The organism is Achromobacter xylosoxidans, from assembly GCF_002192695.1.
GTDB lineage: Bacteria > Pseudomonadota > Gammaproteobacteria > Burkholderiales > Burkholderiaceae_B > Achromobacter > Achromobacter xylosoxidans_C.
The window spans coordinates 1-54688 of sequence record NZ_MTLG01000065.1; the positions used below are offsets into that span (position 1 = coordinate 1).

General features: G+C 68.6%; 51 protein-coding genes (1 of these 51 cut by a window edge). 25 read left to right on the forward strand and 26 right to left on the reverse strand.

Annotation, left to right across the window (positions count from 1 at the left end; translation table 11 throughout):
* Positions 1-908: 908 nt before the first annotated feature.
* Both BRO63_RS10885 and BRO63_RS10890 read right to left on the reverse strand, forming a co-directional pair.
* Positions 909-2678, reverse strand: a complete 1770-nt coding sequence (locus tag BRO63_RS10885; RefSeq protein ID WP_088139810.1) for an acyl-CoA dehydrogenase — start codon at positions 2676-2678, stop codon at positions 909-911.
* Between the two features lie 37 nt (positions 2679-2715).
* Complete coding sequence (locus BRO63_RS10890) at positions 2716-4371, reverse strand: acyl-CoA synthetase (protein ID WP_088139811.1); 1656 nt, start codon at positions 4369-4371, stop codon at positions 2716-2718.
* Positions 4372-4533: 162 nt separating this feature from the next.
* On the opposite strand from BRO63_RS10890, the gene BRO63_RS10895 reads away from it, so the two are divergent.
* Entirely contained in the window at positions 4534-5244 is a 711-nt protein-coding gene (locus tag BRO63_RS10895) for a Crp/Fnr family transcriptional regulator (protein ID WP_088139812.1), read from the forward strand.
* A gap of 10 nt (positions 5245-5254) precedes the next feature.
* Here the strand turns inward: BRO63_RS10895 and BRO63_RS10900 are convergent, their stop codons facing one another.
* The gene (locus tag BRO63_RS10900; protein WP_088139813.1) at positions 5255-5959 is read right to left on the reverse strand and encodes an aspartate/glutamate racemase family protein; all 705 of its coding nucleotides are present in this window, start codon (positions 5957-5959) and stop codon (positions 5255-5257) included.
* A complete protein-coding gene (locus BRO63_RS10905) occupies positions 5956-6414 on the reverse strand; it encodes a MarR family winged helix-turn-helix transcriptional regulator (protein WP_088139814.1) in 459 nt (152 codons plus the stop codon). The genes BRO63_RS10900 and BRO63_RS10905 overlap by 4 nt, the downstream gene beginning before the upstream one ends.
* Positions 6415-6654: 240 nt before the next feature.
* On the opposite strand from BRO63_RS10905, the gene BRO63_RS10910 reads away from it, so the two are divergent.
* Both BRO63_RS10910 and BRO63_RS10915 read left to right on the forward strand, forming a co-directional pair.
* Entirely contained in the window at positions 6655-8940 is a 2286-nt protein-coding gene (locus tag BRO63_RS10910; RefSeq protein ID WP_088139926.1) for a nitric-oxide reductase large subunit, read from the forward strand.
* A gap of 122 nt (positions 8941-9062) precedes the next feature.
* A complete protein-coding gene (locus BRO63_RS10915; RefSeq protein ID WP_088139815.1) occupies positions 9063-9938 on the forward strand; it encodes a formylglycine-generating enzyme family protein in 876 nt (291 codons plus the stop codon).
* A gap of 17 nt (positions 9939-9955) precedes the next feature.
* On the opposite strand, the gene BRO63_RS10920 is transcribed toward BRO63_RS10915, so the two are convergent.
* Complete coding sequence (locus BRO63_RS10920) at positions 9956-10780, reverse strand: Crp/Fnr family transcriptional regulator (RefSeq protein WP_088139816.1); 825 nt, start codon at positions 10778-10780, stop codon at positions 9956-9958.
* 156 nt (positions 10781-10936) lie between these two features.
* Between BRO63_RS10920 and nirK the strand changes: the two genes are divergently transcribed.
* The 3 genes from nirK (at position 10937) to aceE (ending at position 15251) form a co-directional block, all read left to right on the forward strand.
* Entirely contained in the window at positions 10937-12019 is a 1083-nt protein-coding gene (nirK, locus tag BRO63_RS10925; RefSeq protein WP_088139817.1) for a copper-containing nitrite reductase, read from the forward strand.
* 84 nt (positions 12020-12103) lie between these two features.
* Positions 12104-12430 carry a c-type cytochrome gene (locus tag BRO63_RS10930; RefSeq protein WP_088139818.1) on the forward strand — a complete coding sequence of 109 codons (327 nt, stop codon included), beginning with the start codon at positions 12104-12106 and terminating at the stop codon, positions 12428-12430.
* A gap of 157 nt (positions 12431-12587) precedes the next feature.
* Entirely contained in the window at positions 12588-15251 is a 2664-nt protein-coding gene (aceE, locus tag BRO63_RS10935; protein WP_088139819.1) for a pyruvate dehydrogenase (acetyl-transferring), homodimeric type, read from the forward strand.
* Between the two features lie 7 nt (positions 15252-15258).
* On the opposite strand, the gene BRO63_RS10940 is transcribed toward aceE, so the two are convergent.
* Positions 15259-15882 carry a LysE family translocator gene (locus tag BRO63_RS10940; protein ID WP_088139820.1) on the reverse strand — a complete coding sequence of 208 codons (624 nt, stop codon included), beginning with the start codon at positions 15880-15882 and terminating at the stop codon, positions 15259-15261.
* A 171-nt stretch (positions 15883-16053) separates the two neighbouring features.
* Between BRO63_RS10940 and gorA the strand changes: the two genes are divergently transcribed.
* Positions 16054-17412, forward strand: coding sequence for a glutathione-disulfide reductase (gene gorA, locus BRO63_RS10945; RefSeq protein WP_088139821.1), 1359 nt, complete (start codon positions 16054-16056; stop codon positions 17410-17412).
* A 6-nt stretch (positions 17413-17418) separates the two neighbouring features.
* Here the strand turns inward: gorA and BRO63_RS10950 are convergent, their stop codons facing one another.
* Positions 17419-18234 (reverse strand): DUF72 domain-containing protein, encoded by an 816-nt coding sequence (locus BRO63_RS10950; protein ID WP_088139822.1) that lies wholly within the window; start codon positions 18232-18234, stop codon positions 17419-17421.
* A gap of 151 nt (positions 18235-18385) precedes the next feature.
* Here BRO63_RS10950 and BRO63_RS10955 point away from each other — a divergent pair, with 151 nt between their 5' ends.
* Together BRO63_RS10955 and BRO63_RS10960 are read left to right on the forward strand one after the other, a co-directional pair.
* On the forward strand, positions 18386-19018 hold the full coding sequence (locus BRO63_RS10955; RefSeq protein ID WP_088139823.1) for a LysE family translocator: 633 nt from the start codon (positions 18386-18388) through the stop codon (positions 19016-19018).
* Positions 19018-19314 (forward strand): hypothetical protein, encoded by a 297-nt coding sequence (locus tag BRO63_RS10960; RefSeq protein ID WP_088139824.1) that lies wholly within the window; start codon positions 19018-19020, stop codon positions 19312-19314. The genes BRO63_RS10955 and BRO63_RS10960 overlap by 1 nt, the downstream gene beginning before the upstream one ends.
* A gap of 957 nt (positions 19315-20271) precedes the next feature.
* Here BRO63_RS10960 and pdxR read toward each other — a convergent pair.
* The gene (pdxR, locus tag BRO63_RS10965; protein WP_088139825.1) at positions 20272-21747 is read right to left on the reverse strand and encodes a MocR-like pyridoxine biosynthesis transcription factor PdxR; all 1476 of its coding nucleotides are present in this window, start codon (positions 21745-21747) and stop codon (positions 20272-20274) included.
* A gap of 123 nt (positions 21748-21870) precedes the next feature.
* On the opposite strand from pdxR, the gene BRO63_RS10970 reads away from it, so the two are divergent.
* Complete coding sequence (locus BRO63_RS10970) at positions 21871-22599, forward strand: GNAT family N-acetyltransferase (protein WP_088139826.1); 729 nt, start codon at positions 21871-21873, stop codon at positions 22597-22599.
* Positions 22590-23489, forward strand: a complete 900-nt coding sequence (locus BRO63_RS10975; RefSeq protein WP_088139827.1) for a DMT family transporter — start codon at positions 22590-22592, stop codon at positions 23487-23489. The genes BRO63_RS10970 and BRO63_RS10975 overlap by 10 nt, the downstream gene beginning before the upstream one ends.
* Positions 23490-23500: 11 nt before the next feature.
* On the opposite strand, the gene BRO63_RS10980 is transcribed toward BRO63_RS10975, so the two are convergent.
* The 4 genes from BRO63_RS10980 to BRO63_RS10995 form a co-directional block, all read right to left on the reverse strand.
* The gene (locus BRO63_RS10980; RefSeq protein WP_088139828.1) at positions 23501-24439 is read right to left on the reverse strand and encodes a DMT family transporter; all 939 of its coding nucleotides are present in this window, start codon (positions 24437-24439) and stop codon (positions 23501-23503) included.
* A complete protein-coding gene (locus BRO63_RS10985; RefSeq protein ID WP_088139829.1) occupies positions 24436-24771 on the reverse strand; it encodes a thioredoxin family protein in 336 nt (111 codons plus the stop codon). Before BRO63_RS10985 ends, BRO63_RS10980 begins: the two co-directional genes overlap by 4 nt.
* Positions 24772-24882: 111 nt before the next feature.
* A complete protein-coding gene (locus BRO63_RS10990) occupies positions 24883-26148 on the reverse strand; it encodes a Zn-dependent hydrolase (RefSeq protein ID WP_088139830.1) in 1266 nt (421 codons plus the stop codon).
* 26 nt (positions 26149-26174) lie between these two features.
* Entirely contained in the window at positions 26175-27674 is a 1500-nt protein-coding gene (locus BRO63_RS10995; RefSeq protein ID WP_088139831.1) for an MFS transporter, read from the reverse strand.
* A 119-nt stretch (positions 27675-27793) separates the two neighbouring features.
* Here BRO63_RS10995 and BRO63_RS11000 point away from each other — a divergent pair, with 119 nt between their 5' ends.
* Positions 27794-28672: a LysR family transcriptional regulator gene (locus BRO63_RS11000; protein ID WP_088139832.1), complete on the forward strand. Its 879-nt coding sequence runs from the start codon at positions 27794-27796 to the stop codon at positions 28670-28672.
* Here the strand turns inward: BRO63_RS11000 and BRO63_RS11005 are convergent.
* A complete protein-coding gene (locus BRO63_RS11005) occupies positions 28669-29463 on the reverse strand; it encodes an enoyl-CoA hydratase/isomerase family protein (RefSeq protein ID WP_088139833.1) in 795 nt (264 codons plus the stop codon). The two genes, BRO63_RS11000 and BRO63_RS11005, sit on opposite strands and share 4 nt — an antisense overlap.
* Positions 29464-29601: 138 nt before the next feature.
* On the opposite strand from BRO63_RS11005, the gene BRO63_RS11010 reads away from it, so the two are divergent.
* On the forward strand, positions 29602-30513 hold the full coding sequence (locus BRO63_RS11010) for an SDR family oxidoreductase (RefSeq protein ID WP_088139834.1): 912 nt from the start codon (positions 29602-29604) through the stop codon (positions 30511-30513).
* Here the strand turns inward: BRO63_RS11010 and BRO63_RS11015 are convergent.
* Positions 30477-31202, reverse strand: coding sequence for a TetR/AcrR family transcriptional regulator (locus BRO63_RS11015; protein ID WP_088139835.1), 726 nt, complete (start codon positions 31200-31202; stop codon positions 30477-30479). The two genes, BRO63_RS11010 and BRO63_RS11015, sit on opposite strands and share 37 nt — an antisense overlap.
* Positions 31203-31325: 123 nt before the next feature.
* Between BRO63_RS11015 and BRO63_RS11020 the strand changes: the two genes are divergently transcribed.
* From BRO63_RS11020 to BRO63_RS11030, 3 genes are all read left to right on the forward strand, one after another.
* Complete coding sequence (locus BRO63_RS11020; protein WP_088139836.1) at positions 31326-32948, forward strand: acyl-CoA synthetase; 1623 nt, start codon at positions 31326-31328, stop codon at positions 32946-32948.
* Positions 32949-33093: 145 nt separating this feature from the next.
* Positions 33094-34950, forward strand: coding sequence for a phosphoenolpyruvate carboxykinase (GTP) (locus BRO63_RS11025; RefSeq protein WP_088139837.1), 1857 nt, complete (start codon positions 33094-33096; stop codon positions 34948-34950).
* A 162-nt stretch (positions 34951-35112) separates the two neighbouring features.
* A complete protein-coding gene (locus tag BRO63_RS11030; protein ID WP_088139838.1) occupies positions 35113-35742 on the forward strand; it encodes a class I SAM-dependent methyltransferase in 630 nt (209 codons plus the stop codon).
* A gap of 1 nt (position 35743) precedes the next feature.
* Here BRO63_RS11030 and BRO63_RS11035 read toward each other — a convergent pair whose 3' ends face one another.
* The 7 genes from BRO63_RS11035 to BRO63_RS11065 all read right to left on the reverse strand — a co-directional run bounded on the left by BRO63_RS11035 (position 35744) and on the right by BRO63_RS11065 (position 42673).
* A complete protein-coding gene (locus BRO63_RS11035; RefSeq protein WP_088139839.1) occupies positions 35744-36241 on the reverse strand; it encodes an ureidoglycolate lyase in 498 nt (165 codons plus the stop codon).
* Positions 36241-36975 (reverse strand): ABC transporter ATP-binding protein, encoded by a 735-nt coding sequence (locus BRO63_RS11040; RefSeq protein ID WP_088139840.1) that lies wholly within the window; start codon positions 36973-36975, stop codon positions 36241-36243. Before BRO63_RS11040 ends, BRO63_RS11035 begins: the two co-directional genes overlap by 1 nt.
* The gene (locus BRO63_RS11045) at positions 36968-37705 is read right to left on the reverse strand and encodes an ABC transporter ATP-binding protein (protein ID WP_088139841.1); all 738 of its coding nucleotides are present in this window, start codon (positions 37703-37705) and stop codon (positions 36968-36970) included. Before BRO63_RS11045 ends, BRO63_RS11040 begins: the two co-directional genes overlap by 8 nt.
* Complete coding sequence (locus BRO63_RS11050; RefSeq protein WP_088139842.1) at positions 37705-38685, reverse strand: branched-chain amino acid ABC transporter permease; 981 nt, start codon at positions 38683-38685, stop codon at positions 37705-37707. The genes BRO63_RS11045 and BRO63_RS11050 overlap by 1 nt, the downstream gene beginning before the upstream one ends.
* Before the next feature lie 2 nt (positions 38686-38687).
* A complete protein-coding gene (locus tag BRO63_RS11055; RefSeq protein ID WP_054459153.1) occupies positions 38688-39578 on the reverse strand; it encodes a branched-chain amino acid ABC transporter permease in 891 nt (296 codons plus the stop codon).
* A 146-nt stretch (positions 39579-39724) separates the two neighbouring features.
* On the reverse strand, positions 39725-40933 hold the full coding sequence (locus BRO63_RS11060; RefSeq protein WP_088139843.1) for an ABC transporter substrate-binding protein: 1209 nt from the start codon (positions 40931-40933) through the stop codon (positions 39725-39727).
* Positions 40934-41101: 168 nt separating this feature from the next.
* The gene (locus BRO63_RS11065) at positions 41102-42673 is read right to left on the reverse strand and encodes an amidase (RefSeq protein WP_088139844.1); all 1572 of its coding nucleotides are present in this window, start codon (positions 42671-42673) and stop codon (positions 41102-41104) included.
* 175 nt (positions 42674-42848) lie between these two features.
* Between BRO63_RS11065 and BRO63_RS11070 the strand changes: the two genes are divergently transcribed.
* Positions 42849-43538 (forward strand): FadR/GntR family transcriptional regulator, encoded by a 690-nt coding sequence (locus tag BRO63_RS11070; protein WP_088139845.1) that lies wholly within the window; start codon positions 42849-42851, stop codon positions 43536-43538.
* Between the two features lie 6 nt (positions 43539-43544).
* Here the strand turns inward: BRO63_RS11070 and BRO63_RS11075 are convergent, their stop codons facing one another.
* The 3 genes from BRO63_RS11075 to BRO63_RS11085 are packed head-to-tail and all read right to left on the reverse strand — an operon-like array spanning position 43545 to position 46078.
* Positions 43545-44126, reverse strand: a complete 582-nt coding sequence (locus BRO63_RS11075) for an amino acid synthesis family protein (RefSeq protein WP_088139846.1) — start codon at positions 44124-44126, stop codon at positions 43545-43547.
* A 35-nt stretch (positions 44127-44161) separates the two neighbouring features.
* Positions 44162-45127: a Bug family tripartite tricarboxylate transporter substrate binding protein gene (locus BRO63_RS11080; protein ID WP_088139847.1), complete on the reverse strand. Its 966-nt coding sequence runs from the start codon at positions 45125-45127 to the stop codon at positions 44162-44164.
* A 42-nt stretch (positions 45128-45169) separates the two neighbouring features.
* On the reverse strand, positions 45170-46078 hold the full coding sequence (locus tag BRO63_RS11085) for an NAD(P)-dependent oxidoreductase (RefSeq protein ID WP_088139848.1): 909 nt from the start codon (positions 46076-46078) through the stop codon (positions 45170-45172).
* 125 nt (positions 46079-46203) lie between these two features.
* Here BRO63_RS11085 and BRO63_RS11090 point away from each other — a divergent pair, with 125 nt between their 5' ends.
* From BRO63_RS11090 to BRO63_RS11120, 7 genes are all read left to right on the forward strand, one after another.
* Complete coding sequence (locus tag BRO63_RS11090) at positions 46204-47124, forward strand: LysR family transcriptional regulator (protein WP_088139849.1); 921 nt, start codon at positions 46204-46206, stop codon at positions 47122-47124.
* 179 nt (positions 47125-47303) lie between these two features.
* Entirely contained in the window at positions 47304-48092 is a 789-nt protein-coding gene (locus tag BRO63_RS11095) for an SDR family oxidoreductase (RefSeq protein WP_088139850.1), read from the forward strand.
* A 22-nt stretch (positions 48093-48114) separates the two neighbouring features.
* Positions 48115-49356, forward strand: coding sequence for a styrene monooxygenase/indole monooxygenase family protein (locus BRO63_RS11100; RefSeq protein ID WP_088139851.1), 1242 nt, complete (start codon positions 48115-48117; stop codon positions 49354-49356).
* Positions 49353-49880 (forward strand): flavin reductase family protein, encoded by a 528-nt coding sequence (locus tag BRO63_RS11105; RefSeq protein ID WP_088139852.1) that lies wholly within the window; start codon positions 49353-49355, stop codon positions 49878-49880. The genes BRO63_RS11100 and BRO63_RS11105 overlap by 4 nt, the downstream gene beginning before the upstream one ends.
* A gap of 26 nt (positions 49881-49906) precedes the next feature.
* A complete protein-coding gene (locus BRO63_RS11110) occupies positions 49907-51517 on the forward strand; it encodes a phytoene desaturase family protein (protein ID WP_088139853.1) in 1611 nt (536 codons plus the stop codon).
* Positions 51514-52410 (forward strand): SphA family protein, encoded by an 897-nt coding sequence (locus BRO63_RS11115; protein WP_088139854.1) that lies wholly within the window; start codon positions 51514-51516, stop codon positions 52408-52410. Before BRO63_RS11110 ends, BRO63_RS11115 begins: the two co-directional genes overlap by 4 nt.
* 92 nt (positions 52411-52502) lie before the next feature.
* Positions 52503-52820, forward strand: a complete 318-nt coding sequence (locus BRO63_RS11120; RefSeq protein ID WP_088139855.1) for a hypothetical protein — start codon at positions 52503-52505, stop codon at positions 52818-52820.
* Positions 52821-52832: 12 nt separating this feature from the next.
* Here BRO63_RS11120 and BRO63_RS11125 read toward each other — a convergent pair whose 3' ends face one another.
* Positions 52833-53462 (reverse strand): hypothetical protein, encoded by a 630-nt coding sequence (locus BRO63_RS11125; protein WP_088139856.1) that lies wholly within the window; start codon positions 53460-53462, stop codon positions 52833-52835.
* Between the two features lie 232 nt (positions 53463-53694).
* On the opposite strand from BRO63_RS11125, the gene BRO63_RS11130 reads away from it, so the two are divergent.
* Complete coding sequence (locus BRO63_RS11130) at positions 53695-54303, forward strand: hypothetical protein (protein WP_088139857.1); 609 nt, start codon at positions 53695-53697, stop codon at positions 54301-54303.
* Between the two features lie 12 nt (positions 54304-54315).
* On the opposite strand, the gene BRO63_RS11135 is transcribed toward BRO63_RS11130, so the two are convergent.
* Positions 54316-54688: the final stretch of an AraC family transcriptional regulator gene (locus BRO63_RS11135; RefSeq protein WP_256943283.1), read on the reverse strand. It continues 530 nt past the right edge of the window; only the last 373 of its 903 coding nucleotides appear in the window; its start codon lies beyond the right edge, outside the window — the gene reads right to left on this strand; it ends in the stop codon at positions 54316-54318.

Genomic DNA, 54688 nt, shown 5'->3' on the forward strand with positions numbered 1-54688 from the left:
TTCGCTCCGGACTGCCCCATCGTCATCCTCGTCCTCGCCTTCGGCGACTCCTACGGATTCCCTCGGGCTTATCGACGCCCCGCGCATCGCGAGCCCCCGACGCGACTGGCTCTGTCAGTTGAATCTTCACGGGCGCTGGAGAGGGCGGTGTGCTTGGCGTTCTGGCCACGGTCGGTGGGGTGGTGGCGTGTCTTGCGGGGCCCGCCCCAGGCCGGCCGCGCGGGCGGCCTCTTGGGGCTTACGCGGTGTCTTGCGTCGCGCGATGGCGCTGCGCGCGGGTGACGGGGCGTTTTCGTGGTGACGCGTGCGGCTGGCGAGGGCCAGGTTTGAATTTGGTGGGCGCTGCGTTCGGGTTGATGGCGAAGCGCACGGGTCGGCCAGCAATCGTCACTTCAACGCGGGTGCCGGATGGGTGGCGCGCGTCCAGGTCTGCATGCGCAAGCGGCCATTCGCCGCGCGCCACCCATCACCGCTCACTCCCCCGTGAGCTGGGGACCAATAGCAAATCAGTCACCGCATTCGCGCAAGCGAACACTATAGAAATTCAAGAAATCACGTATGTAATTTTCGGCCGCCCGCGCGGCCGAAAATGACGGGCAGCACAAGCATCGTCCCTGACCACGGCTGTAGAAGCGCCTCAATCCAAGATTCAAGTAGCTCGTCGGCGCGGGCGCCTGAGTGGCGGGCAACCTCGATGCGCCCGAGGGAATCGGAAGGCAGCCGCCGTAGGCGGCAACGACGATGACGAAGGGGAAGTCCGGAGCGAACGCTCCGGACCGCAATCGTGGGCGCCCGCCACTCAGGCGCCCGCGCCGACGAGCGGCCTACGCAGCACTGGAACGCGACCCCGAAAGCCAATCGCCAACGAGACCCTCATGTATCAAGGACCCGTAACGCACCACAAATAGCTACGGCTGCACCTCATACTCCCCAGACCCCATGACCACCGCCGCCAACCCAGGCGCCTGGCTCAGCTTATGCAGCGCATAGCATTGCGCGGTCGCGATCTTGGCGTCGTGGAAAGCAGGATCTTCCTCGCGCAGATCCAGGCTCGCCAGCAGCGCTCGCGCCATCTGCCAGCCGGCAAACGTGGTGCCCGCCAGCAGCAGATACGGCACGGCGGCCGCGAACACGGCGTTGGGGCGGCTGGCGGCGTTGGCCAGCACGAAGTCGATGGCGTCGGCCAGCGCCGCGCGGGCCTGGCGCAGCGGCGTCAGCATCAGGCGGGCAGCGGGTTCGCTGCGCCCCTCCAGCGCCGCTTCGGTCTTGCCGACTTCCGCCAGCAGGGCGCGGGCGACGGCGCCGCCGTCGCGTAGGGTCTTGCGGCCCACCAGGTCATTGGCCTGGATCGCCGTCGTGCCCTCGTAGATCGTGAGGATGCGCGCGTCGCGGTAGTACTGCGCCGCGCCGGTTTCCTCGATGAAGCCCATGCCGCCGTGCACCTGCACGCCCAGGCTGGCGACATCGATGGACATCTCGGTGCACCAGCCCTTGACGATGGGCACCAGGTATTCCTGCACCGCCAGATGGCGCTTGCGGGCTTCGGCGTCCGGACTGGCGTGCGCCAGGTCGGCGTGGCCCGCGGTGTAGTAGGCCAGCGCGCGGCCGGCCTCGGTCAGGGCGCGCATGGTGCCCAGCATGCGGCGCACGTCGGGGTGCTGGATGATGGGCACCGCGTCCTTGGACGAACCGTCCACCGGACGGCTCTGCACGCGCTCGGCGGCATAGGCCAGCGCGTGCTGGTGGGCGCGGTCGGCAACCGCCACGCCCTGCACGCCCACCGCGTAGCGGGCGGCGTTCATCATGATGAACATGGCGTCCAGGCCGCGGTTCTCCTGGCCTACCAGATAGCCCAGCGCGCCGCCCGCGTCGCCGAACTGCAGCGTGCAGGTGGGGCTGGCCTTGATGCCCAGCTTGTGTTCGATCGACACGCAATGGACGTCGTTGCGCGCGCCCAGCGTGCCGTCCTGGTTGACCAGGAACTTGGGCACCAGGAACAGCGAAATGCCTTTGACGCCTTCGGGCGCGTCGGGCAGGCGCGCCAGCACCAGGTGCAGGATGTTCTCGGCCAGATCGTGTTCGCCGTAGGTGATGAAGATCTTGGTGCCGGAGATGCGGTAGGTGCCGTCGCCCACGGGCTGCGCGCGCGAGCGGACCATGGCCAGGTCCGAGCCCGCCTGCGGCTCGGTCAGGTTCATGGTGCCGGTCCAGCGTCCGGAAATCATGGGCTCGATGAAGCGCTGCTTCAGTTCAGGCGAACCGGCCGTCAGCAGCGCCTCGATCGCGCCATTGGTCAGCAGCGGACACAGCGCGAACGACAGGTTGGCGGCGTTCAGCATTTCCGAGCAGGGCGAACCGATCAGGCCGGGCAGGCCCTGGCCGCCGTATTCCACCGGATGCGTCATGCCCTGCCAGCCGGCCTCGGCGTACAGGTTGAACGCCTGCTTGAAGCCCGGCGAGGTGGTGACGGCGCCGTCGCGCCAGGCACTGGGCTCGCGGTCGGCGGCGTGGTTCAGCGGGGCCAGCACGTCGCCGGCATAGCGCGCGGATTCCTCCAGCACGGCCTGGGTGGTGTCGGGCGTGGCTTCTTCGAAGCCGGGCAGCGCGGCGACTTGCGGCAGGCCCGCAAGGTGGTTCAGCACGAACAGCATGTCTTTCACGGGGGCTTGGTACGTCATGGCGTCGGAGCTCCTGGATGGGATGGGAACGTGGGATTCAGCCGGCCTTGCCGGGGCCGGCCACGTCGATGGCCTGGGTCGCGCCGACGGCGGCGCGCAGTTCGAATTTCTGGATCTTGCCGGTGGAAGTCTTGGGCAGTTCGCCGAAGCGCACCGCGCGCGGCACCTTGAAGCCGGGCAGCAGCAGCTTGCAGTGCGCGATGATCTCTTCGGCGGTGGCGCTGCAGCCGGGCTTGAGCTCGACGAAGGCGCAGGGGGTTTCGCCCCACTTGGGATCGGGCATCGCCACCACGGCCACCGCCGCCACGGCAGGGTGGCGATAGAGCGCGTCCTCGACTTCGATGCTGGAGATGTTCTCGCCGCCGGAAATGATGATGTCCTTGCTGCGGTCCTTGATGCGGACATAGCCGTCGGCCGTCATCACGCCCAGATCGCCGGTGCGGAACCAGCCGCCGGCAAAGGCCTGGTCGGTGGCGCGCTCGTTCTTCAGGTAGCCCTTCATGCAGATGTTGCCGCGGAACATGACCTCGCCCACGGTCTGCTCGTCGGCCGGCACCTCTTCCATGGTGTCGGGGTTGCGCACGGAGACGCCCGCCTGCAGGTGGTAGCGCACGCCCTGGCGCGCATTGCGCAGCGCGCGCTCTTCCTCGTCCAGCGCGTCCCAGGCCTCCTGGCGGGCGCACACGGCCGCGGGTCCGTAGACTTCGGTCAGGCCGTAAACATGGGTCAGTTCGAAGCCGATGTCGCGCATCTTGGCGATGACGGCGGGCGCCGGCGCCGCGCCCGCCACCATGGTGCGCACGGTGTGGTCGATGCCGGCGCGTAGCTCGGCCGGGGCATTGGCCAGCGCGCTCTGCACGATGGGCGCGCCGCAATAGTGGGTGACGCCTTCATTGCGGATCAGGTCGAACACGGTCTGCGGGTCGAACTTGCGCAGGCATACGTTGACCCCGGCGCGCGCGGCCACGGTCCAGGCGAAGCACCAGCCGTTGCAGTGGAACAGCGGCAGGGTCCATAGATAGACCGGATGCTTGGGCATGTCCCATTCAAGGATGTTGCTGATGGCGTTCAGGTAGGCGCCGCGGTAGTGGTAGACCACGCCCTTGGGGTCGCCGGTGGTGCCGGACGTGTAGTTCAGCGCGATGGCATCCCATTCGTCGGCGGGCGGCTTCCAGTCGTAGCGGGCGGGAGCGCCGGCCAGGAAGGCTTCGTAGTCGACCGCGCCGGGCAGTTCCGCCGGCGCGCTTTCCAGGTCGTGCACCGAGATGAGCTTCAGGTGCGGGAATTCGGCCCGCGCGCGCTGGGCGAGTTCGGCGTATTCCGTGTCCACGATCAGCGCCTGCGCTTCGCCGTGGCCCAGCATGAACAGCACGCTGGGCGTGTCCAGGCGGGTATTCAGGGTATTGAGCACCGCGCCCAGCATGGGCACGCCGAAGTGGGCTTCGACCATGGCGGGAATGTTGGGCAGCATCACGGCCACGGTGTCGCCGCGCTTGATGCCGGCTTGCGCCAGCGCGCCCGCCAGGCGCTGGGCGCGTTCGTAGGTCTGGGCCCAGTTGCGCCGCACCTTGCCGTGGACGATGGCCAGGCGCTGGCCATAGACCTGCGCGGCGCGGGCGATGAAGTCCACCGGGGTCAGGGCTTCGTAGTTGGCGTCGCGGCGCTCGAGGCCGCGGTCGAACATACCGCTCATGCTTGTCTCCAGTTGGGACGCGCAGGCGTCCCTTATCCATCTGCGGGGCGTTTGATCCCCGTCGCTTGCCCTAGCTTAGATGCAGCCTGAAAATGCTGTCTGTCACCTGCATGACAGACGTCCGGCCGGCCCGGCTTTCCCCAGTTTTACACAGTTATTCCCATGACCGACGTTTCAAACATCGTTTCCGCCGCGGAACTGGCCGGCCTGTTCGGATCCTGCGCCTGGTTTGTCGCGCTGGATGCCCGCCACCAGGATCTGGTGCTGGCGACTTCACGTGCCGAGCAGGTGCCCAACGGCGCCTGGATCGCGCGGCGCAACGCGCCTTCGGATTATTGGCTGGGCGTGCATACGGGCCTGTTGAAGCTGGCCATCTACAACGAGTCGGGCCGCAGTTGCACCTTTTCGGGCGTGCCGCCGGGCGGCTGGTTCGGCGAGGGCAGCGTCATCAAGCGCGAACTGCGCAAGTACGACGTGGTGGCGATCCAGCCGTCGCTGGTGTTGCAGGTGCCCACGGCCACCTTCCATGCGCTGCTGTCGGCCAGCCTGCCTTTTTCGCATTTTGTCATCGGCCAGTTGAACAACCGCATGGGCGAGTTCATCGCTTCCATCCAGAACCACCGTTTGCTGGACGCGGACGCGCGCGTGGCGCAGTCCCTGGCGCAGCTGTTCAATCCGCAACTGTATCCGTCCACCGATCTGACGCTGGCGATTTCGCAGGAAGAGCTAGGCTATCTGACGGGCCTGTCGCGCCAGCGGGTCAATCAGGCCCTGCAGACGCTGGCGGACCAGGGCATCCTGGCCCTGGCCTACAACCAGATCAAGGTGCTGGACCTGGACCGCTTGCGGCTGTACGGCCTGGACCAGCTCTGAGGGCGCCGGATCAGGCGCCGCGCAGCGAGCGGTCGAGCGCCGCCCGCGCCAGGATGCGGGTGGAATCCAGGGTGGGCAGGGCGGAATTGCCGTCGTTCAGCACCAGCGGCAACTCGGTGCAGCCCAGTACCACGGCGTCGCAGCCGGCTTCGCGCAGGCGCTCGATCACGCCTTGCAGCCGGGCCACGGATTCGGGCTTGAACACGCCGTACACCAGTTCGTCCATGATGATGCGGGCCAGCGTGTCGCGGTCCGCTTCCGCCGGCCGCAGCCATTGCAGGCCGCGCGCGTCCAGTTTGTCCGGATAGACGCTGCTGTCCACCAGCCAGCGCGTGCCCAGGATGCCAATGCGGCGCAAGCCGCGCGCCTGGGCCTCGGCCGCGACTTCTTCGGCGATATGCAGCCAGGGCAGGGGCGACTGCGGCAGCACATGGCCCAGCGCCTGATGGATGGTGTTGTCCGGGCAGATCAGGAAATCGGCGCCCGCGCGCGCCAGTTTGCCCGCGGAGGACAGCATCAGCGCGCCCACGCCGGCCAGGTCGGCACGGTCCAGGCAGGCGACGTAGTCCGCCAGCGAATGCGTGTGCAGCGAGATTTCCGGGTGCGCGTGCGGGCCCAGGCGCTCGGCGCCTTCCGTGCACAGCGTGCGGTAGCAAAGCGCGGCGCCTTCCGCCGAGCAGGCGACGATGCCAATGTGCAAGGGAGTCGCGTTCATTCGGCAGGCTCCTTGCGGGATGCGCGCACGTGGCGCGCGATGTCCAGGAAGCTCGCGGCCATGGACTCCTGCTGCGCCTGCGGCAGCCGCGACAGGAACAGCTCGTCGACCGCGGGGCCGTAGACCTTCCACATTTCGCGGCGCAGCGCGCGGCCCTTGGGCGTGAGGCGGGCGTAGGTGGCGCGGCGGTCCTCGTCCGAACGGAAGCGTTCGACCAGGCCTTCGGCCTCGATGCGGTCCATCAGGCGCGTCAGGTTGTAGCGCGCGATCACCATGCGCTCGGCGATCTCGAACATCCTGGCCGTGCCGTCGGGTGCGCGCTCCAGCGCCCACAACGCGTCGTACCAGGCCAGAGGCGGCAGGCCGGCGGCCGACAGGCGCTTTTCGATGTCTTCCACTACCAGCGCATGCGCGGTCAGGAAGAGGCTCCACGCATCGGGCTTGCCCGTGGCCATGCGGTCGGTTCCTTTGAAAGAGGTGGGAATGCAGCGGGAGATTGTAAGAGGCTCAGGCTTGGCGCGGCGCCGGCATTTCATGGTCCAAATCACCCTTGATCGGTGATTTATACCCGGGTTGGAGGCGGTGAAAAATACCGCGTGATTTGCAACTTCATGATTTTAATGGGATTTTTCCTGGCACGGAATTCGCATATGGGTACGTACCCCAAAACCGCAACACTGGAGGGCGTTCCCATCATGGGTCCGTATCGGAAATTATGGTTCACCTTGATCGCCGTATTGGCGGTCACGTTCGCTTTGCTGGGTTTCTACGGCGGCGAGGTCTACCGGCAGGCGCCGCCGATTCCCGGACAGGTCGTGACGACCGACGGCAAACCGCTGTTCGGCCGCGACGACATCCTGGACGGCCAGACGGCCTGGCAGTCGGTAGGCGGCATGCAGCTGGGATCGGTCTGGGGGCACGGCGCCTACCAGGCGCCCGACTGGACCGCCGACTGGCTGCACCGTGAACTGACGGCCTGGCTGGACCTGGCCGCGCGCGAGAAGCATGGGCAGGACTACGCGCAGCTGGACGCGGGCGCCCAGGCCGCGCTGCGCGCGGAACTGAAGGCCGAGTACCGCGCCAATCGCAGCGATGCTGCCACCGACACGCTGGCGGTGAGCCCGCGGCGCGCCCGCGCCATGGCGCAGACCGCGGCCTACTACGACCAGTTGTTCTCCGACGCGCCCGCGCTGCACCGCAGCCGCGAGAATTTCGCGATGAAGGAAAACACGCTGCCCGACGCCGCGCGCCGCACCCAGCTCACGCATTTCTTCTTCTGGACGGCGTGGGCCGCGGCCACCGAGCGTGAAGGCAAGGCAGTCACCTACACCAACAACTGGCCGCATGAACCGCTGATCGACAACGTGCCCAGCGCCGAGAACGTCATGTGGTCCATCCTCAGCGTGGTGGTGCTGCTGGCCGGCATCGGCTTCCTGGTCTGGGCCTGGGCGTTCCTGCGCGGCAAGGAGGACGACGAGCCGCTGGCGCCCGCCAAGGACCCGCTGACCACCTTCGCCCTGACGCCTTCGCAGCGCGCGCTGGGCAAGTACCTGTTCCTGGTCGTGGCGCTGTTCGGCTTCCAGGTGCTGCTGGGCGCCTTCACCGCGCACTACACCGTCGAAGGGCAGAAGTTCTACGGCGTCGACCTGTCGCAGTGGTTCCCGTATTCGCTGGTGCGCACCTGGCATATCCAGAGCGCGCTGTTCTGGATCGCCACGGGCTTCCTGGCCGCCGGCCTGTTCCTCGCGCCGTTGATCAACGGCGGGCGCGACCCCAAGTTCCAGAAGGTCGGGGTCGACATCCTGTTCTGGGCGCTGGTGCTGGTGGTGGTCGGATCGTTCACTGGCAACTATCTCGCGATCGCGCAGATCATGCCGCCGGACCTGAACTTCTGGCTGGGCCACCAGGGCTATGAATACGTGGACCTGGGCCGCCTGTGGCAGATCGGCAAGTTCGCGGGCATCTGCTTCTGGCTGGTGCTGATGCTGCGCGGCATCGTGCCGGCTCTGCGCACGCCGGGCGGCGACAAGAACCTGCTGGCGCTCCTGACCGCCTCGGTGGGCGCCATCGGCCTGTTCTATGGCGCGGGCTTTTTCTACGGCGAGCGCACGCACCTGACGGTGATGGAGTACTGGCGCTGGTGGATCGTGCACCTGTGGGTGGAGGGCTTCTTCGAAGTCTTCGCGACCACGGCGCTGGCCTTCATCTTTTCGACCCTGGGCCTGGTGTCGCGCCGCATGGCGACCACAGCCAGCCTGGCCTCGGCCTCGCTCTTCATGCTGGGCGGCATACCCGGCACCTTCCATCACCTGTACTTCGCCGGCACCACCACGCCCGTGATGGCCATCGGCGCCAGCTTCTCGGCGCTGGAAGTGGTGCCGCTCATCGTGCTGGGACACGAGGCCTGGGAAAACTGGCGCCTGAAGACCCGCGCGCCCTGGATGGAAAACCTGAAGTGGCCGCTGATGTGCTTCGTCGCCGTGGCTTTCTGGAACATGCTGGGCGCGGGCGTCTTCGGCTTCATGATCAACCCGCCCGTTTCGCTGTACTACATCCAGGGCCTGAACACCACGCCGGTCCATGCGCACGCGGCCCTGTTCGGTGTGTATGGCTTCCTGGCGCTGGGCTTCACCCTGCTGGTGCTGCGCTACATCCGTCCGCAGTACGCGCTGAGCCCCGGCCTGATGAAGCTGGCGTTCTGGGGCATGAACCTGGGCCTGGCGCTGATGATCTTCACCAGCCTGCTGCCGGTGGGGCTGATCCAGTTCCACGCCAGCGTCAGCGAGGGCATGTGGTACGCCCGCAGCGAAGGCTTCATGCAGCAGGAGCTGCTGCAGAACCTGCGCTGGGGCCGCACCTTCGGCGACGTGGTGTTCCTGCTGGGCGCGCTGGCCATCGTGATGCAGGTGATCCTGGGCCTCTTGAGCGGCAAGCCCGCGCAGGCCGAGCCGCGCCTGCAGGCCAAGGCGGCGCGCGGCTAGCGGCGCGCGGCTAGCGCGGCCCGTCCCGCGCAGGCGTGCAAGCGCTTGCGCGCGGCAGGACGCCAGGCAAGCGCCGGCCTCTTTGCTTCAGCGCAAAGAGCCCGGCCGCCGCAGCCGGTCCAATGGAATCCAGCCCGCGCCCGACCGGCGCGGGCATTCCGGAGCACCGCCGCATGCGCATCCTGCCGACCGTCATCGTTTCTTTGCTGTTGACCGCTTGCGGGCCCCAGGACGGGGCCCGTTTTGCCTTGCCGGAAATCACGCGCCTGCCGCCGGGCCAGGTGAGCTACGTGCCGCCTGGCGAGGCGCTGCGCAACGGCTATCCCGCCACGCCCGCGCCGCGCACCGCGCGCTATCCGGATGGCCTGGCCATCATGACGCGGCAGGTCAGCCAGGCCGAATACGCGGCCTGCGTGCGTGCCGGCGGCTGCAAGGCGCTGGATCCCGCGCAGCGCGGGGCGGTTGCGTCCGACCTGCCCGCGGTAGGCATCAACTGGACCGACGCGGTTGCCTATGCCGCATGGCTGTCCGAACGCACCGGCAGGCGCCTGCGCCTGCCCAGCTATGCCGAATGGGTCTACGCGGCGGGCGAAGCCTATCGCGAAGACGTCTTGCCGGCCTTGCCCGAGGGCGGCGACCCAGCGCAACGCTGGCTGGCGGAATACGAACAGCAGAGCCTGCGCGGCGCGCAGGGCGACGCCGCGGTGCGCGCGTTCGGCGCCTATGGCCGCAACCGCGCCGGCCTGATGGACATGGCGGGCAGCGTGTGGGACTGGACCGACGATTGCCATGCGCGGCGCGTGCTGGACGGGCTGCGCGATGGCGCAAGCGGCAACGCGGCGCAGGAGCAGGAAAGCCGCAACTGCGGCATACGCGTCGCAGCCGGCAGGCACATCGCGTATCTGCCCGATTTCATCCGCGATCCCAAGGGCGGGGCGTGTTCGGTCGGCGTGCCGCCCGCCAACCTGGGGCTGCGGCTGGTGCTGGAACCCGGCTAGGCCACGTTGCCTGCGCGCTATGCGCCGGCCAGTTCGGCGCTCGCGTCGCAGGCCTCGTCCGCGGCCGGCGATCCGTGGCGACAGGACAGGCAGGCCGAGCAGTCCACGGCGGGTCCGGCATGTTCGCCCAGGCGGGCCAGCGCCGCAGGCGAGCGCAGCACCACGCGCTTGCGTCCGGCCGAGACGATGCCGCGCTGCTTCCAGTCGCTGAGCAGCCGGCTGACCGTGTGCAAGGTGGTGCCGGTCATCTCCGCGATGTCCTGGCGGGTGATCGGAAAGCCTATGCCTATGCCGTCCTGCATCGGCTGGCCGGATTGCTGCACCAGCCTCAGGATGGCGCGCGCCACGCGCTGTTCGACTTCGTCGGTGGACAGCTCCTGGATGCGGACATGGGCGTCCTGCAGGCGTTGCCCCATCGTTTGCAGCGCGGCCGCGGCCAGCTGGGGATGGCTGGCGGTAAAGCGTTCCCAGGCCGTGGCCGGCCATGCCAGGCAGACGCTTTCCTGCACGGCCTGGACCGTGGCCGGATAGCAGGGCTGCCGCATGGCGCAAGCCAGCCCGAACATGTCGCCGGGATTCACGTAGCGCACCACGACCTGCTCGCCTTCCGGCGTCAGCTGCGCCACCTTCAGGCAACCGTGCAGCAGCACGAAGAAGTGCGCGGCCGCGGCGCCCTGGCGGTAGGCCAATGCGCCGGCCTCCAGGCGGCATGGCGTCGCGCCGCGCAGCGCGGCGTCCAGCTGCGCATCGGACAAGGGCCTGAACAGATCCAGGTTGCGAAGCAGGGCGTGGCACAGCGGCGACGCCGCCGCGGTCCGCTCGGAAGCGTGAGGAGGGTCCATGCCCCGATGGTGACACCGCGACCGCGCGGCGGCAATGCGCGCCGGCCCGCAAGCTGGTCCGAAGTTTGCGCTACAGCAAAGAACGCAAAAGGTGGCGGGCCTTCAATGGAACCGCCGACAGACTCGGCTTTGCAGACACTGGAACAGGAGTTTCACATGAACGCTTTGCGCCCCACCTTGCTTGCCATGGCATTGATCGCAGCGATGGCGGGCGGCCCCGCCGCCGCGCAGAACGCCGACCAGCTGGAACGCGCCAAGGTCGCGCTGGTCGCCCCGCCCATGGTCCATCCGCATGAGCAGGTGGCCCGTTCGGGCCCCAAGATGATCGAATTCACGATGACCATCGAGGAAAAGAAGATGGTCATCGACGACAAGGGCACGACCTTGCAGGCGATGACGTTCAATGGGTCCATGCCCGGTCCGACCCTGGTGGTGCATGAAGGCGATTATGTCGAGCTGACCCTGGTCAATCCGGCCACCAATGCCATGCCGCACAACGTGGATTTCCATGCGGCCACCGGCGCGCTGGGCGGGGCCAAGCTCACCAACGTGAATCCGGGCGAGCAGGCCACGCTGCGCTTCAAGGCGGACCGCAGCGGCACCTTCGTCTACCACTGTGCGCCCGAAGGCATGGTGCCCTGGCACGTGGTGGCGGGCATGAGCGGCACGCTGATGGTGCTGCCGCGCGACGGCCTGAAGGACCCGCAGGGCAAGCCGCTGCGCTACGACCGCGCCTACACGATAGGCGAGTTCGACCTGTACATCCCCAAGGACGCCAACGGCAAGTACAAGGACTATGCGACCTTGGCGGAAAGCTATGGCGACACGGTGGAAGTCATGCGCACGCTGACGCCGTCGCACATCGTCTTCAACGGCAAGGTCGGGGCCTTGACGGGCGCGAACGCGCTCACGGCCAAGGTGGGCGAGACGGTGCTGCTGATCCATTCGCAGGCCAACCGCGATACGCGCCCGCATCTGATCGGCGGCCACGGCGACTGGGTCTGGGAGACCGGCAAGTTCGCCAATCCGCCGCAGAAGGACCTGGAGACCTGGTTCATCCGCGGCGGTTCGGCGGGCGCGGCGCTCTACACCTTCAAGCAGCCCGGCGTATACGCCTACCTGAACCACAACCTGATCGAAGCCTTCGAGCTGGGCGCGGCCGGGCATATCAAGGTCGAGGGCAAATGGAATGACGACCTGATGAAGCAGATCAAGGCGCCGGGTCCGATCCCGCGCTGAGTGCGGCGGCAGGGCGCGCCCCGCGCGCGCCTTGCCCCGGTCCGTCCGCCACGCCCTCCAGCCTTTACCTTCCGGAGCCTTGCCATGTCCTCGCTTTATCGAATCGCGTTCGCCGCCGCCCTGGTCAGCCTGCCCGTCCCGCAAGCGGGCGCGGAGACGCTGGCCGCCGTCAACCCCGCCGGTGAAAAACTCTACAAGTCCGCCTGCGTCGTGTGCCACGCTAGCGGGGTCGCCAATGCGCCCAGGCTGGGCGACAAGCAAGCCTGGTCGCCCTTTATTGCGCAAGGCACGGACGCGCTGCTGGCCACCGTGCTCAAGGGCAAGGGCGCGATGCCGCCGCGCGGCGGCTCGTCCGCGGACGAGCCGACCTTGAGGGCCGCGGTCGAATTCATGATGGCCGCGTCCCGCTAGCGGCGACGGCCGGGGCCATGGTCTTAATAGTTGCACTTGCAATTATCAAGATTCCTCCATACGATTGCAATTGCACATGATGCAATTGCAATTCACGATGCGAAATGATGGCGGCCGTACACCGGGATGCCGTCTTCGCGCCCACCAGGAGGACGCCATGGATACCCCGATAGAACCGACCGACGCCGATCCGCAGGAAACCCAGGAATGGCTGGAAGCCATGCAGGCCGTGCTGGCCCACGAGGGCCGGCCGCGCACCCACTACTTGCTGGACCAGTTGATCGGCCAGGACCGCGCCGGCCACGGCGGCTATGCCGCGCCGAACGCCACGCCCTACGTGAACACGATCAGGCCGGCGGAGCAGGGCCTGTTTCCGGGCGACATGGGCATCGAACTGCGGCTGGACGCCTATCTGCGCTGGAACGCCATGGCCATGGTGCTGCGCGCGGGCAAGACATCGGGCGTGGGCGGACACATCGCGACCTACGCCTCGGCCACGACGCTGTACGAAACCGGCTTCCGCCATTTCTTCCGCGCGGCCACGCCGGACTTCCTGGGCGACATGCTGTACATCCAGGGCCATTCCGCGCCCGGCATCTATGCGCGCGCCTATCTGGAAGGCCGCATCTCCGAGGACGAACTCGACCGCTTCCGGCGCGAGACGGCCGGCGGCGGGCTGGCGTCCTATCCGCATCCGCGCACCATGCCCGGGTTCTGGCAGTTCCCGACGGTGTCGATGGGCCTGGGGCCGCTGATGGCCGCCTACCAGGCGCGCTACATGCGCTACCTGGAAGACCGCGAGCTGATCCCCGCGCAGGGCCGCAAGGTTTGGGGCTTTTTGGGCGACGGCGAACAGGACCAGCCCGAGACGCTGGCGGCGGTGGCGATGGCCGGGCGCGAGAAACTGGACAACCTGGTCTTCGTGGTGAACTGCAATCTGCAACGCCTGGACGGCCCGGTGCGCGGCAACGCCAAGATCATCCAGGAGCTGGAAAGCGTGTACCGCGGCGCTGGCTGGAACGTCATCAAGGTGATCTGGGGAGCCGGCTGGGACGCGCTGCTGGCGCAAGACCATGACGGCCGCCTGCGGCGGCGCATGATGCAGTGCGTGGACGGCGAGTACCAGGTGTTCAAGGCGCGCGGCGGCGCCTATGTGCGCGAACATTTCTTCGGCGCCGATCCCGTGCTGCTGGAGCGCGTGGCGCACCTGAGCGACGAAGAGATCGGCGCGCTGAACCGCGGCGGACACGATCCGGCCAAGGTCTACGCGGCCTACGCCACCGCGCTGGCCCACCGCGGCCAGCCCACCGTCATCCTGGCCAAGACCGTCAAGGGCTATGGCATGGGCGCGGCGGGCGAGGCCGCCAACACCAACCACCAGCAGAAGAAGATGGCGGATCCGGCCGTGCGCGCATTCCGCGACCGCTTCGCCATCCCGGTGCCGGACGATCAGCTCGAACAGATTCCCTACATCAAGCCCGCGCCCGGCAGTCCCGAACGGGCCTACTTCGATGCCGCGATCGCGCGCGCCGGCGGCCATCTGCCGCGCCGGCCGGCCGGGCCCGGGCCGTTGGCCACGCCGCCGCTGGAGGCTTTCGCCGCGCACCTGAAGGGCAGCGACGGCCGCGAGTTCTCCACCACCATGGCCTTCGTGCGGGTGCTGGCGCAATTGCTCAAGGACCCCGCCATCGGCCAGCGCGTGGTGCCCATCGTGCCCGACGAGTCGCGCACCTTCGGCATGGACGGCATGTTCCGGCAGGTGGGCATCTATTCGCACGTGGGGCAGCTGTATACGCCGCAGGACGCCGACCAGCTGAGCGTCTACCGTGAAGACCGGCGCGGCCAGATCCTGCAGGAAGGCATCAACGAGTCGGGCGCGATGGCGTCGTGGATCGCGGCCGCCACCGCGCACAGCACGCACGGCGTGGCCACCATTCCGTTCTACATCTTCTATTCCATGTTCGGCTTCCAGCGCGTGGGCGACCTGGCCTGGGCGGCGGGCGACATCCGCGCGCGCGGCTTCCTGCTGGGCGCGACCTCCGGGCGCACCACGCTGGAAGGCGAGGGCCTGCAGCACGACGACGGCCACAGCCACGTGCTGGCCTCGGTCATTCCTTCATGCGTGGCCTACGACCCGGCCTACGCCTATGAAATCGCGGTGATCGTGCAGGACGGCATGCGCCGCATGTACCAGGAGGAAGAAGACGTCTTCTACTACCTGACGCTGATCAACGAGAAGACCGCGCATCCGCCCATGCCGCAAGGCGCCGAGGAAGGCATCCTGCGCGGCATGTACCGCCTGCGCGAAGGCGGCGAGGGTGCGCTGCGGGTGCAGTTGCTGGGCAGCGGCGCCATCCTGGGCGAAACGCTGGCGGCGGCCGAGTTGCTGCGGCAGGACTTCGGCGTGGCGGCCGACGTCTGGAGCGTGACCAGCTATTCGGAGCTGGGCCGCGACGGCCAGGAAGCCGAACGCTGGAGCCGCCTGCATCCGCTGGAGGACAGGCGCCGCGGCTACGCGGAAACGGTCCTGGCGGACAGCGAGGGGCCGGTGGTGGCCGCCACCGACTACATGAAGACGGTGGCCGAACAGATACGTCCGTTCATGCAGGACCGCCGCTACGTCACGCTGGGCACCGACGGCTTTGGCCGGTCCGACACGCGGGCGGCGCTGCGCGCCTATTTCGAGGTGGACCGGCATCACATCGCGCTGGCGGCCCTGAAGGCGCTGGCGGACGACGGACTGATGCCGCAGGAGCGCGCGGCCGACGCCATCGCCCGCTACGGCATCGACCCGGAGGCCGTGTCCGCGGCGCGGCCCTAGGGGCAGGCTAGACGCGCCGCGCCAGCAAGGCCCAGATCCCGGCGGCGGACAGCAGGGCGCCGCCGCCCAGGTTGAAGCCGCGCTGGGCGCGGGGCGAGGCCAAAAGGCGCCGGGCCGACCCGGCGAAGATGGCATAGGCCATGGCGTTGATGCCGGCGCAGGCGACGAAGGTCGCCGACAGGATCCAGAGCTGGCGCGTCACGTCGCCCGCCGGATCGATGAACTGCGGCAGGAAGGCCACGAAGAAGATGATGCCCTTGGGGTTCAGCGCCGTCACCAGATAGGTGTTGGCGAACAGCTTCCAGCGCGAACCCGACGCGCTGGCGGCGGGCAGAGTCGCGGGCGAGACGCCGGCGCGCAACAGCTTGAAGCCCAGGTACAGCAGGTACAGGCCGCCGACGATCTTGACCACCGTGAACCAGAACGCCGACGCCGCCAGCAGGGCGCCCAGGCCCAGCAGCGACAGCAGCAGGGCGGTGGAGTCGCCCAGCGCCACCGCCAGCACCAGCGGCAGGCGGGCGCGCCGGCCTTGCGCGATGGAGTAGCTGATGACGGTGAGTATCGTGGGGCCGGGCAGCATCACGAGGAGGGCGGACGCGCCCAGGAAAGCCAGCCAGGTTTCAAGCGACATGGGATCTGCTCCAGGGATAGGGCTGCGCGCGGCGGCCAGCCTGCGGGCCACTGTATAGCAATAGCGGCCGCCTGCAAACCGTAGCCGGCCGGGTGCGGACGCCGGGTGGTGTTAAATACAGCTTTCCCGGACAGTGAACGCGGCGCCGCAAGGCGACGCGAAGGAAACACCATGGCATTCGATTTTGATCTGTTTGTGATCGGCGCAGGCTCCGGCGGCGTGCGCGCGGCGCGTTTCGCCGCGGGCTTCGGCGCGCGCGTGGCAGTGGCGGAAAGCCGCTACCTGGGCGGCACCTGCGTCAACGTGGGCTGCGTGCCCAAGAAGCTGCTGGTCTATGGCGCGCACTACAGCGAGGACTTCGAGCAGGCGCGCGGCTTCGGTTGGAGCGCCGGCGAGGCCAGCTTCGACTGGCCCACGCTGATCGCGAACAAGAATCGGGAAATCGAACGTCTTAACGGCATTTACCGCAATTTGCTGGTCAATAGCGGCGTGACGCTGCTGGAAGGCCACGCCCGCATCCTGGATCCGCACACGGTCGAGATCAACGGCAAATCCCACCGCGCCGCCAATATCCTGGTGGCGACCGGCGGCTGGCCCCAGGTGCCGGACATTCCGGGCAAGGAACACGCCACCACGTCGAACGAAGCCTTCTTCCTGAAGGAGCTGCCGCGCCGCGTGCTGGTGGTGGGCGGCGGCTATATCGCCGTGGAATTCGCCTCCATTTTCAACGGCATGGGCGCGCAGACCACGCAGGTCTACCGCGGTCCGTTGTTTCTGCGCGGCTTTGACCAGGGCGTGCGCGAGCATCTGCGCGACGAACTGGTGAAAAAGGGCATCGACCTGCGCTTCAACTCGGAAGTGACGCGCATCGACAAGCAGGCCGACGGCACGCTGGCCGCCACCTTGAAGGACGGCTCCGTGGTCGAGGCCGATTGCGTGTTCTACGCCACCGGCCGGCGGCCCATGCTGGACAACCTGGGCCTGGAGAACACGGCGGTCAAGCTGGGCAAGGGCGGCTTCATCGAGGTCGACGACGAATACCGCACGGCCGAGCCTTCCATCCTGGCCATCGGCGACGTGATCGGCCGGGTGCCGCTGACGCCGGTCGCGCTGGCCGAAGGCATGGCGGTGGCGCGGCGCCTGTTCCGTCCCGAGGAATACCGCAAGGTCGACTACCAGCTGATCCCGACCGCGGTGTTCAGCCTGCCCAACATCGGCACGGTCGGCATGACCACCGAAGAGGCGCGCGCCGCCGGCCACGAGGTCAAACTGTTCGAAAGCCGCTTCCGGCCCATGAAGCTGACGCTGACCGAGTCGCAGGAAAAGACGCTGATGAAGCTGATCGTGGACGCCAAGACCGACCGCGTGCTGGGCGTGCACATGGTCGGCCCGGACGCGGGCGAGATCGTGCAGGGCATCGCCATCGCGCTGAAGGCCGGCGCGACCAAGCAGGTATTCGACGAGACCATCGGCATCCATCCCACGGCCGCCGAAGAGTTCGTGACCCTGCGTACCCCGGTCGCGCAGTAAGGCGCGCTACAGGCGTTCGATCAGGGCGCGCGCCGCCATCGGCGCGCGTTCCTTCGCGCCATTGATGAAGTAGGCGTACACCTTCCCTGGCCGCGCCTGCTTGGCCGGCGTGCCGACCAGCGGCAGGTCGGCCGGATGGCCCCCGCGCGCCCAGCCGCGCAGGCGCTCCGCCCAGGCGTCCAGCGCCTTGGGCGCGTAACCCGCCTTGTAGGCCGTGCTGGCGCGCATCAGCCGCGCATAGACGAAATCGGCCGTGCGGTCGGCAATGGACGGGTAATCCTCGCTGTCCGTATAGACGGTGGCGGCGCCGTGGCGCCGCGCCAGCTCCAGGTATTCCTCGCAGGCGAAACTGGCATGGCGCACGTCCAGCACATGGCGCAGCGGCAAGCCGTCGACCTTGTCCGGCAGCAGCGCGAGGAAGGCGCCGAAGTCTTCCGCGTCGAACGCCTTGGTCGGCGCGAACTGCCAGACGATGGGCCCAAGCTTCGGACCCAGCTCGGCGATGCCGCTGTGCACGAAGCGGTGGATCGAATCCTTGGCGCCCGCCAGTTCGCGGCGGTTGGTCGCGTAGCGGGAGGCCTTCAACGAGAACACGAAGCCTTCGGGCGTTTCATCGCGCCATTTGGCGAAGGTGGCCGGCTTCTGGGTGCTGTAGTAGGTGCCGTTGATCTCGATGGCGGTGAGCTGGCGGCTGGCGTATTCCAGTTCGCGCGCATGCGCCAGGGTGTCGGGGTAGAAGGCGCCGCGCCAGGGGGCGTAGGTCCAGCCGCCAATACCGACGCGGATGGCGCCGTCTTTCGGATGAGGATGCGCTTGTGGCATGTCCGGCCCTCCAGGCGTGGGAACCGGTCAACTGTATCGCCGGCGCCACTGGTCCGCAAACCCCTCCCGGAAGTTCGCTGTTCCGATACAGTTTTGCGCTAAGGTGTGAGTTCACCTTTCCACTTTCCGCGCGGCCCCGCGCCGGCCCATCATGCCCGACCTTACCCATCTGATGACGTTCGCCCTGGTTGCCCTGGGCATGGTGCTCACGCCCGGGCCCAACATGATCTATCTGGTTTCCCGCTCCATCTCGCAGGGCGCGCAGGCCGGCCTGATTTCGCTGGGGGGCGTGGCGGTCGGCTTCATCTTCTACGTGCTCTGCGCGGCCTTCGGCATCACGGCGCTGCTGATGGCGGTGCCCTACGCCTACGACGCGCTGCGCATCGGCGGCGCGCTGTATCTGCTGTACATGGCTTGGCAGGCGCTGCGTCCGGGCGGGCGTTCGCCGTTCCAGGTGCGCGAGCTGCCCAAGAGCAGCCCGCGCACGCTGTTCACGATGGGCCTGGTGACCAATCTGCTCAATCCCAAGATTGCCATCATGTACGTGTCGCTGCTGCCGCAGTTCATCCAGCCCGAGCGCGGCAGCGTGTTCACGCAGTCGCTGGCGCTGGGCATGACGCAGGTCGCGATCAGCCTGACGGTCAATGCGCTGATCGCCATCATGGCCGGTTCCATCGCCGGGTTCCTGGCGGGCCGTCCCTTGTGGATGGTGGTGCAGCGCTGGCTGATGGGCACGGTGCTGGCCGGGCTGGCGGTGCGCATGCTGATGGATAACCGTCGCTGATGCAGGCCGAGGAGGGCTTCTTCGCGTCGCTGGGCGGCATGCTGGGCGAGGCGCTGCGCGGCGTCGTCGCGGGCTTGAAATGGCTGCTGGGCGGAATCGGCGGCGCGCTGGGCGACTTCTATGCGGGGTTGTCGGGCGCGATGGGGATGAGTCCGTCGGTGTTCAATCTGGTGGTGTTGGCTGTTGGGTTGATGCTGCTTTGGGCGGCGGTCAAGGCGTTGTTGAGGCGGAGTTTGTTGGGGGTTTTGGTTTGGGGGTTTTTGGCGGTGTTGGTGTTGGGTGGGTTGATTAATTGATGGGTTTTGTGGTGTCGCGGTTTGCGGGTGGTGGTGTTTTTGCGGGTGTTGTTTTTCTTCTTTAGGCGCCAGCCGCGGCGTGGGCCTGGGGCGAGCGGGCCAACGATTGCGGTCCGGAGCCTTCGCTCCGGACTTCCCCGTCGTCATCTTCGTCAAGGCCTGCGGCCTTTCCTTCAGATTCCCTCGGGCTTATCGACGGCCCGCTCGCCCCAGGCCCACGCCGCGGCTGGCTCCGGCGGTTGAAACTTCACGGGCGCTGGGGCGGGTGGTGTGCTTGGCGTGCTCGCCATCAGTGGGGTCTGGCGTAAGGTCTTGCGGGGCCCGCTCCCGGCCGGCCGCGCGGGCGGCCTTTGGGAGCTTACGCGGTGTCTTGCGGCGAGTGATGGCGCTGCGCGCTGTTTGTCATCGCTTCCCTACAGGAGTCGGTGCATGGGCAGACGATTCGCCGTATTCGCGTAGCGAGCACTATAGAAATTTTATAAATCGCGTATGTATCAATCGGCCGCCCGGGCGGCCGATTGATACGGGCAGCTCACGACTCGCCCTGACCACTGCTCCAGCGGCACTACAAGCCAAGACAATGGCAGCCCAACTGATGCGCTGTCGCGCCATTCGCGCAGCGAACACTATCGAGATTTCATGAATCGCGTATGTATTAGTCGGCCGCCCGGGCGGCCGACTAATACAGGCAGCCCACGACTCGCCCCTGACCACGGTTCCAGCAGCGCAACAAGCCAAGACGGCGGCAGCCCAGCGGCGCGGGCGGTGAGGCGGCTCGCAACCTCGATGCGCCCGAGGGAATCTGAAGGGAAGGCCGAAGGCCTGGACGAAGATGACGACGGGGCAGTCCGGAGCGAAGGCTCCGGACCGCAATCGTGGGCGCGAGCCGCCTCGCCGCCCGCGCCGATGGGCGACCTACGAAGTGCTGCGCGGCCGCAGCATGAATCCATGGCGGACCTACGAAGTCTGTGTCTGCCGCGCCGCCAACACCACCTTCCTCAACCTCTGCACCAACGCCGGAAACCGCTCGGCCCCCGTATTCCCATATCCGATCACCAGCCCGTTATCTTCCGCCCGCGGCGCCACCGCGAACGACGACAGCGCGCCTGGATTCATGCCGATCTTGCGCGCCTGCTCCACGATCTCGCGGTCGGGATACGCCGCAGGCAGCCGCACCGTCAGATGCAGGCCGGAGTGTCCGCCCAGGACTTCGTGTTCGATCCCCAGATGCGCAGCCAGGGCGTCGCGCAACGCTCCCTGGCGTTCGCGGTACAGGCGCCGCATGCGGCCCAGATGGCGCGAGAACTGGCCGTTTTCCATGAAGGCAGCCATGGTCAGCTGTTCCAGCCGGTGGCCGCCGCGCAGCATCTCGATGATGGATGGCATCGCCTGCGCGGCGATGGCTTCGGGCAGCACCACGAAACCCAGGCGCAGCGCCGGGAACATAGTCTTGCTGAAGGTGCCCACGTAGAGCACCGGCGCGTCCTCGACCAGGCCCTGCATCGCGGCGATCGGTTCGCCCTGGTGGCGGAACTCGCTGTCGTAGTCGTCCTCGATGATCCAGGCGCCGGCTTGGCGGGCGCGTTCGATCAGACCCAGGCGGCGCGGCAAAGACAGCACGGCTCCGGTCGGGTACTGGTGCGACGGCGTGGTCTGGATGAGGCGGGGCGGGCGTTCCTGCCAGGCGCTTTCGGGAATCACGATGCCGTCCGCGTCCACGCGCATGGCAACCACGTCCAGGTCGCCGCCATGGAAGGCGGACTTGGCGCCGCGGTAGCCGGGGTCTTCCAGCCAGGCGGTGTCGCCGGGGTTGGTCAGCAGTTGCACGCACAGCGCCAGCGCGCCCTGGGCGCCTTCGGTGATGACGATGCGCGAGGCGTCGCAACGCACGCCGCGCGACACGCGCAGGTATTGGGCGATGGCTTCGCGCAGCGCCGGCTCGCCCACGGGATGGCCGTAGCCCAAGGCGGTGGCCGGGGCGGCTTGCAGCGCGCGGTCCTGCGCGCGGCGCCAGGCGTTGATGGGGAACTGCGTCAGCGCCGGCGTGCCGGGCGTCATGGGAAGCGAGCCGTCGTGGGCGTAGCGCGTGGACACGATGCGCGTCAGCCGCTTGGCCGTGAGCGAGGGCTGGTCCGCGGGCGGGGTTGCGCGCTTGGCGGCGATGGCCGCGGCGGCCGATAGGGGCGCCACCCGCGTGCCCTGGCGGTCGGCGATCACGTAGCCTTCGGCCGTGAGCTGTTCGTAGGCGATCAGCACCGTGTTGCGCGAGATGGCCAGTTCCTCGGACAAGGCGCGCGACGAAGGCAGCTTGCCGCCCGCGGGTAGCTGTCCGGCCAGGATCGCCTGCTTGAGGCGCTGGATCAGTTGGCGCTGGCGCGGCAGGGCGCCGGGGCCGCGCGTGAGCGGGCTGGAAAGCAGGGCGGGGGTGTTCATCTTGGCCCTATTAAAATTCGGGATCGTGGTGCTTTTTATGATGCCACGATTCCGATATCGTGAGGGCATGCGTACTGCGTTCGTCCCGTCGGGCGGCGCGCCAACCTGAAGAGGCCCCGTAGCATGCAACCCCGCGTCAACGCCTACCAGCAACCCATCGGCCCGGACATGACGGGCTGGACCGCGCGTCCGCGTCCGCCCCTGACGCCCATCGTCGGCCGCTATTGCCGGCTGGAGCCGCTGTCGGCCGAGCGCCACGCGGAGGACCTGTACCACGCGTTCAGCCAGGCGCCGGACGACAGCGACTGGACCTATATGTCGGTGGGGCCCTTCGCGGACCTGGCGGCCTACCGCCAGTTCGCCGAGAAGGCGCAGGCTGGCAACGACCCCTTGCACCACGCCATCATCGACCTGGAAACGGGCCGCGCCATTGGTACGCTGGCGCTGATGCGCATCGATCCTGCCAACGGCGCGATCGAGGTCGGCTTCGTGTCGTTCTCGCGCCTGCTCAAGCGTACCCGCATCGCCACCGAGGCCCAGTTCCTGCTGATGCGCCGCGCGTTCGACGAGCTGGGTTACCGCCGCTACGAATGGAAATGCGACAGCCTGAACGCGCCGTCACGCGCGGCCGCCCTGCGGCTGGGTTTCCAGTTCGAGGGCATCTTCCGCCAGGCCACGGTGTACAAGGGCCGCAGCCGCGACACGGCCTGGTTCGCCATGGTCGACGGCGACTGGCCGGCGTTGCGCGCCGCCTATGAACGCTGGCTGAGCCCGGACAATTTCGATGCGCAAGGCCGGCAGCGGCAGGGCCTGTCCGAACTGACGGCAGAGGCGCGCGCCGCGTGCGCCTGATCCCGGTTGCGCTGGCCCTGTTCTGGGGCCTGAACTGGCCGGCGGTGAAGATCATCCTGTCGATCTTTCCGCCGTTCACGTTGCGCCTGCTCGGCCTGGGCAGCGGCGCGCTGCTGCTGTTGCTGCTGGCGCGTGCCAAGCGGGTGGCCTTGCTGCCGCCGCGCGAGTCGTGGCGCGGCATCATCGTGGGCGGCCTGCTCGCCGTCGCGGCCTTCAATTTGCTGGTGGCTTGGGCGCAGCTCAGCACCAGCACCTCGCGCGCGGCGGTGCTGACCTTCACCATGCCCATGATGTCGGCCTTGCTGGCCTGGGCGGTGCTGGGCGAACGCCTGGACCGACGCCGGGCGCTGGCGCTGCTGCTGGGCGCGGCCGGGGTTTCCATCCTGGCCTGGCCGGTGCTGCGCGCGGTCTTTGGCGAACACGACGTGGCCGCGGCCAAGGGCCTGGTGTTTCCGCTGGTGGCGGCTTTCGGCTGGGCCGCCGGCACGGTCTATCTGAAGGGCTGGCCGGTGGCCGGCGACCGCATCGTCGTCACGGCCTGGCAGTTGGCGGTGGGAGCGGCCTGCGCCCTGGGCGGCATGCTGATCGCGGGCGAATCGTTTCCCACTCAGGGCTGGAACGGCCGCGTGGTGGCGGCGCTGTCGTTCCACATCATCCTGGGCACGGCCGTCGCGTACTGGCTCTGGTTCGTGCTGAGCGAGCGCGTCAGCGCTACGGTGGCCGCGCTGACCACATTGATGGTGCCGGTGGTGGGGGTGCTGGGCGCGATGGCGCTGGTGGGCGACCGGCCTGCCGCGCTGGACTGGTGGGGATTCGCCCTGGTGCTGGGCGGCGCCGCGCTGATCGTGCTGAACCTGGGCGCGGCTCCCGCGCCGCGATCCAGGCCCTAGGCGCGGGCGGCTCAGCGCGCGCGCCGCAGCTTCTCGCGCAGCAATTCGGCGCCGCTCACCAGGGAGATGCCGGCCAGCACCAGCAGGGCGCCCAGCACGAAGCCGGCGTCCAGCGGTTCATCCAGGATGAGCACGCCGAAGCTCACGCCGAACAGCGGCGTCATGAACGACAGGATCGACAGGCGCGAAGCCAGGTAGCGGCGCAGCAGCCAGAACCACGCCAGGTAGCTGGACAAGGCCACCACCACGGACTGGAAGGCGACGCTGAGCACCGCCGCCTGCGTGTAGCGGAAACCGGCGTTGCCGGTGGCCGCGGCATAGGCCAGCAGCGCGACGGCCGCGACCGCCATCTGGTAGAACAGCGTCTTGGCGGGCGCGGCTTCGGACAGCGAGGTCTTGCGGATCGCCACCGTGGTGGCGCCCCAGAACAGGCCGGCCAGCAGGCCCATGGCGTCGCCCAGCAGCATGTTGGGCGCGCCGGCGGAACCCGCCGGCTGGCCCTTGCCGAGGAAGGCCACGGCGATGCCGCAGAACGCAACGGCCACGCCTACCCATTGCAGCGGCTTCAGGCGTTCCTCGGGCAGCAGCCAGTGCAGCCCCAGCGCGGCGAAGATGGGCGCGGTGTACAGGAACACCGACATGTGCGAGGCCGTGGTGTAGACCAAGCCCTGCGCCACGAACAAAAACTCTCCGGCGAACAGCAGGCCCACGATCAGGCCGGGCAGCGCCGTGCCGTCCATGACGGCGCGCAGGCCTTCGCGCCGCCACACGGCCACGGCCAGCACCAGCGCCGCGAACGCCGAGCGCAGTCCGATCTGCATGATGGGCGACACGTCCGCGGCCACCAGCTTGATGGCGATCTGCTGGAAGCCCCAGCAGACGCACAACAGCAGCATGGCGCCGGTCGCCAGCCCGTCCAACGGCCGGCGCAAGGGCTGGACGGCGCTCACGGCAGTTCGGCGGGGTAGCTGTCCAGGGCCAGCCCGATCTGCTGGCGCAGGTCCCAGTCCGCCAGGGTCGATTGGACCGGGCCGAAGTAGGCGCCGTCGCGCGTCACGAACATGGCGGGCAGGTGGAAGACTTCGTAGCGCTCGACCAGGCCGCGGTTGTCGCCGGCGTCGACCCAGCACACGCGTTCCACGGGCAGCTCCAGCTGCGGCAGCTGTTCGCGGGCGACGCGGCAGGTGCCACAGGTGCGGCTGTGGAAGACCAGCAGGGACAGTCCGGGCGCGTCCAGCAGGTAGCGGTCGGCGGTGCTGTCGTTGAGTTCTATCTGTTCCATGGGGCGGGCAAGGCGGAAGAGGGGCGCCGGTCGCGGCGCGAGGCGCCCATTATGGCAGCGCGCCGCCCGCGGGCGGGAGATACCCGCGGGCCCGGCAGGGATGCCCTGGCCTCAGGCGGCGCGCAGCTTGCGGTCCAGTTCCAGCACGGATTGGTACAGCACGCGGGTGCCGTCCAACAGCTGCGCGGGTTCGATCCACTCTTCCGGGCAGTGGCTGCGGCCGTTCAGGCAGGGGATAAAGATCATGCCGATGGGGCCGGTGGGCGCCATGTAGACCGCGTCGTGGCCCGCGCCGCTGGGCAGGCGCATGGAGGCGTAGCCCAACTGGTCGGCGGCGGCCTGCACCGCGTCCATCACCAGCGGCGTGCAGTCCGTGGGCCGCGCGCGGCTCAGCTGCGTGAAGCTGGCGGACAGGCGCAGCGCGGTCAGGTCCGCGGCCACGCCTGCCATCAGGGTTTCGGGAAAGGCGTCCAGCACGGCGTCGCTGTCGCTGCGCATTTCCAGCGTCAGCTCGACCCGGCCGGGCACCGCGTTGGCGGCGTTGGGCGTCATGGACAAACGGCCCACCGTGGCGACCACGTAATGCGGATTGCCGCTGGCCGCGCTGGCCTGGCGGTGGGCGGCGTCGATGATGCGGGCCGCGCCCACCAGGGCGTCGCGGCGGATGTCCATGGGCGTGGTGCCGGCATGGTCGGGCTGGCCTTCCACCGTGATCAGCACGCGGCGGATGCCGACGATGTTGGTGACCACGCCGATGGGCAGGCCGCGGCTTTCCAGCACCGGGCCTTGTTCGATGTGCAGTTCGACGAACGCCGCGGTGCCATCGGCCGCGCGCAGCGGCGCGCCCAGCGCCGAGGGGTCGCCGCCGATGCGGGCGATGCCGGCCGCCAGCGTCTCGCCCGCGGGGTTGCGGGCGGCCAGCATGTCGGGCGTCAGCTGGCCGCAGAGCGCACGGCTGCCGACGCAGGAAATGCCGTAGTCGCTGGGTTCCTCGGACAGGAAGTCGATGACCTCGAAGGGGTGTTCCAGCTGCACGCCTTGCTCGCGCAGGGTGTGGGCGACTTCGATGCCGGCCAGCACGCCGATGATGCCGTCGAAGCGGCCCCCGGCCATGACGGTGTCGCAGTGCGAGCCGGTGGCGATGGGCTTGCGCGCCGGATCGCGTCCGGCCAGCGTGCCGATCAGGTTGCCGCCGGCGTCCAGGCGGGTCGTGAGGCCCGCGGCCTCGAATTCGCCGCGCAGCCAGGCGCGGGCTTCATCGAACAGCGGCGAGAACGCGCGGCGGGTCCAGGGGACGTCGGGCAGGGTGTAGCGGGACAGGGTTTCGACGCGGGCCCAGAGGCGCTCGGCGTTCAGGGGAGGAAAAGCGTGTGGCATGAGACTTCCTGAAATTGCGCCTGGAATTATGGCATGCGTGCCTGCAGCGTCTGGCTGCGCGGCGCATCCAGGAACAGCGCCACCACGGCGGCGCAGGCCAGCGTGATCGCGATCAGCGCGTGCAGCAGTTGGCGGAAGGCGTCGTCATAAGCCTGGCGCAGCAGGGCCGGGGCCGTGCCGGGCAACTGGGCCAGGGCCTGCGCCATGTCGCCGGCCGCGAGGTATTGCGCGGCGGCGCCGGGATCCGCGCCGAGCCGGTGGGAGATCAACAAGCTCAGCAAGGCGTTGACGCTGGCCAGCGCGATGCCTTCTCCGGCCACGCGGGTGGTGCTGAAGATGCCGGCTGCCATGCCCGCGCGCTCGGGCGGCGCGACGCTCATGGAGAGGCCGTCCATCAGGCCCCAGGGCAGGCCGGTGCCCGCGCCGATCAGCAGCATGGGCCAGAGCGCAGCCTGGGCCGGCTGCGCGACGCCGATGCGGCTGAGCCAATATAGGCCCAGGGCGGCGGCAAGCAAACCCAGCGCGCAGCTGCGGCCCGCGCTCATCCAGCGCGTGGTCCAGACGGCGACCGCCGGCATGAAGAGCAGCGGCGCGGACAGGGCTGCCATTGCCAGTCCCGCGCCGGCTTCGCCGCGCCCCTCGATGCCGATGAAGCGGATCGGCAGCAGCACCAGCAGCACCACATAGCAATAGCAGGTGGCCACGGGCAGCATCTGCACGCCGACAAAGCGCGGGTAGCGCAGCAGCGCCAGATCCAGCATCGGCCGGCGCACGCGCCGCTCGATCGCGACGAAGGCCAGCAGGCACAGCGCCGCCGCCGCCAGCAGCTTCCAGGCGAGCGCCGACGCGCCGCGCGCGGCGGGCGTTTCCAGGATGCCCCAGGTCAATAGCGCCAGCGCGCAGGTGAAGGCCAGGCTGCCGGCCCAGTCCAGCGGGCCTGCTTGCGGATCCCGTGATTCCTGCATCCGGGGCAGGGCAACGGCCAGCGCCAGCGCGCCGACCGCCGCGCTCGACAGAAAGACCGAGCGCCAGCCCAGGCTGTCGATCAGCAGTCCGGCCAGCATCGGCCCCAGCGCCAGGCCCGCGCCGAAACTGGCGCCGAGCAGGCCGAAGGCGCGGGTGCGCGCCGGGCCCGGGCAGGCGTGGGCCAGGGACGCCGAGCCGCCGGCCAGGGCCGCGGCGGCGCCCGCGCCTTGCAGCGCGCGCAGGCCGTCCAGCCAGGCCACCGTGGGCGCGAGCGCCAGCGCAACCGATACCAGCGCGAACAAGGTCACGCCGGACACGAACAGGCGCTTGCGGCCGTAGGCGTCGGCCAGCGTGCCGGCCGCCATCAGCAGGCTGCCGAAGCTCAGCATGAAGGCGTTGGTGATCCAGCCTAGCGCCTGGGCGCCGCCGCCCAGGTCGCGGCCGATGGCGGGCGTGGCGACGGCGCCGCCGGAAAAGCTCAAGGGCAGGATGAGGGCGGCCGTGCAGACGGCAAGCACGGTCCAGCCCGGGGAAACGGGAACGGAGGTAGAGGAAGGCATCGACGAATCAGGTTGGAATAGCCGGGATAGGCGTCGATGAAGGATAAAATTGCGTCAATGAAACAAAAATACCGCCAGGTTCCTCTCTGAGCGGATAAATATTCCTTAATGAGTCGGCAATGGACAGCCTGAGCGGAATACATGCCTTCGTTCACGCGGCGCAGCGCGGCAGCTACGTCGCGGCCGCCGAGCATCTGGGCCTGTCGGCCTCGGCCGTGGGCAAGAGCGTGGCGCGGCTGGAGGACAGGCTGGGCGTGCGCCTGCTCAACCGCAGCACGCGCCGCATCAGCCTGACCGAGGAGGGCGCGCTCTACCTGGAGCGCTGCCTGCGCATCGTGAACGAACTGGATGAGGCGGAAGCCGAGGTGACGCGGGGCCGCGAGGCGCCGCGCGGCCGGCTGCGGGTCAGCGTGCCGGCCATCGGCTACCGCTTGCTGCTGCCGCTGCTGCCCGAGTTCACCCGCCGCTATCCCGAGATTGAACTGGAGCTGGATTTCAACGACCGCATCGTCGATGTGATCGGCGAGGGGCTGGACGCGGTCATACGAAGCGGGGAGTTCGCGGATTCGCGCTTGAGGGCGCGGCCGCTGCGGCCTTACCGCTTCGTGGTGGCGGGCGCGCCCGCCTATCTGGCCGCCCGTGGCACGCCGCGAGCGCCGGGCGACCTGGACCGACATGCCAGGCTGGCGTATCGCTATCCGGGCACGGGCCAGGTGCAGCCATGGCAGTTCCGCGACGGCCCTGTCGCGCCCGCGCCTGCGGCGCTCAGCTTCAACAGCGTGGAGGCGTTGATCGGCGCGGCCCAAGCGGGGCTGGGCCTGGCCTATCTACCCGATTTCGCGCTGCGGGCGGCCTTGGACGAAGGCCGTCTCGCCACCGTGCTGGACAACTGTCTCGATGCCGGCGGCCGCTTTTCCGTGCTGTGGCCGGACACTAGGTATCCGCTGCCCAAGCTGCGGGCCTTCGTGGATTTCCTGGCCGAGCGGCTGGGCGCCTAGCGCTTTGCGCGCCAGGCGGGTTCGCGCTTTTCCAGGAAGGCGCTGACGCCTTCGCGGGCTTCGTCCGTGCTGCGCACGGCCGCAATGCGCTCCACCGTGTCGGCGATGAGGGCGGCGTCGATCTCCTGGCCGGCGAAGTCGCGCACCAGCCGCTTGCTGGCCTGCACCGCGCCGGGGCCGTTGTCGCACAGGGCCTGGCACAGCGCCTCGGCGCGTTGCGCCAGTTCGGCCAGGGGCGCGACGTCGTGTACCAGGCCCAGCCGGAACGCGGTCGCGGCGTCAAAGCGTTCGGCGGTCAGGAAGTACCGGTTGGCCGCGCGCTCGCCCATGGCGCGCAGCACATAGGGGCTGATGGTGGCGGGCAGCAGTCCCAGCCGGGTTTCCGACAGGCAGAAGTGCGCGCTGTCCGCGGCGATGGCGATGTCGCAGGCCGACACCAGGCCCATGCCGCCGGCATAGGCGTCGCCGTTGACGCAGGCCACCACCGGCTTGGGGCAGGACCAGATCGCGTGCAGCATGCCGGCCAGCCTGGCCGCGTCGGCGCGGTTTTCGGCGTCGCTCAGCGTGGCCATCTTGCGCATCCAGTTCAGGTCGCCGCCGGCGCAGAAGGCTCGGCCGGCGCCGGTCAGCAGCAGCACGCGCACGGCGGGATCGTCCACGGCCGCCTGTACGGCGCCGGTCAGGGCGGCGATCAGCGTGTCGTCGAACGCGTTGCGCATCTCGGGGCGGTTCAGCGTCAGGCGGGCGATGGGGCCGTCGTGGGCGACGTCCAGCGGGGCGGGCGTGGTCATTCCTGGTCTCCAGTTTTCTTGATTCGGGCTCAATAAACGCAACGGGACTATCCGAAGATTCTAGGTGGAAATCTCCGATCACGCGATCCAAACTTCATAAATATTGAGTTATCCTCAAAAAAAGAAAAGGAGCGAGACATGAACCTATCCGCGGGCGGCGCGGCTGCCGGCCAACGCTACGCGTCGGTATTCCGGCCGGACCTCTATCAGGGCAAGACCATCGTCGTGACGGGCGGCGGCAGCGGCCTGGGCCGCTGCACCGCGCACGAACTGGCGTCGCTGGGCGCCGGCCTGGCGCTGGTCGGGCGCAAGCCGGAAAAGCTGCAGGCGGCGCAGGACGAAATTTCCCGCATCTACCCTGAGGCCGCCGGCCGCATCAGCCTGCACGCCTGCGACATCCGCGACGAGGCCGGCGTGCGCGGCGCGGTTTCCGATGTGCTGGCGCGGCATGGCGCCATCGACGGCCTGTTCAATTGCGCGGGCGGCCAGTTCCCGGCGCCGCTGGACCGCATCAGCTATAACGGCTGGAACGCGGTGGTGCAGAACAACCTGCACGGCACCTTCCTGATGTCGCGCGAGGTCTACACCCAGCACATGCGCCAACATGGCGGCGCCATCGTCAACATGCTGGCGGATATCTGGGGCGGCATGCCGGGCATGGGGCACTCGGGCGCGGCCCGCGCCGGCGTCTGGAACCTGACCGAAACGGCGGCCTGCGAATGGGCCCATGCCGGCGTGCGAGTCAACGCGGTGGCGCCGGGCTGGATCGCCTCCAGCGGCATGGACAGCTACGACGAGGACTACCGCGCCGTGCTGCGCGAACTGCGCACCAAGGTGCCGCTGCAGCGCTTCGGCACCGAGGCCGAACTGGCGGCGGCGGTGGTGTTCCTGCTGTCGCCGGCCGCGGCCTTCATCAACGGCAGCGTCATCCGGGTGGATGGCGGCGTGCCCAACGCCCGCCATTCCTGGACCCTGGCGCCCGCCGAGCGGGGCGAGGCCTACAACGGCTTTCCTCAGTACGAGCCGCCGTCCTTGTTTTCCGACGATTGAAGCCGATGCAGGGCATCCCGCACTTCGCCGCGGAACTGCGCCAGCGCCAGGGCGTCCTGCCCGGGCGGCTGCAGCGCCTGCCACAGAAAGCCGACCAGCTGGTCGGCGGTGGCGGCCACGTTCACGCGCGCGCCGCGCAGGATGGCATCCCACAGCACGTGCTCCATCGGCCCGTAGACCGCCGAGCGCAAGAGGCGCAGCGGCATGTCGCGGCGGATGTCGCCGTCGGCCTGGCCCTGGGCCAGGATGCCCATCAGCGGCGCGGTGTAGCGGCGTTGCAGCTGCGCGTAGACCTCGCCGAAATCGTCGTTGCGCGCGCGCCCTTCGGACAGGATGAAAGCGCACAGCCCGGTGCCTTCGGCCAGCAGGTGGCGCAGGTGCGCGTGCACCAGGTAATGCAGCCGGGCCCGCGTGCCATGCACGTGGGGCAGGTTGTCCTCGACCTTGGCGATGATCTCGTCGTACCAGTCGCTGATCACCCGCACGCACAGTTCGCGTTTGCCGCCGAAATAGGTGAACACCGTGGCTTCGGACACGCCCAGGCGCTGCGCGATCTCGGTGGTGGTGGCCGCCTGGAAGCCGGCTTCGGAAAACACCTGGCGGGCGACGCGCAGGATGTCGCGGATACGCTGTTCGGATTTGGCGCTGGCCGGCGGTCGGCGCATCGGGACGGTGGCGGCTTTTTCCATGCGGCGGGGTGTGAGCTGCGGTTGGGCGGGGCTTATTATTGAGCCAGGGTCAAGTTTGAGGCAAGACGTTACATCGCCGGCGCCGGGCGCCGGCGCGTTCGACAACAACATCAGAGACAAACCATGCTGTCCAGAGCCGATTCCTACACGCAGCTTGCGTCCCAGTTCCAATGGCAGGTGCCGGCGGCCTACAACATCGGCGTCGACGCCTGCGACAAGTGGGCCGACGGCAGCGGCCGGCTGGCGCTGATCTACGAGAAAAGCGATGGCGCGCAATCGCGCTACACCTTCGATCAGATCAAGGCGTTGTCCAACCGGCTGGCCCACAGCCTGCAGCGCCACGGCGTCAAGCGCGGCGACCGCGTCGCCGTCTACCTGCCGCAGGCGCCCGAAACCGCCGTGACCCATATCGCCGTCTACAAGATGGGCGCGGTGGCGGTGCCGCTGTTCACGTTGTTCGGCGTGGACGCGATCCAGTACCGCCTGGCCAACAGCGGCGCGGCCGCATTGGTGACCGACGCCGAAGGCTGCCGCAAGCTGCGCGAGATCCGCGCCGGGCTGCCCGACCTGAAGGTGGTCTATTGCATCGACCCGGACTGCCCGGACGACGCCGTGCCGTTCCATGCCGCGCTGGCGGCCGAATCCGAGGACTACACCCCGGTGGCGACGGCGGCCGACGACCCGGCCGTCATCATCTATACCTCGGGCACCACCGGCAAGCCCAAGGGCGCGCTGCATGCGCACCGGGTGCTGCTGGGCCATCTGCCCGGCGTGGAAATGTCGCACGAGTTCTTCCCGGAAAACGCCGCGCTGATGTGGACGCCAGCCGACTGGGCCTGGATCGGCGGCCTGCTGGACGTGCTGCTGCCGTCCTGGCACCACGGCGTGCCGGTGCTGGCGCGCCGCTTCGAGAAATTCGACGGCGCCAGCGCCTTCGAACTGATGGCGCGCCACGGCGTGACGCACACCTTCCTGCCGCCCACGGCGCTGAAGATGATGCGCGGGACTGAACTGCCGGCCGGCGCCGGCGCGCTGGCGCTGCGCTCGGTCGCCAGCGGCGGCGAGTCGCTGGGGGCGGAACTCATAGACTGGGGCCGGCGCGTGCTGGGCGTCACCATCAACGAGTTCTACGGCCAGACCGAATGCAACATGCTGGTGTCGTCCTGCTCGTCGCTGTTCGATCCCTGCATCGGCGCCATCGGCCGCGCGGCGCCGGGCCACCGCGTTGCTATTGTGGATGACAGTGGCGTCGAAGTGGCGGATGGACAGGAAGGCAACATCGGCGTATTGCGGCCGGACCCGGTCATGTTCCTGGGCTACTGGAACAATCCCGAGGCCACCGCCGAAAAGTTCGCGGGCGATTACCTGCTGACCGGCGACCAGGGCGTGCGCGACGCGCAGGGTTTCATCCGCTTCGTCGGCCGCAACGATGACGTCATCACCAGCGCCGGCTACCGCATCGGCCCCGGACCCATCGAGGATTGCCTGATCGGCCATCCCGCCGTGCGCATGGCGGCGGTGGTGGGCGTGCCCGACGCCCAGCGCACCGAGATCGTGATGGCCTATGTGGTGCTGAATGAGGGTTTCGAGGGTAGCGACGCGCTGGTGAAGGAACTGCAGGCCCACGTGCGCAAGCGCCTGGCGGCGCACGAGTATCCGCGCGCGATCCGCTTTGTAACCAGTTTGCCGACCACCGCCACCGGCAAGATCATCCGCCGCGAGCTGCGCGACGGCCGCTACGCTTGACCCGTCTCAACCGGTGACAATGTCGTCCAAGAGGATGGGTTGACGGGCAACCCGCCGCTGCAAGTATGATGGCGCAAATTGCTACGGCCCCATGCCAATTGGGGCCGTATCACCATTAGCCTTACTAGTATGGAGATGAACCCCGATGAATAAGCCTTTGGATGGGGGATTGGCAGCCTTGAACGTGCCTGCCTACGTGAAGCACCGCGGACTGATCGACTGGGTCGCCAGCTTCGCCGCGCTGGCCAAGCCTGACCAGATCGTGTGGTGCGACGGCTCCCAGGAAGAATATGACCGGCTGTGCGAACAGATGGTCCAGTCGGGCACCATGCGCAGGCTGAACCCCGCCAAGCGGCCTAATTCCTTCCTGGCGTGCTCGGATCCTTCCGACGTCGCCCGCGTGGAGGACCGCACCTTCATTTGTTCCGACCGCGCCGAAGATGCCGGCCCGACCAACAACTGGGCCGAGCCCGCCGCCATGCGCGAGACGCTCAACGGCCTGTTCGACGGCGCCATGCGCGGCCGCACGCTGTATGTGGTGCCGTTCTCGATGGGCCCGCTGGGTTCGGACATCGCCCACATCGGCGTGGAACTGTCCGACAGCCCCTACGTGGCCGTGAACATGCGCATCATGACGCGCATGGGCAAGCAGGTCTATGACGTTCTGGGCGCCGACGGCGACTTCGTCCCCTGTGTGCATTCGGTGGGCAAGCCGCTGGCCGCAGGCGAGGCCGACGTGGCCTGGCCGTGCAACCCGACCAAGTACATCGTCCATTTCCCCAAGACCCGCGAAATCTGGAGCTTCGGCTCGGGCTACGGCGGCAACGCGCTGCTGGGCAAGAAGTGCTTCGCGCTGCGCATCGCCTCCACCATGGGCCGCGACCAGGGCTGGCTGGCCGAGCACATGCTGATCCTGGGCGTGACCTCGCCCAAGGGCCGCAAGTACCACGTGGCCGCGGCGTTCCCGTCGGCCTGCGGCAAGACCAACTTCGCCATGCTGATCCCGCCGCAAGGCATGGACGGCTGGAAGGTCACCACCATCGGCGACGACATCGCCTGGATCAAGCCGGGCAAGGACGGCCGCCTGCATGCCATCAACCCGGAAGCCGGCTATTTCGGCGTGGCCCCGGGCACCAGCGAGCAGACCAACTTCAACGCCATGGCCACGCTCAAGGCCAACGTCATCTTCACCAACGTGGCGCTCACCGATGACGGCGACGTCTGGTGGGAAGGCATGACGGACACTCCGCCGGCGCACCTGATCGACTGGCAGGGCCAGGACTGGACGCCCGCCATCGCGCGCGAAACCGGCCGCAAGGCCGCGCACCCGAACGCGCGCTTCACCGCGCCGGCCGCGCAATGCCCGTCCATCGACCCCGAATGGGAAAACCCCGAAGGCGTGGTCATCGACGCCTTCATCTTCGGCGGCCGCCGCTCCACCACCGTGCCGCTGGTCACCGAAGCCCGCAACTGGGTCGAAGGCGTCTACATGGCCGCCACCATGGGCTCGGAAACCACCGCCGCCGCCGCCGGCCAGCAGGGCGTGGTGCGCCGCGACCCCTTCGCCATGTTGCCGTTCTGCGGCTACAACATGAGCGACTACTTCAGCCACTGGCTGAAGCTGGGCAAGCAGCTGGAAGCCGCGGGCGCCACCTTGCCGCGTATCTACTGCGTCAACTGGTTCCGCAAGGGGCCGGACGGCAAGTTCGTCTGGCCTGGCTTCGGCGACAACATGCGCGTGCTGCGCTGGATGTTGGGCCGCATTGACGGCCAGTCCAAGGGCGTGGACCAGGTGTTCGGCATTTCGCCGAGCTACCAGGACATCGACTGGACCGGCCTGGAGTTCAGCCCGGACAAGTTCGAGCAGGTCATGTCGGTGGACGCGGCCGCCTGGCGCGACGAACTGGCGCTGCACCAGGAGCTCTTCGCCCAGCTGAAGCAGGGCCTGCCCGCGGACCTGCCGGCCACCAAGGCCAGCATCGAAGGCCGGCTGGCGGCCTGAGGCCGGGCGTCGTGAGGGTGTCTGGCGCTGGCGCACTGCCGGCGTCCGACACGCCATGGGAAGCTTGCGCAGGTTGAAATGGATCTGTCCGGTTGCCAGACAGCCGGATGGAGCTGGCTTCCGGCGACCGCCGCATGCGTTTTTTTGCGGCACAATCACCCCATGAAACTCGACGCCGAAGACCTCGCCAAGATCAGTTCCCTGACTGTCGCGCATTATCAAGAGAACGCGGACTCGTTCGAGGCCGGCACGCGCGACCACGACGTCAGCCAGAACATCGCGGCGCTCCTGCGCCATATCGAAGGCGAGCCTCCCTACGACATCCTGGATTTCGGCTGCGGGCCGGGCCGCGACCTGAAAACGTTCGCGGCCCTGGGCCACCGGCCGGTCGGCCTGGACGGGACGCCGCGCTTCGTCGAGATGGCGCGGCAGGCCACTGGCTGCGAGGTCTGGCAGCAGGACTTCCTGCGCCTGGCGCTGCCGCCGGCGCGCTTCGACGGCATCTTTGCCAACGCCGCCTTGTTCCACGTGCCCGGCCAGGAACTGCCGCAGGTGCTGCGCGCCTTGCACGGCGCGCTCAAGCCGCGCGGCGTGCTGTTCAGCTCCAACCCGCGCGGCGGCAACCAGGAAGGCTGGAACCGCGGCCGCTACGGCGCCTACCATGACCTGGAAGGCTGGAGCGCCCTGATGGTGGCGGCCGGCTTCGAGGAACTGGAACACTACTACCGGCCGCAGGGCTTGCCGCGCGAGCAGCAGCCCTGGCTGGCCAGCGTCTGGCGGCGGACGGTGTAGTTCAGGCGGCCTGGATGGTCCAGGGCGCGTCAGGCAGATCGATCACTTCGCAATCCACCGTGGTGCCTGCGCGTTCCAGCACGGCGAATTCGCCGTCTGCCAGCGCCATCAGCGGGTGGTGCCAGACATCCCTGTGCAGCGTGATGCCCACGCCCGCGCCCGCCATGAAGGCGCGCAGCGTGGCCAGGTCCGGCGCGTCCGCACCCAGCGCGACCAGCACCACATAGGGCGTGCCCGCCAGCGGCAGGAAGGTCTGGCTGCCCAGCCGGTGGCGTTCCAGCATGCGCGCGGCAAAGGGCAGGGCGATCGCCTGCGCGCGGAATACCGACAGCGACGGCCGGCCGCCCGCGTCCAGCAGATCGGGTTCACCCATTTCCACGCGCAGCGAGGTGCCGGCGTTGATGGAACGGCCGGCGCGGCCGGCGCTGCTGACGACCTCGCCATAGGGCGCGAAGGCCGCGGCCGTCAGGGGCTGCGCTGTCAGAATGTTCGCAGCCATCAGAAATTGATCCCCAGCCATTCGCGCACCTGCTCGTGCAGGTCGCCGGCGAAATCCTCGGGCGAGCCGGAGGCGGTGATCTCGCCCAGGCTCAGCACGTAGATGTGGTTGGACATGGCCACCACCCGGCGCACGTTGTGGTCCACCAGCAGGATGCCCATGCCGGCATCGGCGAAGGCGCGGATCCATTGGAAGACTTCGGCCGCCACCCGCGGCGCCAGGCCGATGCTGGGCTCGTCGATCAGGCAGACCTGCGGCTGCACCATATAGGCTTTGGCGAATTCCAGCGACTTCTGCTGGCCGCCGGACAGGTTGCCGGCCTGGTCCTTGAGCTTTTCCTTCAGCACCGGAAAGCGCTCCAGCGTTTCCGCGTAGCGCGGCTCCAGTACATCGCCGTAGCGCTTGCGCCGGCCCTCCAGCGGCAGGCGCAGGTTCTCTTCCACCGTCAGGTAGGGGAACAGGCTGGACTCCTGCGGGATGTACCACAGGCCGTCGTCGATCATGCGGTGCGGCGGCTGGCCCGAGATATCGCGCCCGGCGCGCGTGACGCGGCCGGACTTGGGCCGCAGAAAGCCGCAGATGGCCTTCATCAGCGTGGACTTGCCCGCGCCGTTCAGGCCGATCAGGCCGCTGATGCGGCCGGCCTGCACCGTGAGCGAGACGTTGCGCAGCACGTCGATGTCGCCCATGTAGCCCGCGGTCACGCCTTCCATGGCGAGCAGCGTGTCAGGCATGGTCCTGCTCCTCTTGTCCCTGTTCGCCCAGATAGGCCTCGATCACCGCGGGTTCGCGCAGCACCTGCTGCGTGGGGCCGTCGGCCAGCACGCGGCCGGCGTTCATGCAGACCGAGCGCGGGCACAGGTCCACCACCACCGGCATGTCGTGGCTCACCAGGATGAAGGTCTGGCCGCTCTGGTTGCGGCGGCGGATGAATTCCGACATGGTTTCCTTCATGACCGGATGCACCGCGGCGAAGGGTTCGTCCAGCAGCGCGATGCGCGGCGGCGCCATGAAGCAGGCGCCGAACTCCAGCAGCTTTTTCTGTCCGCCCGACAACTGGCCGGCATCCAGTTGCATGACGTGCATCAGCTTGAGTTCTTCCAGCAGTTCCAGCGCGCGGCGGCTGGCGGCCGTCTCGTCCAGGCCCATGGCCAGCCCGCACACGATCAGGTTGTCGTAGGCGCTGACGCGGTTGAAGACGCGGGTCATCTGGAACATGCGCAGCACGCCCAGCCGGGTCAGCTGGGTGGGGTTCAGGCCCATCACGCTGCGGCCGTCCAGCAGCACCTGGCCCGCGTCCGCCGCCAGGTGGCCGGACAGCACGTTGAGCAGGGTGGTCTTGCCGGACCCGTTGGGGCCGATTAGCCCCAGCAACTCACCGTCGGCGACGTCCATGCCTGCTCCGTTCACGGCCAGCAGGCCGCCGAAGCGCTTCTGTATGCCGGAGATCTGCAACAGTGCCATCAGGCCCCCCTGGCGCTGGTGTTGGCGCCGCCAGAACGGCGCAGGAAGGCGCGGCGCGCCAGGCCCCACAGCCCTTCGCGGAAGAAGCGCGCGAAGATGATGACCAACAGCGCGAACACGATCATCTGGATGTTGCCCACGTCGCGCAGCAGTTCAGACGCGACATACACCAGCACCGCGCCCAGCAACGGCCCGACCAGCGTGCCCATGCCGCCGATCACCACCATGGCGATCACCATGCCGGTCTGCGTCACGATGCCGAGTTCCGGGCTGACCAGCTGCGCGAAGGTGCCGTACAGGCCGCCGGCAAAGCCGCAGATGGCGCAACTGATCAGGAAGGCCAGCGTCTTGTAGCGCACGACGTCGATGCCCCGGCTGGCCGCGCCGATCTCGTCGTCGCGGATGGCCTGAAGGAAACGGCCGGGCCGCGCCCGCAGCAGCAGGAAGATCAGCAGCGTCACCGCCGCCAGCGCGGCCAGGAACAGGTAGTAGTTGCCCACCCGGCTTTCCAGCAGCGCCGGCACGTGCAAGCCCTGGTCGCCCCGCGTGAAGTCGATGGAGTTGTAGATCACCAGGCGCACGATCTCGGCGAAGGACAGCGTGGTCAGCGCCAGGTAGGGGCCCGACAGCCGCAGCACGATGCGGCCCAGCACCAGTCCGACCAACCCCGGCACCACCGCGGAAAGCGGCAGGCCCAGCCATAGCGGCACCTTCCAGTGGTAGGCCAGGAGGCCGGTGGTGTAGCCGCCCAGCATGGCGAAGGCGGCCGGCGCCAGCGAGAACTGGCCGGCGTAGCCCGCCAGCAGGTTCCAGCCGCAGGCCAGCATGGCGAAGTACATGCTGACGATCAGCACGCCCAGCCAGTAGGGCGAGGACACGCCCAGCGGCAGCAGCGCCAGCACCGCCAGGAACGCCAGCGACAGCCGCATTTCCTGGGTGAGTTTGTTGCGCAGCAGATTGGGATGAGCCAGCGGATCCATGTTCAGACCTCCCGCGCGCGTTCGCCGAACAGGCCCTTGGGCCGGAACAGCAGGATCAGGATCAGCAAGGCCAGGCCGAAGGTGTCGCGGTAGTCATAGGACAGGTAGACCGCGCCGAAGCTCTCCAGCACCCCCAGCGCCAGCGCCGCCACGATGCTGCCGGGGATCGAACCCATGCCGCCGATCACCACGATCACATAGGACTTGATTGCCGGAAACGCGCCCACGTCGGGCGCCGGGTTGATGACCGGCGCCAGCAGCGCGCCGGCCAGCGCCGCCAGCACGCCGGAGGCCATGAAGATGATGCTGCTGGCGCGCGCGGTGTCGATGCCGGCAATGGAGGCGCCCAGCCGGTTCTGCGCCACCGCCTGCACCTGCCGGCCCCACAGCGAACGCTTGATGAAGAGCGCCAGCCCGATCAGCAGCACGATGGAGAGACCCGCCGTGATCAGCTTCTGGCCGCTCATCATGAAGGGGCCGACGGCCATGCGCGTCACGTCGGACAGTGCCGGGCCGCGCATGGGATAGGGCCCCACCACCTTGTCCACCAGGTTGATCAGCAGCAGCGACAGGCCGAAGGTAACCACCACCGCGTACTCGTCCTTCATCAGCCCCCAGGAGCCGTAGCCCGCGTACAGCGGGCGCATCAGCCAGCGTTCCGTGGCCCAGCCCAGCAGCGCGCCGGCGGCCGCGGCCACCGGCAGCGCCAGCCAGGGTGGCACGCCCAGGGCCAGCGACACCAGGGTGTAGGTGTAGGCGCCTATCATGTAGAACTCGCCATGGGCGAAGTTCACGACCTTCAGAATGCCGAAGATCATGGTCAGGCCGACCGCCATCAGCGCGTAGTACAGGCCGATGATCAGGCCGTTGACGAACAGGTCCAATGCCAGCACTCGATTCTCCCTGGCGCCGGGGCGTGGCCCGGCGTGTTGCGGTCATGCTGTGGAGGCGATCCGGTTCTTTTTGCCGCCGGGCCGCCCCAAGGCAAAAAGCGCCCCCTCGGGGGGCAGCAAGCCGAAGGCGCGGCGTGGGGGCACTGTTATTTGGCCGGTTTGACCAGCTTTTCCACCTGCAGCGGCTGGCCTGTGGCCTGGATCAGCGTGGTCTTGCTCAGCGGCTGGTCGACCTCCGTCAGCTGGTAGGTGACGTAGGGGATGTCGACCCACTGCTGGTAGGTGTAGCCCGGCTGCTGCGAGAAACCGAACTTGCCGCGCACGCCTTCGAACTGCATGCCTTGCAGCGCCTTGATGATGGCGGCGCTGTCGGTGGACTTGGCCTCTTCGATCGCGCGGGCGATCAGGAGCACGGAGTCCGCGGCCTGGAAGATCAGGCGGTTGGGTTCGGTCTTGGCCTGCTTCTGGTAGGTGGCGGCCACGTCCAGGCCCATCTGCGGCATGGGCATCTGCGGGTGGTACAGGCCGAAGGCCAGCATGTACTTGCCGGCTTCCTTTACGTTCTTCCAGAAGTCGGGATAGTCGGCGATGCCGGCGCCGTCGTAGAACCAGGTCTTGGCGCTGGGCGCCACGCCTTGTTCGTACAGCTGGTTCATCAGGATGTAGGCGGCCGGCGGCAGCATGATGTTGACCACCAGCTCGGGCGGACTTGCGCGCAGCGGCAGCACCGCTGGCGTGAAGTCCTTGCCGGCGCGGTCCAGCGCGATGTACTTGTACTGGGTCTGCGGCGCGGCCTTCTTGAGGAACTCGCCCAGCAGCTTGGCCTGGCCGATGCCGTAGTCGGTGTTCTCGGCGAAGGCGACCACGCTCTTGACCTTCAGCGCGGCGATGGTGTCGGCCATGGCGCTGGAGACGCGGGTGTTGTAGTTGGCCGGATTGAAGACTTCCGGATAACCCTTGGCGCGCACGTCGTCGGACCAGCAATTGGTGTTGACGTAGGGCACCTTGTAGCGGTGCGCGACCTCGATCTCGGCCAGGCAGACCGAGCTTTGGTGGCCGCCCGTCACGGCCACGACCTTGTCGCGCGAGATCAGTTTTTCGGCCGCCGCGCGGCCCTTTTCCGGAATGCCCTGGTTGTCTTCGTAGATGATCTTCAGCGGCCGGCCCAGCACGCCGCCCTTGTCGTTGATCATCTTGGCGATGATCTCCACGCCATCCTTCACCTGGGTGCCTTGCACCACCGAGCCGGGCGGGGATTGCGCGATGCTCACGCCGATGACGACAGGATCGGCGCCGTGGGCGGCAGAGGCAAGTACGACCGCGGATACGGCTGCGGCTAAGCGAAGCAGTTTCATCGTGGTTTCCTTTTGGAAAGGATCAACGGCGATGCCGTCGCTCGCGCGGGCGAGGCGTCGGCGGGCGGGAACTCTGCTTGTTTGTAATCTTGTAGTACCGGTCTGACCAGTTAGGGCTTACCAGCATGGAGGCCGGGGCCGGCGATGGCGCCGGCCCCGGTGGCGGCGTCAGGCCGCCAGCAGGTTTTCCACGCGCGCGGCCGTGTTCAGCACGCGCCAGTCGGCGCCGCGCGCGCCGGCGATCTGCAGCCCCAGCGGCAGGCCGTTGCGGCCGCTGCCGCAGGGCAGCGTCAGCGCCGGCATGCCGGTCAGGTTGAAGGGCATGGTGAGGCCGGTGACGGCGGTGTGCAGCGGCACTTCGCGGCCCGCGATGCTGACCGCGCCGGCGCCGGAGCGCGGCGGCTCGATGCGCAGCGTCGGGGTGACCAGCACGTCGACCGACTGCATCGCCTGGTCGAACATCTGCGCGAGTGCGGCGCGGCCGCGCTGCGCCCGCGTGTACCAGGCAGCCGGGAAGAACTGGCCGATCTCCAGGCGCACGCGCACGTCGTCGCCCAGCGTCTCGGGCTGGTCGACCAGCCGGCGCCAGTGGATGTCGGTGGCCTCGCTGCACAAAGTGGCGAATTGCAGCGCCGCGCTGTGCTCGACGCCGGGCAGGTCCAGCGGCACCAGGATGGCGCCGTCGGCCTGCATCCGCGCCAGCGCATGGTTGACCGCCTGCGCCACGTCCTCGGCCAGCGGGTCGTAGAAGTAATTGCGCGGCACGCCCACGCGCAGGCCAGCCAGCGCGCCCGCGCTGACGGTGCGTTCGGCCTGGCCCGACATGATGGAATAGGCCAGCGCGGCGTCGGCCACGCTGGCGGCGATGGGGCCCAGGTGGTCGAGGCTTGCGCCCAGCGCCTGCGCGCCCTCGCGCGAAATGGCGTCGAAGGTGGGCTTGAAGCCGACCACGCCGCAGCAGGCGGCCGGGATGCGGATCGAGCCCGCGGTGTCGGTGCCTACCGCCAGGCGGACGATGCCGGCGGCTACCGCCGCGGCCGAGCCGCCGCTGGAGCCGCCCGCGGTATAGCCCGCCGCGCGGGGATTGCCGACCCAGCCGTAATGGGGGTTTTCGCTGGTGATGCCGTAGGCCAGCTCGTGCAGATTGGTCGTGCCTACCACCAGCGCGCCGGCCTCGCGCAGCCGCGCCACGGCCAGCGCGTCGCGCAGCGCGGGTGGCGGCTTCAGGCCGCCGCTGCCGTTGGTCTGGGGAAAGCCGGCGACCTGCATCAGGTCCTTGACGGCGATCGGCACGCCCATCAGCGGCATGGCCGCGCCTTCGCGCAGCCTGCGCGCGGCGGCGGCCGCGGCCCCGTCCAGCGCCGGGGTGTCGGACAGGCTGATGAAGGCGTTCAGGCCAGCCTGCTGCCTGGCCGCGGCCAGCGAAGCCTTGGCGGCGTCGGCGGCGCGCCCCGGGTCCTCGCGGCATTCGCGGGCAATGGCGGCGATGCCGCGCGCGTGGCGCGACACCGCGACGCCGCGGCCGGCCTGCGCGGCGGGCAGCCGTTCGGCCGACGCGGCGGGCGGCGGTGCCAGGTAGCCCAGTTCGGCCTCCGGCTCCAGAGAGTCCAGCACCGTGAGTTCGGGCAGGTTGACGCGCAGCCGGTCCAGCCAGGCCTGGCGGCGTTCGGAATAGGGGTAGTCAGCCAGTCGGGCCATGGCGTCGACGGCGCGGGCAAATCGATCGTAGAGGTCGGTCATGAGCGGCGCTATGTACGAGAAAGTGCGAGGGGCCCGCGGCCGTGCCGGGGCGCTTTGCAGTACGGCTTTATCCTAACCGGTCAGACCAGTTGAATGTCATAATGCCCAGGCAGTATATGGCTGTCAACGCCAAACCGGGGCGGCTGCCGCGCACCCATGCCTTGAGAATTCCGCGATGAACACCGTCGAACACATAGCCCAGCAGTTGCAGGCCCGCATCCGCCAGCGCGATTGGGCCGAGGCCGGCAAGCTGCCGGGGCAGCGCCAACTGGCCGAAGAGCTGGGCGTGAGCCGCGCCTCGCTGCGCGAGGCCATCACCATGTTGGAAGGGCTGGGGCTGCTGCGCAGCGAGGCCGGCCGCGGCGTGTTCATCGCCCGGCCCGGCGAAAAAGGCCTGGGCAGCGCCTACGGCCGCTGGCGCTTCCAGGGCCGCTATGCCTTGCGCGACGTCTACCTGGTGCGCAACCAGCTGGAGGAACTGGCCGCCGGCCTGGCCGCGGGCGTGGTCACGCAGGCGGGGCTGGCCCGCCTGCGCGCCACCATCACGCACATGGAGCAGGCCGCCGACGCCGGCGACCTGGTGGCCATGTCGGAAGGCGACCGCGCCTTCCATGCCTGCCTGTACGAGATCGCCGGCAGCCCCATGCTGCTGGATCTGGCCGAGAACATCGCCGAAGTGGTGGACGGCAGCCGGCAGGTCGCGTTCGCCGATCCGGCGCGCGTGCGCGAGCCCATCCACGAACACGCGGCCATCATCGACGCGCTGGCCACCGGTTCGGCCGAAGCCGCGCGCCGCGCCATGCGCGCCCACATCTGCAACGTGGCCGACCGCGCGGGCTTGTCGCTGACGATCCCGGGCGCCTGAGTCCTCCTACCGCTGTCCGTCGTGCACGGACACGGCTTCCTTGGTCAGCCCGCCCAGCCGCGAATGCACCCGGCCGCCCGTGCCCATGACCAGGGCGAACAGGATTTCGTTGGCGCGCGGCGCGTCCTGGATGCCGATCTCGATGCTGTTGAAGTGGCTGCGCACATACGAGGCATGGATGTAGTGCACCGGCACCATCATGCGGTAGCCGGCCACGGCCACGGCCTTGACCGCGGGCACCATGGCGCGGGGTTCGCCCAGCACGCTGCGCATGGCCCAGCCGCCGGCCTCGTGCCAGACCGCGCCGTGTTCCATTTCGCCGTCCAGGCCGACGATGGCGGCCTTGCTGTAGACCTCGATCCGGTCCTTGCCGCCCAGCGTCTCGACCAGTTCGGTCGCCAGCAGCGTGCCCAGGCTGCGCAGTTCGGCCATGAAGGGCATCAGGTCCGGCTCGTAGCGGCCGGCGTAGGGATTGCGGATGACGGCGCAGGCGGCGGCAAGCGTCAGCGGCCGCTCGGGCGCCGGGCCGTTCTCGTGGTAAGTGGTCTCGACGATGAGGCAGCGTTTGCGGATATCGATCAGCGACATGCGGGGAATTCCTGGTAGCGGTTGAAAGAGGGCGTTCACTGCGGCGGAATGCCGGTTTCCTTGACGATGGCCGCCCATTTGTCGATCTCGGCGCGCACGAAGCCGCCGAATTCGGCCGGGGTCTGCTGCTTGACGGTCAGGCCCTGGCGTTCATAGGTCTGCTTGAGTTCGCCGTTGGCCAGCGCCTTGCCCAGCGATTGCGACAGGCGTTGGACCACGGGCGCGGGCAGGCCGGCCGGGCCCATCAGGCCGAACCACACGGTCAGGTCGAAGCCGGCGGCGCCGGTTTCATTGAGCGTGGGGATGTCCGGGGCCAAGGGAAAACGTTCGGGGGTGCTGACCCCGTAGGTCTTGACCTTGCCGGCGCGCGCTTGCTGCAGGCCATTGGCCAGGTCGGTGAAGGTAAGGTCGACGGTGCCGCCGATGACGTCGGTGAGCGCCTGGGGGCCGCCGCGGTAGGGCACCGGCGTGACGTTGATCTTGCCCATGGCCGCCAGCTTGGCACCGAACACCTGCGCGCTGCCCGAACCATAGGCATAGGTCAGCTTGCCCGGATGCTGGGCGCCATAGGCAAACAGATCGGATACCTTGGTGCCCGGCATGCGCGGCGAACCCACCAGCAGATAGGGCGTCTCGGCCACGGCGCCGATGGGCGCGAGGTCGGTGGCCGGGTTGTAGGGCAGGTCCTTGAACAGGCTCACGCCGCTGGCCGCGGTGGACACGCCCACCACCACCAGGGTGTAGCCGTCGGGCTTGGCGCGGGCCACGTCGTGGGTGCCGATGATGCCGTTGGCGCCGGGTTTGTTCTCCACCACCACGGGCTGGCCCAAATCGTCGGCCATGGCTTTACCCAGGCTGCGGGCCACCACGTCGGTGATGCTGCCTGGCGGGAAGGGCACGACCATGCGGATGGGGTGGTCGGGATAGCCCGCGGCGCCGGCGGGCGCGAGCGGCGCGCCCAGCACCAGCGCCAGCGCAAGCGCGGCGGCGGATCGTTTCATGCAGGTCTCCTGTGGATGTCGTTATCGTTGGCGTCCGGCGCTTCAGGCCGGAGCCGGGGTTTCCAGGCGTTGCAGGTAGCGGTGGATCTCGGTGTTGTCCACGCCGGCGGGCATGTCCGCGAGCGCGCGCTGCCACAGCGCCGTGCACAGCGACAGCTGCGTCGCGGGAACGCCGGCCAGCGCCTGCAGCGCGTTCGCGGTGCGCAGGTCCTTGGCCATCAGCGCCAGGGCGAAGCCGCCGTTGTAGCTGCCGGGCACGATGAACTGGCGCAGCTTGGTTTCGGTGGCGACGTTGCGGCCGCTGGAGGCGTTGAGCACGTCGGTGAACACCTCCAGGTCCAGGTCCATGCGCTGCGCGATCAAGAGCGCTTCGCTGGCGGCCAGCAGGCCGGCGGCGTAGACGTAGTTGTTCAGCGCCTTCATGGCGTGGGCGGAACCCACGGCGCCGGTGTGGATGAGCGAAGCGCCCATGCGCGAGAGCAGGGGGCGCACGCGCGCCAGGCCGTCGGCATCGGCGCCCACCATGATGGCCAGGGTGCCGGCGGCCGCCTTGGCCACCGCGCCCGACACTGGCGCGTCGATGAGCGTCACGCTAGCCGCGCGCAGTAGTGGCGCCAGCCGCAGCGTTTCGGCCGGGTTGGACGAGCCCATGTCCAGCAGTACGGAGCCGGGGCGCATCACGCTCGCCAGCCCGTGCTCGCCTTCGATCACCGCGTTGGTGATGGCGCTGTCGGGCAGCATGGTGATGACCACGTCGCAAGCGCCCAGGGCTTGCAGGCCGGCGGCCGGCTTGAGCGTCTGGTTCCAGGCGGGGTGCCCGGCCAGGCGCTGCAGGCGCGCGGGATCGCGGTCATACGCCAGGATGTTGTAGCGCTCCTCGCCGCGGGCGAGGTTTTCCAGCATGGGCAGGCCCATCATGCCCAGGCCCACGAATCCTACGGTGAGTGTCATGCATTCCCTTTATCGAATCGTCCTGGAAAGCGCGCCAGGAGCCATCTGGGATGCTAATGAATGCGGGATTGCAGCGCCTATGCTAAGTTGGCCAGGGGTTATAACAAACGATTATCGGATCAGCCATGCGTTTCAAGCTCAGGCAGATGGAAGTGTTCCGGGCGGTGATGCTGACCGGTTCCATGAACGGCGCGGCCAAGCTGCTGTTCGTGTCGCAGCCCGCGGTCAGCCGCCTCATCGCCCACACCGAGCAAAGCCTGGGCCTGCAACTGTTCGAACGCGACAAGGGCAAGCTCACGCCCACGCCCGAAGCGCAGCGCCTGTTCGAGGAGGTAGGGCCGCTATTCGACGAAGCCCTGCGCATCGATGAGCTGGCGCGCGACCTGGCCGAGCGGCCGGAGGGCGCATTGACCTTGTGTTCCAGCCCCAGCCTGGCGCTGAACTTCGTGCCGCCCGTGATCGCGCAGTACATGGAGCTGTATCCCAAGGTCAGGCTCAAGTTCCACACCACGCTGCTGTCCGACATGGCGCACGAGCTGTTGGGACGCAAGGCGGAACTGGCCGTATCGGTGCTGCCGATAGACCATCCCAACCTGGTGGTGGAGCCGCTGGCCACGGGCGAGATGGTCTGCATCCTGCCGCAGGGCCATCCGCTGGCCGCGCGGCGCGCGCTCAGCCTGGCCGAGCTGGCCGAGTGCCGGCTGATCCTCTACAACCGCAACATCCCGTTCGGGCAACTGGTGGCCGCGGCCTTCCAGCGCGCCAATGTCAGCTGGAATCCGGCCGTGGAAATCGTGCGCGCCGAACTGGCCTGCGCCCTGGTGCGGGTGGGCGCGGGCGTGGCCATCGTCGACGAGTTCTCGGTCGGGCAGCAGGGCTGGCCCGGCGTGGTGACGCGGCCGCTGCGCGAGTCCATTCCCTTGTCGCTGAGCCTGGTGCGGTCGCGCTTTGACCGCCCCAGCCGCCAGGTGCAACGCTTCGTGCGCCTGATCAAGGAGCACGCGCGGACCTCGCGCAAGCCGGGCCGCGCCCGGCCCGCCGCGTAGCCGGCAGCCGCAGGGAACGGACAGGCGCCGCATTTTCCGGACACGCCAATTGGACCTGGCGCAAGCTTGCCTCGAATAAGCGCAGTTTGCGGATAGCGTCGGCCGGATCCGGCTAACGCGGCCGCGGCGCGCGGCGCCAGTATTCGCCTCACTCAATCAGCCAACGGCGAGGTGATGCGATGAAGGGTCTGGACAACAAAGTGGCCATCGTGACCGGCGGCGCCACGCTGATCGGCGCGGGCGTGGTCGCCAGGCTGCGCGCCTATGGCGTGCGCGTGGCGCTGTTCGATATCGACGCGGCCGGCGGCGAACGCGTGGCTGCGGCCGATCCGGCCGGCACGCGCTTCTGGCCGGTGGACATCGCGGACGATGCGCAGCTGGAGCGCGGCGTGGCCGATGCCGCGGCGCATTTCGGCCGCATCGATTTCCTGGTCAACCTGGCCGCGACCTACCTGGACGACGGCGCCGCATCGGGCCGCGCCGACTGGCTGCGCGCGCTCGACGTGAACGTGGTCAGCGCCGTGATGGCCGCGCGCGCGGTCCATCCCCATCTGCTTGCCGCCGGCGGCGGGGCCATCGTCAATTTCACCAGCATCTCGTCGCGCGTCGCGCAGACCGGGCGCTGGCTCTATCCGGTATCCAAGGCGGCGCTGCTGCAGGTCACCCGCAACATGGCGATGGACTACGCCGCCGACGGCATACGCGTCAACTCCGTGTCGCCGGGCTGGACCTGGTCGCGCGTGATGGACGAGCTGACGCAGGGCGACCGCGCCAAGACCGACCGGGTGGCCGCGGACTACCACCTGCTGGGACGCGCCGGCGATCCGGCGGAAGTGGCCGAGGTGGTCGCCTTCCTGCTTTCAGGCCATGCCAGCTTCGTCACCGGCGCCGACTACGCGGTGGACGGCGGCTATTCCGCCATGGGTCCCGAACAGGCCAAGCCCGCGATCCCGCGCCTGGCCGCCTAGTTACTTGAAAAGGAGAACAATCATGCGTCGAATTGCGATCGTGGGGGGAGGGCAGGCGGGCTTGCCCTTGGCGCTGGGACTGCTGGACCAAGGCTATGAAGTGACCGTGGTCACCAACCGCGAACCGGACGACATCCGCCGCGGCAAAGTGATGTCCAGCCAGTGCATGTTCGATGCCTCGCTGCAGGTAGAGCGCGGCCTGGGCCTGAACCAGTGGGAGGCCGAATGCCCGACGGTGGACGGCATCGGCCTGGCGATACCGCATCCGGAGCGGCCTGGCCACAAGCTGATCGATTGGGTTGCGCGCCTGGACCGGCCCGCGCAGGCGGTGGACCAGCGCATCAAGATGCCGGCCTGGATGGAGCTGTTCGCCGCGCGCGGCGGCCGGCTGCTGATCCAGGACGGCGGCGTGGCCGAACTCGAATTGCTGGCGGCCTCGCATGATCTGGTGCTGCTGGCCGCGGGCAAGGGCGAGGTGGTCAAGCTGTTCGAGCGCGATGCGCTGCGCTCGCGCTTTGACCGGCCGCAGCGCGCGCTGGCGCTGACCTATGTGCACGGCATGCGCCCGGCGCCGGATCACTCGCGCGTCGCCTTCAACCTGATTCCGGGCGTGGGCGAGTACTTCGTGTTCCCGGCGCTGACCGTCAGCGGTCCCTGCGAGATCATGGTGTTCGAAGGCGTGCCTGGCGGACCGATGGATTGCTGGCGCGACATCAAGTCGCCGCAGGAGCACCTGGCGCAAAGCCTGCATATCCTGCACACCTATCTGCCTTGGGAGGCCGAGCGCTGCAGCGCGGTGGAGCTGACCGACGCCAACGGCATCCTGGCCGGCAGCTTCGCGCCCACGGTGCGCAAGCCGGTGCTGACCCTGCCGTCGGGCCGGCTGGTGTTCGGCCTGGGCGATGCGGTGGTGACCAACGACCCGATCACGGGGCAGGGCTCGAACAACGCCACCAAGGCCTGCGCCGTCTACCTGGACGCGATCCTGGCGCATGGCGACGCGACGTTCACGGCCGAATGGATGCAGCGCACCTTCGAGCGCTTCTGGGACTACGGCGGCGCGGTGGTGGAATGGACCAACTCCATGCTGCTGCCGCCGGCCCCGCACCTGCTCAAATTGCTGCAGGCCGCGGACCACACGCCGGCGATCGCCAGTGCCATCGCCAACGGCTTCAATCATCCGCCGTCGCTGTACCCCTGGTGGGGCGATGCCACGGCCTGCGAGGCCTTCATCGCGGCGCAGCCGGCGCGGGCGGCGGCATGAAGCCCGATTGCGCGGCGGGCCTGCCCCTGGACTGGGGTTGCACCGATCTGCATCCCAAGGTCCTGCGCGGCGTGCTCGGCAGCTATCCGACGGGCGTGGCCATCGTCGCCACGCGTTGTCCGGACGGCCGGCGGGTCGGGCTCACCATCAACTCCTTCGCCTCGCTGTCGCTGGACCCGCCGCTTGTGCTGTGGAGCCTGGTGAACCATTCGCCCAACCTGGCGGCGTTCCGCGATTGCAGCCACTTCACCATCAGCGTGCTGGCTTGCGGCCAGGAGGAACTCGCCATGCGCTTTGCCAGTTCCTCCGTTCCGGACAAGTTCGCGGGAGCGCCCGTGCATGACGTGCCGGAAGGGGTGCCCGCCATCGAAGGGGCGGTGGCCACCCTGGTCTGCGCCAACGATCAGCAAAGCGCGGCGGGCGATCACCTGCTGCTGTTCGGCCGGGTGCTGCGCGTGGCCAGCGTCACGGCCACGCCGCTGGTGTTCCATGCCGGGCGCTTCACCGCGCTGACCGCCGCGTAGCGGCCTACTACCCATCGGAGCGCATCATGTCCTTGGAGTCCGAGGCGCAGGTCATCATCGTCGGCAGCGGCATGAATTCGCTGGTCTGCGCCGCCTTGCTGGCGCAGCGCGGCAAGTCCGTGCTGGTGCTGGAACGCAACGACAGGCTGGGCGGCTGCATCCGCACCGAGGAGTTGTTTCCCGGCTACCGCCACGACGTGCTGTCCTGCTGGTATCCGCTGTTCATGGGCAGCCCCGCTTACGCGGCGCTCAAGCCCGCGCTGCGCGAGGCCGGCCTGGAATTCATGCAGGGCGAGTACGCCACCGGACTGGTGCTGCCCGACGGCTCCGGCCTGGCCTTGAAGCAGGACGTGGCGGACAGCGCGCGGCGGCTGGACGCCTGGGCGCCCGGCGACGGCGCGGCCTTCGGCGCCATGGCGCAGCGCCTGTTCGGCGAGGATGCGGCGTTGACCTTCGGCCTGCTGGGCCAGAACCCCTACGGCGCGGGCATGCTCAAGCTGCTGTTTGGCGAATGGCGCAAACGAGGCATGGATGGCCTGGCCGCCTTTGCCGCCGATTCGATGGAGAGCTTTCGCCGCTGGTCCGAACGCGCGCTGCGCTCGGACGCCGCGCGCGCCCTGATCGCGCCCTGGGTGCTGCACACCGGCCTGGGTCCGGACGACGCCTGTTCCGCGCTGATCGGCAAGCTGACCTTCGCTGCGGTGGTGGCCGGCGGCATGCCGGTGGTCAAGGGCGGCGGCAGCGGCGTGGTGGACGCGCTGGCCGCCGTCATCGAACGGCACGGCGGCCGCCTGCAGACCGGCGCCGAGGTCGAACGCATCATCACTCGCGGCCAGGGCAAGCGCCGCCGCGCGGTGGGTGTACTGGCGGGCGGGCGCGAGTATCGCGCGACAGAAGCCGTGGTCTGCAACGTGACGCCCGGCCAGTTGTACGGCCAGTTGCTGCCCGATGCGCCGCCCGCCGTGCGCGAACGCGCGGCCAGCTACCGCTACGGCCGGGGCGGCATGCAGATCCATTTCGCGCTGAATGCGCCGCCGGATTGGCTGACGCCGGAGCTGCGCCACGTGCCGCTGGTGCACCTGACCGAAAGCATGGAACAGGTCTGCGCCTCGGTGACCGAGGCGAACAACGGCCTGTTGCCCGCGCGTCCCACGCTGGCGATCGGCCAGCCCGTCGCGGTCGACCCCACGCGCGCGCCGCCCGGCGGCTGGATTCTGTGGGTGCAGATGCAGGAACTGCCGGCGCGGATCAAGGGCGACGCCGCGGGCGAGATCGCCGCGCCCGCCGACGGCCGCTGGAACGAGGCCGTGCGCGAGGCGATGGCCGACCGGGTGCAGGCGCGCATGGAGCGCGTGATGCCGGGCCTGGCGCTGCGCATCGTCGGCCGGCGCGCGTACTCGCCAGCGGACCTGGAGGGCCTGAACTGCAACCTGGTGGGCGGCGATCCCTATTCGGGCGTGTGTTCGCCCGACCAGTTCTTCTGGTTGCGGCCCTTTGCCGGCGGCCAGGGCGCGCGCGGCCACCGCACGCCGCTGCGCAATCTCTTTCACATCGGCGCCGCCACCCATCCGGGCCCCGGCCTGGGCGGCGGCTCCGGCTATCTCGTCGCACAACAAATAGGCAGGAGGGGAACATGAACGGACACCTGAAACTCCGGCGGCTGGCCAGCGCCACGGCATTGGCGCTGGCCAGCGCGGGGGCCCAGGCCACCGAGGGCGGCGGCCTGGGCATCTACCCGGACGGCCTGGAGAACTTCATGTCGGGCGCGCTGCCCCCGCCTGGCGTGCACATGCTGGTCTATGCCGGCGGGGCGCGCTATGACACGCTGCGCGGCAACGACGGCCAGCGCGTGCCGGTGCCCGGCTTCAAGGTGGACGTCAACGTGCTGGCGCCGCGCTTGATCTGGGTCACGCAGCAGCAGGTCATGGGCGGCCAGCTGGCGTTCCACGCCATCGCGCCGCTGCTGGACGTGACCGCCAAGGCGGCGGGGCAGCGCAACCGCAGCACCGGCTTGGGCGACATGACCCTGGGCGTGGCGCTGGGCTATCACCCGTCCGAAAGCCTGCATTACGTGGTGGGGCTGGACATGTACGCGCCCACTGGCGAGTACGACCGCAAGGACCCATCCAGCCTGGGCAAGAACTACTGGACCGCGCAGCCGGTGTTCGCGCTGAGCCGCATCAGTCCGGACGGCTTCAACGCCGACCTGAAAGTCATGTACGACTTCAACTTCACCAACTCCGCCACCGACACGCGTTCAGGCCAGGCGCTGCACGCCGACTACGCGCTGGGCTGGGGCGTGGGCAAGGGCTGGGTGCTGGGGGTAGGCGGCTACGCCTTCCAGCAGGTCACGGACGACAGCGGCCCCAACAGCGCCGCCGGCCGCGCCCGCGCCTTCGGCGTCGGCCCCTCGGTGCGCTACATGAACGAAAAGGGTTGGCTGTTCACGGCGAAATGGCAGCAGGACTTCAAGGTCAAGAACCGGCCCGAGGGCGCGCAGCTGTATGTGAAGCTGGGGATTCCGTTCTAGGTCTGGCGGCTGCACTGGAAGGCCCTGGCTGGCCGCCTCCGCAAGGTTGTTCTGCTGGTATCGTTCTGCTGTCGATGGGACAGGGCAGGGACATGAATCTGTACGAAGCGATACGCTGGGGCAATGAATCCGAGGACCCGTACACCGGCGGTCCGGATGGCGCGGATACCTGCTTCCTGGTGCGCGCCGCATCGGTCGAAGAGGCCGGACAGCTCGCGGATGCCGCATTGCGCGGCGCCCGGGGCGGGCTGGCGGACTGGGCCCAGGTGCTGCACTTGCTCGGCACGGAACAGGCCACGGACAGCGAGCCTCGAATCCTGCGCGGGCCCTATTTGCAGCACGCCTACCGGTACGGCTGGCGGCACTGGAGCCGGGACGAGGCGGCGGCGCCTTGGGTCGAGCAGCCTTAGGCGAGGGGCACCTCAGCGGGCGGACTGCTTGCGTTGCCCTTGAAGTTCCTGGACGGTAAATAGAACGAGTTCGGCCTTGTCGAGGGAGTCGTCGCGTTCCGCATTTTCCAGCAGATCATCGATCTGTCCACGCAGATGCCGGCAGTCGCTGGGCTCGCCTTTGGGATTGATCTTTTTGACCTCGACCCGCACTCGGGAAACCCAGTCGCGCTCGTTCTGAGCCAGTTTTTTCGCCCGCTGTTGGCGCTTGGTTGCCGCAGCGGCCGCCTCCGGAGTACGAATCGCGTCGCTGGTCGCTTTCAAGATCGCTTTGGGGTCGTAGGGGACTTGAGCAAGCGGCTTGCCTATGACCGCTTCCGCCACCGCCAGCGATGACAGCTTATTGAGGTCGTCGATGGGAACGTCGATGGCGCAAGCGCCGGCCGCCCCGATGTGCGCCCCGGCACGCTCGCCGAGCGTGATTTTCTGCAGGCGGGGTGAAAGCGCGGCGACGGCTGCGCGCCTGGCTTCGGCCTTCGCATCGGCCGAGCGCAAGGCCTGGCTCGACGCCTCGAAAGCCTTCATGTCGATATCGTCCGAAGCGGATGCCGTCCCGATGGACAGCGTAGCGCAAAGAAGAAGACTGCTTTTTAGCGTTTTCATCGAGTTTCCTTCCCCGGGGCTGCGTCGGACCAGCGGGATTCCTGTTGCGCGAGTGTCCTGGAAATGCATCTTCCGCGCCATAGCGGGCAACGGATGAGGAAGGCATGCGTTGTTCGGATGCAACTGCAGGACTGCTCCCGCGGGCGTTTTGGGGCCTCGCGCACCATTTTGGCTAACGGTGGAATAGCATCCCGCGTGGAGATATCCGCGCCGGCGAGCGCTCACGGGGGACATGATGAAAAGAACAATTTCGGCGCTGGCGCTTTGCCTGTGCGGCGGACTCGCCGCGGCGCAGAACACGAGCAGCAGCTTTGAAGTGCAGGAGCCGATGCGCAATTCGCTGGGTTTTGCGATGGGTAGCGACGGCCAGGAGTGGCTCGGCGACAGGGCGGTCGCGCACATGGGCTTCATTGCCGCCTGCAAGCTGTACCCGGCAGACGGGCCGGAGGTCCAGGGGATGGTGGCCATGGCTCTGGCGCAAGCGAGTCTGGGCATGGATCTGGCGCGCGCGCCGGCAGACCCGGCCGCGCTGCGCGCCAGGCTCGCCCAGCGCCTGAACTCCCAGGAAGGGCGCAAGGACGCGGCGGAAAAAATCCAGGCCATGCGCAAGCGCGTCTTGGCCGAGCAGGCGCATGCCGGCAAGTTGATAGAGGCTTCCGTGGGCTTTACGGGCAAGAATCCGAATCCCTGCGAGCTCGAGCGGTACTACGCGCGCCAGTTCCTGACGCAGCACAAGGACGGCGCCATGAAGTCCGCTCCCAAGATCAACCAGCTCGCGCGCGAGGTCATGGCGCAGGATGCCTCTGCCAAGGCGAAGCCGGCTGCGCCAGCCAAACCCTGAAGCGGCGTTCCCTCAGCCCAGCCGCCGCAGGCTCTGGCTGGGGCTTTCGCCGTAGCGTTCCTTGTAGCCGGCGCTGAAGCGTCCCATGTGCGCGAAGCCCCAGCGCAGCGCCACGCCGGCGATGTTGCGGGTCTCGCCCGAGACCAGTTCGGCGCGCGCGCGTTCCATGCGCAGGTCGCGCAGGTAATGCATGGGACTCACGCCCAGGAATTCCTTGAATCCCGCATAGAGGCTGCGCACGCTGACGCCGGCGATGCGCGCCAGTTGCTCGGCGCTGACCGGTTCGTGCGCATGCGCCTGCAAATAGTCCTGGACGCTGCGCACGTGGCGCGGCAGCACCGCGCCGCGGCGGCCGGGCAGGGCGCCGGTGTAGTTGTGGGGCTGG

What these genes read in the sequence shown, in the direction of transcription:
- aceE (WP_088139819.1), top strand. Translation starts at nt 12,588, where the DNA reads ATGGATACCCCGATAGAACCGACCGACGCCGATCCGCAGGAAACCCAG.
- BRO63_RS11025 (WP_088139837.1), top strand. Translation starts at nt 33,094, where the DNA reads ATGAATAAGCCTTTGGATGGGGGATTGGCAGCCTTGAACGTGCCTGCC.
- nirK (WP_088139817.1), top strand. Translation starts at nt 10,937, where the DNA reads ATGAACGCTTTGCGCCCCACCTTGCTTGCCATGGCATTGATCGCAGCG.
- BRO63_RS10920 (WP_088139816.1), bottom strand. Translation starts at nt 10,780, where the DNA reads ATGGACCCTCCTCACGCTTCCGAGCGGACCGCGGCGGCGTCGCCGCTG.
- BRO63_RS11065 (WP_088139844.1), bottom strand. Translation starts at nt 42,673, where the DNA reads ATGACCGACCTCTACGATCGATTTGCCCGCGCCGTCGACGCCATGGCC.
- BRO63_RS10905 (WP_088139814.1), bottom strand. Translation starts at nt 6,414, where the DNA reads ATGGCCACGGGCAAGCCCGATGCGTGGAGCCTCTTCCTGACCGCGCAT.
- BRO63_RS11050 (WP_088139842.1), bottom strand. Translation starts at nt 38,685, where the DNA reads ATGGATCCGCTGGCTCATCCCAATCTGCTGCGCAACAAACTCACCCAG.
- BRO63_RS10940 (WP_088139820.1), bottom strand. Translation starts at nt 15,882, where the DNA reads ATGTCGCTTGAAACCTGGCTGGCTTTCCTGGGCGCGTCCGCCCTCCTC.
- BRO63_RS11005 (WP_088139833.1), bottom strand. Translation starts at nt 29,463, where the DNA reads ATGACCACGCCCGCCCCGCTGGACGTCGCCCACGACGGCCCCATCGCC.
- BRO63_RS11075 (WP_088139846.1), bottom strand. Translation starts at nt 44,126, where the DNA reads ATGTCGCTGATCGATATCCGCAAACGCTGCCTCATCGTCGAGACCACT.
- BRO63_RS11060 (WP_088139843.1), bottom strand. Translation starts at nt 40,933, where the DNA reads ATGAAACTGCTTCGCTTAGCCGCAGCCGTATCCGCGGTCGTACTTGCC.
- BRO63_RS11115 (WP_088139854.1), top strand. Translation starts at nt 51,514, where the DNA reads ATGAACGGACACCTGAAACTCCGGCGGCTGGCCAGCGCCACGGCATTG.
- BRO63_RS11130 (WP_088139857.1), top strand. Translation starts at nt 53,695, where the DNA reads ATGATGAAAAGAACAATTTCGGCGCTGGCGCTTTGCCTGTGCGGCGGA.
- BRO63_RS10890 (WP_088139811.1), bottom strand. Translation starts at nt 4,371, where the DNA reads ATGAGCGGTATGTTCGACCGCGGCCTCGAGCGCCGCGACGCCAACTAC.
- BRO63_RS11110 (WP_088139853.1), top strand. Translation starts at nt 49,907, where the DNA reads ATGTCCTTGGAGTCCGAGGCGCAGGTCATCATCGTCGGCAGCGGCATG.
- BRO63_RS10990 (WP_088139830.1), bottom strand. Translation starts at nt 26,148, where the DNA reads ATGCCACACGCTTTTCCTCCCCTGAACGCCGAGCGCCTCTGGGCCCGC.
- BRO63_RS11125 (WP_088139856.1), bottom strand. Translation starts at nt 53,462, where the DNA reads ATGAAAACGCTAAAAAGCAGTCTTCTTCTTTGCGCTACGCTGTCCATC.
- BRO63_RS10895 (WP_088139812.1), top strand. Translation starts at nt 4,534, where the DNA reads ATGACCGACGTTTCAAACATCGTTTCCGCCGCGGAACTGGCCGGCCTG.
- BRO63_RS10915 (WP_088139815.1), top strand. Translation starts at nt 9,063, where the DNA reads ATGGAATCCAGCCCGCGCCCGACCGGCGCGGGCATTCCGGAGCACCGC.
- BRO63_RS10955 (WP_088139823.1), top strand. Translation starts at nt 18,386, where the DNA reads ATGCCCGACCTTACCCATCTGATGACGTTCGCCCTGGTTGCCCTGGGC.
- BRO63_RS10995 (WP_088139831.1), bottom strand. Translation starts at nt 27,674, where the DNA reads ATGCCTTCCTCTACCTCCGTTCCCGTTTCCCCGGGCTGGACCGTGCTT.
- BRO63_RS11085 (WP_088139848.1), bottom strand. Translation starts at nt 46,078, where the DNA reads ATGACACTCACCGTAGGATTCGTGGGCCTGGGCATGATGGGCCTGCCC.
- BRO63_RS10985 (WP_088139829.1), bottom strand. Translation starts at nt 24,771, where the DNA reads ATGGAACAGATAGAACTCAACGACAGCACCGCCGACCGCTACCTGCTG.
- BRO63_RS11120 (WP_088139855.1), top strand. Translation starts at nt 52,503, where the DNA reads ATGAATCTGTACGAAGCGATACGCTGGGGCAATGAATCCGAGGACCCG.
- BRO63_RS11100 (WP_088139851.1), top strand. Translation starts at nt 48,115, where the DNA reads ATGCGTCGAATTGCGATCGTGGGGGGAGGGCAGGCGGGCTTGCCCTTG.
- BRO63_RS11045 (WP_088139841.1), bottom strand. Translation starts at nt 37,705, where the DNA reads ATGGCACTGTTGCAGATCTCCGGCATACAGAAGCGCTTCGGCGGCCTG.
- BRO63_RS10885 (WP_088139810.1), bottom strand. Translation starts at nt 2,678, where the DNA reads ATGACGTACCAAGCCCCCGTGAAAGACATGCTGTTCGTGCTGAACCAC.
- BRO63_RS10960 (WP_088139824.1), top strand. Translation starts at nt 19,018, where the DNA reads ATGCAGGCCGAGGAGGGCTTCTTCGCGTCGCTGGGCGGCATGCTGGGC.
- BRO63_RS11095 (WP_088139850.1), top strand. Translation starts at nt 47,304, where the DNA reads ATGAAGGGTCTGGACAACAAAGTGGCCATCGTGACCGGCGGCGCCACG.
- gorA (WP_088139821.1), top strand. Translation starts at nt 16,054, where the DNA reads ATGGCATTCGATTTTGATCTGTTTGTGATCGGCGCAGGCTCCGGCGGC.
- BRO63_RS11035 (WP_088139839.1), bottom strand. Translation starts at nt 36,241, where the DNA reads ATGGCTGCGAACATTCTGACAGCGCAGCCCCTGACGGCCGCGGCCTTC.
- BRO63_RS11030 (WP_088139838.1), top strand. Translation starts at nt 35,113, where the DNA reads ATGAAACTCGACGCCGAAGACCTCGCCAAGATCAGTTCCCTGACTGTC.
- BRO63_RS10950 (WP_088139822.1), bottom strand. Translation starts at nt 18,234, where the DNA reads ATGCCACAAGCGCATCCTCATCCGAAAGACGGCGCCATCCGCGTCGGT.
- BRO63_RS11040 (WP_088139840.1), bottom strand. Translation starts at nt 36,975, where the DNA reads ATGCCTGACACGCTGCTCGCCATGGAAGGCGTGACCGCGGGCTACATG.
- BRO63_RS11080 (WP_088139847.1), bottom strand. Translation starts at nt 45,127, where the DNA reads ATGAAACGATCCGCCGCCGCGCTTGCGCTGGCGCTGGTGCTGGGCGCG.
- BRO63_RS11020 (WP_088139836.1), top strand. Translation starts at nt 31,326, where the DNA reads ATGCTGTCCAGAGCCGATTCCTACACGCAGCTTGCGTCCCAGTTCCAA.
- BRO63_RS11090 (WP_088139849.1), top strand. Translation starts at nt 46,204, where the DNA reads ATGCGTTTCAAGCTCAGGCAGATGGAAGTGTTCCGGGCGGTGATGCTG.
- BRO63_RS11010 (WP_088139834.1), top strand. Translation starts at nt 29,602, where the DNA reads ATGAACCTATCCGCGGGCGGCGCGGCTGCCGGCCAACGCTACGCGTCG.
- BRO63_RS10970 (WP_088139826.1), top strand. Translation starts at nt 21,871, where the DNA reads ATGCAACCCCGCGTCAACGCCTACCAGCAACCCATCGGCCCGGACATG.
- BRO63_RS10930 (WP_088139818.1), top strand. Translation starts at nt 12,104, where the DNA reads ATGTCCTCGCTTTATCGAATCGCGTTCGCCGCCGCCCTGGTCAGCCTG.
- pdxR (WP_088139825.1), bottom strand. Translation starts at nt 21,747, where the DNA reads ATGAACACCCCCGCCCTGCTTTCCAGCCCGCTCACGCGCGGCCCCGGC.
- BRO63_RS10910 (WP_088139926.1), top strand. Translation starts at nt 6,655, where the DNA reads ATGGGTCCGTATCGGAAATTATGGTTCACCTTGATCGCCGTATTGGCG.
- BRO63_RS11070 (WP_088139845.1), top strand. Translation starts at nt 42,849, where the DNA reads ATGAACACCGTCGAACACATAGCCCAGCAGTTGCAGGCCCGCATCCGC.
- BRO63_RS11000 (WP_088139832.1), top strand. Translation starts at nt 27,794, where the DNA reads ATGGACAGCCTGAGCGGAATACATGCCTTCGTTCACGCGGCGCAGCGC.
- BRO63_RS10900 (WP_088139813.1), bottom strand. Translation starts at nt 5,959, where the DNA reads ATGAACGCGACTCCCTTGCACATTGGCATCGTCGCCTGCTCGGCGGAA.
- BRO63_RS11105 (WP_088139852.1), top strand. Translation starts at nt 49,353, where the DNA reads ATGAAGCCCGATTGCGCGGCGGGCCTGCCCCTGGACTGGGGTTGCACC.
- BRO63_RS11015 (WP_088139835.1), bottom strand. Translation starts at nt 31,202, where the DNA reads ATGGAAAAAGCCGCCACCGTCCCGATGCGCCGACCGCCGGCCAGCGCC.